Annotated in this window: 52 protein-coding genes and 4 tRNA genes (2 of these 56 cut by a window edge); 14 read left to right on the top strand and 42 right to left on the bottom strand. The window is 69.0% G+C overall.

Annotated features, from left to right (window positions below; translation table 11 throughout):
• The 16 genes from ACFYQA_RS00815 to ACFYQA_RS00740 form a co-directional block, all read right to left on the bottom strand.
• Nucleotides 1-290, bottom strand: the 5' end (the start) of a protein-coding gene (locus ACFYQA_RS00815) for a hypothetical protein (RefSeq protein ID WP_388909643.1). It extends 619 nt beyond the left edge of the window; only the first 290 of its 909 coding nucleotides appear in the window; the start codon lies at nucleotides 288-290; its stop codon lies beyond the left edge, outside the window.
• A gap of 195 nt (nucleotides 291-485) precedes the next feature.
• Nucleotides 486-1,679: an elongation factor Tu gene (tuf, locus tag ACFYQA_RS00810; RefSeq protein WP_388909640.1), complete on the bottom strand. Its 1,194-nt coding sequence runs from the start codon at nucleotides 1,677-1,679 to the stop codon at nucleotides 486-488.
• A 154-nt stretch (nucleotides 1,680-1,833) separates the two neighbouring features.
• A complete protein-coding gene (fusA, locus tag ACFYQA_RS00805; RefSeq protein ID WP_388909637.1) occupies nucleotides 1,834-3,960 on the bottom strand; it encodes an elongation factor G in 2,127 nt (708 codons plus the stop codon).
• 39 nt (nucleotides 3,961-3,999) lie between these two features.
• Entirely contained in the window at nucleotides 4,000-4,470 is a 471-nt protein-coding gene (rpsG, locus tag ACFYQA_RS00800; protein ID WP_055597737.1) for a 30S ribosomal protein S7, read from the bottom strand.
• Nucleotides 4,471-4,472: 2 nt separating this feature from the next.
• Nucleotides 4,473-4,844, bottom strand: coding sequence for a 30S ribosomal protein S12 (gene rpsL, locus ACFYQA_RS00795; RefSeq protein ID WP_003948652.1), 372 nt, complete (start codon nucleotides 4,842-4,844; stop codon nucleotides 4,473-4,475).
• 389 nt (nucleotides 4,845-5,233) lie between these two features.
• Entirely contained in the window at nucleotides 5,234-5,701 is a 468-nt protein-coding gene (locus ACFYQA_RS00790; protein ID WP_388909634.1) for a DUF1707 and DUF4190 domain-containing protein, read from the bottom strand.
• A gap of 291 nt (nucleotides 5,702-5,992) precedes the next feature.
• Nucleotides 5,993-9,892: a DNA-directed RNA polymerase subunit beta' gene (locus tag ACFYQA_RS00785; RefSeq protein WP_388909631.1), complete on the bottom strand. Its 3,900-nt coding sequence runs from the start codon at nucleotides 9,890-9,892 to the stop codon at nucleotides 5,993-5,995.
• Nucleotides 9,893-10,003: 111 nt separating this feature from the next.
• Complete coding sequence (gene rpoB, locus ACFYQA_RS00780; RefSeq protein ID WP_388909628.1) at nucleotides 10,004-13,492, bottom strand: DNA-directed RNA polymerase subunit beta; 3,489 nt, start codon at nucleotides 13,490-13,492, stop codon at nucleotides 10,004-10,006.
• Nucleotides 13,493-14,117: 625 nt separating this feature from the next.
• Nucleotides 14,118-14,501, bottom strand: a complete 384-nt coding sequence (rplL, locus tag ACFYQA_RS00775; RefSeq protein ID WP_055627491.1) for a 50S ribosomal protein L7/L12 — start codon at nucleotides 14,499-14,501, stop codon at nucleotides 14,118-14,120.
• 115 nt (nucleotides 14,502-14,616) lie between these two features.
• On the bottom strand, nucleotides 14,617-15,147 hold the full coding sequence (gene rplJ, locus ACFYQA_RS00770; protein WP_386403422.1) for a 50S ribosomal protein L10: 531 nt from the start codon (nucleotides 15,145-15,147) through the stop codon (nucleotides 14,617-14,619).
• A gap of 400 nt (nucleotides 15,148-15,547) precedes the next feature.
• Nucleotides 15,548-16,534, bottom strand: coding sequence for a hypothetical protein (locus ACFYQA_RS00765; RefSeq protein WP_388909625.1), 987 nt, complete (start codon nucleotides 16,532-16,534; stop codon nucleotides 15,548-15,550).
• A gap of 168 nt (nucleotides 16,535-16,702) precedes the next feature.
• Entirely contained in the window at nucleotides 16,703-17,428 is a 726-nt protein-coding gene (rplA, locus tag ACFYQA_RS00760; protein ID WP_388909622.1) for a 50S ribosomal protein L1, read from the bottom strand.
• Nucleotides 17,429-17,512: 84 nt separating this feature from the next.
• Entirely contained in the window at nucleotides 17,513-17,950 is a 438-nt protein-coding gene (gene rplK / locus ACFYQA_RS00755) for a 50S ribosomal protein L11 (RefSeq protein WP_332430003.1), read from the bottom strand.
• Between the two features lie 198 nt (nucleotides 17,951-18,148).
• On the bottom strand, nucleotides 18,149-19,009 hold the full coding sequence (gene nusG / locus ACFYQA_RS00750; RefSeq protein WP_388909619.1) for a transcription termination/antitermination protein NusG: 861 nt from the start codon (nucleotides 19,007-19,009) through the stop codon (nucleotides 18,149-18,151).
• A gap of 80 nt (nucleotides 19,010-19,089) precedes the next feature.
• Nucleotides 19,090-19,374: a preprotein translocase subunit SecE gene (gene secE, locus ACFYQA_RS00745; RefSeq protein ID WP_386403408.1), complete on the bottom strand. Its 285-nt coding sequence runs from the start codon at nucleotides 19,372-19,374 to the stop codon at nucleotides 19,090-19,092.
• Between the two features lie 109 nt (nucleotides 19,375-19,483).
• Nucleotides 19,484-19,556, bottom strand: a tRNA-Trp gene (locus ACFYQA_RS00740).
• 269 nt (nucleotides 19,557-19,825) lie between these two features.
• Here ACFYQA_RS00740 and ACFYQA_RS00735 point away from each other — a divergent pair.
• Both ACFYQA_RS00735 and ACFYQA_RS00730 read left to right on the top strand, forming a co-directional pair.
• Nucleotides 19,826-21,052: a pyridoxal phosphate-dependent aminotransferase gene (locus ACFYQA_RS00735; protein WP_388909616.1), complete on the top strand. Its 1,227-nt coding sequence runs from the start codon at nucleotides 19,826-19,828 to the stop codon at nucleotides 21,050-21,052.
• Between the two features lie 143 nt (nucleotides 21,053-21,195).
• Nucleotides 21,196-22,236 (top strand): adenosine deaminase, encoded by a 1,041-nt coding sequence (locus ACFYQA_RS00730; protein WP_388909613.1) that lies wholly within the window; start codon nucleotides 21,196-21,198, stop codon nucleotides 22,234-22,236.
• Nucleotides 22,237-22,346: 110 nt separating this feature from the next.
• Here the strand turns inward: ACFYQA_RS00730 and ACFYQA_RS00725 are convergent, their stop codons facing one another.
• The 9 genes from ACFYQA_RS00725 to ACFYQA_RS00685 form a co-directional block, all read right to left on the bottom strand.
• The gene (locus ACFYQA_RS00725; protein WP_388909610.1) at nucleotides 22,347-23,402 is read right to left on the bottom strand and encodes a UDP-N-acetylmuramate dehydrogenase; all 1,056 of its coding nucleotides are present in this window, start codon (nucleotides 23,400-23,402) and stop codon (nucleotides 22,347-22,349) included.
• A 108-nt stretch (nucleotides 23,403-23,510) separates the two neighbouring features.
• Nucleotides 23,511-23,891, bottom strand: coding sequence for a DUF3291 domain-containing protein (locus tag ACFYQA_RS00720; protein WP_388909607.1), 381 nt, complete (start codon nucleotides 23,889-23,891; stop codon nucleotides 23,511-23,513).
• 80 nt (nucleotides 23,892-23,971) lie between these two features.
• Complete coding sequence (locus ACFYQA_RS00715; protein WP_388909604.1) at nucleotides 23,972-25,405, bottom strand: MFS transporter; 1,434 nt, start codon at nucleotides 25,403-25,405, stop codon at nucleotides 23,972-23,974.
• A 133-nt stretch (nucleotides 25,406-25,538) separates the two neighbouring features.
• Nucleotides 25,539-26,108, bottom strand: coding sequence for a TetR/AcrR family transcriptional regulator (locus ACFYQA_RS00710; protein WP_388909601.1), 570 nt, complete (start codon nucleotides 26,106-26,108; stop codon nucleotides 25,539-25,541).
• A gap of 114 nt (nucleotides 26,109-26,222) precedes the next feature.
• On the bottom strand, nucleotides 26,223-26,651 hold the full coding sequence (locus tag ACFYQA_RS00705) for a MaoC family dehydratase (protein ID WP_388910271.1): 429 nt from the start codon (nucleotides 26,649-26,651) through the stop codon (nucleotides 26,223-26,225).
• Between the two features lie 8 nt (nucleotides 26,652-26,659).
• Nucleotides 26,660-27,112 (bottom strand): MaoC family dehydratase N-terminal domain-containing protein, encoded by a 453-nt coding sequence (locus tag ACFYQA_RS00700; RefSeq protein ID WP_388909598.1) that lies wholly within the window; start codon nucleotides 27,110-27,112, stop codon nucleotides 26,660-26,662.
• A 104-nt stretch (nucleotides 27,113-27,216) separates the two neighbouring features.
• Complete coding sequence (gene rpmG / locus ACFYQA_RS00695; protein WP_006347275.1) at nucleotides 27,217-27,381, bottom strand: 50S ribosomal protein L33; 165 nt, start codon at nucleotides 27,379-27,381, stop codon at nucleotides 27,217-27,219.
• A 94-nt stretch (nucleotides 27,382-27,475) separates the two neighbouring features.
• Nucleotides 27,476-27,548, bottom strand: a tRNA-Met gene (locus ACFYQA_RS00690).
• A 46-nt stretch (nucleotides 27,549-27,594) separates the two neighbouring features.
• Nucleotides 27,595-27,667: transfer RNA gene (locus ACFYQA_RS00685), tRNA-Thr, on the bottom strand.
• Nucleotides 27,668-27,962: 295 nt separating this feature from the next.
• Between ACFYQA_RS00685 and ACFYQA_RS00680 the strand changes: the two genes are divergently transcribed.
• Both ACFYQA_RS00680 and ACFYQA_RS00675 read left to right on the top strand, forming a co-directional pair.
• Nucleotides 27,963-29,267: an amidohydrolase family protein gene (locus ACFYQA_RS00680; RefSeq protein ID WP_388909595.1), complete on the top strand. Its 1,305-nt coding sequence runs from the start codon at nucleotides 27,963-27,965 to the stop codon at nucleotides 29,265-29,267.
• 138 nt (nucleotides 29,268-29,405) lie between these two features.
• Complete coding sequence (locus tag ACFYQA_RS00675) at nucleotides 29,406-30,062, top strand: NAD(P)H-binding protein (RefSeq protein WP_388909593.1); 657 nt, start codon at nucleotides 29,406-29,408, stop codon at nucleotides 30,060-30,062.
• 45 nt (nucleotides 30,063-30,107) lie between these two features.
• On the opposite strand, the gene ACFYQA_RS00670 is transcribed toward ACFYQA_RS00675, so the two are convergent.
• Together ACFYQA_RS00670 and ACFYQA_RS00665 are read right to left on the bottom strand one after the other, a co-directional pair.
• Nucleotides 30,108-30,320, bottom strand: coding sequence for a hypothetical protein (locus ACFYQA_RS00670; RefSeq protein WP_388909591.1), 213 nt, complete (start codon nucleotides 30,318-30,320; stop codon nucleotides 30,108-30,110).
• A gap of 101 nt (nucleotides 30,321-30,421) precedes the next feature.
• Nucleotides 30,422-30,503, bottom strand: a tRNA-Tyr gene (locus ACFYQA_RS00665).
• A 241-nt stretch (nucleotides 30,504-30,744) separates the two neighbouring features.
• Between ACFYQA_RS00665 and ACFYQA_RS00660 the strand changes: the two genes are divergently transcribed.
• Nucleotides 30,745-31,233: a YajQ family cyclic di-GMP-binding protein gene (locus ACFYQA_RS00660; RefSeq protein WP_055595887.1), complete on the top strand. Its 489-nt coding sequence runs from the start codon at nucleotides 30,745-30,747 to the stop codon at nucleotides 31,231-31,233.
• Between the two features lie 125 nt (nucleotides 31,234-31,358).
• Here ACFYQA_RS00660 and ACFYQA_RS00655 read toward each other — a convergent pair whose 3' ends face one another.
• Complete coding sequence (locus tag ACFYQA_RS00655) at nucleotides 31,359-31,625, bottom strand: GlsB/YeaQ/YmgE family stress response membrane protein (RefSeq protein ID WP_388909589.1); 267 nt, start codon at nucleotides 31,623-31,625, stop codon at nucleotides 31,359-31,361.
• Nucleotides 31,626-31,767: 142 nt separating this feature from the next.
• Here ACFYQA_RS00655 and ACFYQA_RS00650 point away from each other — a divergent pair, with 142 nt between their 5' ends.
• Nucleotides 31,768-33,018 (top strand): APC family permease, encoded by a 1,251-nt coding sequence (locus ACFYQA_RS00650; RefSeq protein WP_388909586.1) that lies wholly within the window; start codon nucleotides 31,768-31,770, stop codon nucleotides 33,016-33,018.
• A 271-nt stretch (nucleotides 33,019-33,289) separates the two neighbouring features.
• Here the strand turns inward: ACFYQA_RS00650 and ACFYQA_RS00645 are convergent, their stop codons facing one another.
• From ACFYQA_RS00645 to ACFYQA_RS00590, 12 genes are all read right to left on the bottom strand, one after another.
• Complete coding sequence (locus ACFYQA_RS00645) at nucleotides 33,290-33,682, bottom strand: YccF domain-containing protein (protein WP_388909584.1); 393 nt, start codon at nucleotides 33,680-33,682, stop codon at nucleotides 33,290-33,292.
• Nucleotides 33,679-34,542 carry a zinc metalloprotease HtpX gene (gene htpX, locus ACFYQA_RS00640; protein WP_388909581.1) on the bottom strand — a complete coding sequence of 288 codons (864 nt, stop codon included), beginning with the start codon at nucleotides 34,540-34,542 and terminating at the stop codon, nucleotides 33,679-33,681. The genes ACFYQA_RS00645 and htpX overlap by 4 nt, the downstream gene beginning before the upstream one ends.
• A gap of 340 nt (nucleotides 34,543-34,882) precedes the next feature.
• Nucleotides 34,883-36,382, bottom strand: a complete 1,500-nt coding sequence (locus ACFYQA_RS00635; RefSeq protein ID WP_388909578.1) for an NADH-quinone oxidoreductase subunit N — start codon at nucleotides 36,380-36,382, stop codon at nucleotides 34,883-34,885.
• Entirely contained in the window at nucleotides 36,379-38,007 is a 1,629-nt protein-coding gene (locus tag ACFYQA_RS00630; protein WP_388909575.1) for a NuoM family protein, read from the bottom strand. The genes ACFYQA_RS00635 and ACFYQA_RS00630 overlap by 4 nt, the downstream gene beginning before the upstream one ends.
• A gap of 6 nt (nucleotides 38,008-38,013) precedes the next feature.
• Nucleotides 38,014-40,008 carry an NADH-quinone oxidoreductase subunit L gene (locus ACFYQA_RS00625; protein ID WP_388909572.1) on the bottom strand — a complete coding sequence of 665 codons (1,995 nt, stop codon included), beginning with the start codon at nucleotides 40,006-40,008 and terminating at the stop codon, nucleotides 38,014-38,016.
• The gene (nuoK, locus tag ACFYQA_RS00620) at nucleotides 40,005-40,442 is read right to left on the bottom strand and encodes an NADH-quinone oxidoreductase subunit NuoK (RefSeq protein ID WP_388909569.1); all 438 of its coding nucleotides are present in this window, start codon (nucleotides 40,440-40,442) and stop codon (nucleotides 40,005-40,007) included. The genes ACFYQA_RS00625 and nuoK overlap by 4 nt, the downstream gene beginning before the upstream one ends.
• A complete protein-coding gene (locus tag ACFYQA_RS00615) occupies nucleotides 40,442-41,185 on the bottom strand; it encodes an NADH-quinone oxidoreductase subunit J (protein WP_388909567.1) in 744 nt (247 codons plus the stop codon). The genes nuoK and ACFYQA_RS00615 overlap by 1 nt, the downstream gene beginning before the upstream one ends.
• Nucleotides 41,182-41,766: a NuoI/complex I 23 kDa subunit family protein gene (locus ACFYQA_RS00610; protein ID WP_388909564.1), complete on the bottom strand. Its 585-nt coding sequence runs from the start codon at nucleotides 41,764-41,766 to the stop codon at nucleotides 41,182-41,184. The genes ACFYQA_RS00615 and ACFYQA_RS00610 overlap by 4 nt, the downstream gene beginning before the upstream one ends.
• A 2-nt stretch (nucleotides 41,767-41,768) precedes the next feature.
• Nucleotides 41,769-42,737, bottom strand: a complete 969-nt coding sequence (locus tag ACFYQA_RS00605) for an NADH-quinone oxidoreductase subunit H (RefSeq protein WP_388909561.1) — start codon at nucleotides 42,735-42,737, stop codon at nucleotides 41,769-41,771.
• Entirely contained in the window at nucleotides 42,734-44,248 is a 1,515-nt protein-coding gene (locus ACFYQA_RS00600; RefSeq protein ID WP_388909558.1) for an NADH-quinone oxidoreductase subunit C, read from the bottom strand. Before ACFYQA_RS00600 ends, ACFYQA_RS00605 begins: the two co-directional genes overlap by 4 nt.
• Nucleotides 44,245-44,979, bottom strand: coding sequence for an NADH-quinone oxidoreductase subunit B (locus tag ACFYQA_RS00595; RefSeq protein ID WP_388909555.1), 735 nt, complete (start codon nucleotides 44,977-44,979; stop codon nucleotides 44,245-44,247). The genes ACFYQA_RS00600 and ACFYQA_RS00595 overlap by 4 nt, the downstream gene beginning before the upstream one ends.
• Nucleotides 44,970-45,389 (bottom strand): NADH-quinone oxidoreductase subunit A, encoded by a 420-nt coding sequence (locus ACFYQA_RS00590; protein ID WP_332432954.1) that lies wholly within the window; start codon nucleotides 45,387-45,389, stop codon nucleotides 44,970-44,972. Before ACFYQA_RS00590 ends, ACFYQA_RS00595 begins: the two co-directional genes overlap by 10 nt.
• A 250-nt stretch (nucleotides 45,390-45,639) precedes the next feature.
• On the opposite strand from ACFYQA_RS00590, the gene ACFYQA_RS00585 reads away from it, so the two are divergent.
• The 5 genes from ACFYQA_RS00585 (at nucleotide 45,640) to ACFYQA_RS00565 (ending at nucleotide 52,842) form a co-directional block, all read left to right on the top strand.
• On the top strand, nucleotides 45,640-46,866 hold the full coding sequence (locus ACFYQA_RS00585) for a sensor histidine kinase (protein WP_388909552.1): 1,227 nt from the start codon (nucleotides 45,640-45,642) through the stop codon (nucleotides 46,864-46,866).
• A 170-nt stretch (nucleotides 46,867-47,036) separates the two neighbouring features.
• Nucleotides 47,037-48,422, top strand: coding sequence for a sensor histidine kinase (locus ACFYQA_RS00580; protein WP_388909550.1), 1,386 nt, complete (start codon nucleotides 47,037-47,039; stop codon nucleotides 48,420-48,422).
• A 369-nt stretch (nucleotides 48,423-48,791) separates the two neighbouring features.
• Complete coding sequence (locus ACFYQA_RS00575) at nucleotides 48,792-49,463, top strand: LuxR C-terminal-related transcriptional regulator (RefSeq protein ID WP_388909547.1); 672 nt, start codon at nucleotides 48,792-48,794, stop codon at nucleotides 49,461-49,463.
• A gap of 354 nt (nucleotides 49,464-49,817) precedes the next feature.
• A complete protein-coding gene (locus tag ACFYQA_RS00570) occupies nucleotides 49,818-51,749 on the top strand; it encodes a 2-oxoacid:acceptor oxidoreductase subunit alpha (RefSeq protein ID WP_388909544.1) in 1,932 nt (643 codons plus the stop codon).
• Entirely contained in the window at nucleotides 51,742-52,842 is a 1,101-nt protein-coding gene (locus tag ACFYQA_RS00565) for a 2-oxoacid:ferredoxin oxidoreductase subunit beta (protein ID WP_388909541.1), read from the top strand. Before ACFYQA_RS00570 ends, ACFYQA_RS00565 begins: the two co-directional genes overlap by 8 nt.
• Before the next feature lie 121 nt (nucleotides 52,843-52,963).
• On the opposite strand, the gene ACFYQA_RS00560 is transcribed toward ACFYQA_RS00565, so the two are convergent.
• Nucleotides 52,964-53,416 carry a winged helix-turn-helix transcriptional regulator gene (locus ACFYQA_RS00560; protein WP_388909538.1) on the bottom strand — a complete coding sequence of 151 codons (453 nt, stop codon included), beginning with the start codon at nucleotides 53,414-53,416 and terminating at the stop codon, nucleotides 52,964-52,966.
• 90 nt (nucleotides 53,417-53,506) lie between these two features.
• Between ACFYQA_RS00560 and ACFYQA_RS00555 the strand changes: the two genes are divergently transcribed.
• From ACFYQA_RS00555 to ACFYQA_RS00545, 3 genes are all read left to right on the top strand, one after another.
• Complete coding sequence (locus tag ACFYQA_RS00555) at nucleotides 53,507-54,361, top strand: SDR family oxidoreductase (protein WP_388909536.1); 855 nt, start codon at nucleotides 53,507-53,509, stop codon at nucleotides 54,359-54,361.
• A gap of 146 nt (nucleotides 54,362-54,507) precedes the next feature.
• The gene (rarD, locus tag ACFYQA_RS00550) at nucleotides 54,508-55,572 is read left to right on the top strand and encodes an EamA family transporter RarD (RefSeq protein WP_388909533.1); all 1,065 of its coding nucleotides are present in this window, start codon (nucleotides 54,508-54,510) and stop codon (nucleotides 55,570-55,572) included.
• Between the two features lie 26 nt (nucleotides 55,573-55,598).
• Nucleotides 55,599-56,117 carry a VOC family protein gene (locus ACFYQA_RS00545; protein ID WP_388909530.1) on the top strand — a complete coding sequence of 173 codons (519 nt, stop codon included), beginning with the start codon at nucleotides 55,599-55,601 and terminating at the stop codon, nucleotides 56,115-56,117.
• 5 nt (nucleotides 56,118-56,122) lie between these two features.
• Here the strand turns inward: ACFYQA_RS00545 and ACFYQA_RS00540 are convergent, their stop codons facing one another.
• Nucleotides 56,123-56,602, bottom strand: partial view of a tetratricopeptide repeat protein gene (locus ACFYQA_RS00540; RefSeq protein WP_388909527.1) — the final stretch only. Its footprint extends 849 nt past the window's final position; 480 of the gene's 1,329 nt are visible here — the last part of the coding sequence; its start codon lies off the right edge, out of view; the stop codon is at nucleotides 56,123-56,125.

The following is a 56,602-nucleotide window of genomic DNA, read 5'->3' as shown; positions in this document are numbered from 1 at the left end:
CCGTACTTGGCGTACAGGTGGGAGAGGTAGTACGCCCAGTTCGCGGGTTTGTCGGGGGCCCGTTTCCCCTGGGACTCGACCGCCAGGATGAACTCGCCGTCCTCGGTGTCCATCCTCAGCAGCGTGTCCACCCGCCGCTCCATCGGACGGTTCTCCGTGAGGTCGGTGGGAAGCGGGGAGGCGGAAACAGGCGGCGGAAAGAAAACACCGAGCCCTCTGACGGCACGGGCGAAGAGGCCCGGATCCTCTTGGAAGATCCGGTGCAAGGCCTCATGGGATGAGCTGAGCATGATCCGAAACTAGGGCCGTGTCCCGCTCTACAGCGCGCATATGCCAACTCTTCCCGCGGTCGAGTGACAGTCAGGACACGGAGGTTGACACCACCGGCCACCGGCGACACGAAAGGGCCCGCACGACCGAAGTCGTGCGGGCCCTCTCAGGTGCTCGCAGAAGAGCTACCAGGTCGATCGGCAAGCAGCCGGAGCTTACTTGTTGATCTTGGTGACCTGGCCAGCGCCCACGGTCCGGCCACCCTCACGGATGGCGAACTTCAGGCCCTCTTCCATGGCGATCGGCTGGATGAGCTCCACCTTCATCTCGGTGTTGTCACCCGGCATGACCATCTCGGTGCCCTCGGGGAGGGTCACGACGCCGGTCACGTCCGTCGTACGGAAGTAGAACTGCGGGCGGTAGTTGTTGAAGAAGGGGGTGTGACGGCCACCCTCGTCCTTCGACAGGATGTAGGCCTGGGCCTCGAACTCGGTGTGCGGGGTGACCGAACCGGGCTTGATGATGACCTGGCCGCGCTCGACGTCCTCGCGCTTGATGCCGCGGAGCAGCAGACCGACGTTCTCACCGGCCTGGCCCTCGTCGAGCAGCTTGCGGAACATCTCGATACCGGTGACCGTGGTGGTGGTCTTGTCCTGCTTGATACCGATGATGTCGACGGTCTCGTTGACCTTCAGGACACCACGCTCGATACGGCCGGTGACGACCGTACCGCGACCGGTGATCGTGAAGACGTCCTCGATCGGCATGAGGAACGGCTTGTCGACGTCACGCTCGGGCTGCGGGATGGCCTCGTCCACGGCCTTCATCAGGTCGAGGACGGTGTTGCCCCACTCCTTGTCGCCCTCGAGCGCCTTCAGCGCCGAGACCTTGACGACCGGAACGTCGTCGCCCGGGAACTCGTACTCGGAGAGCAGCTCACGGACCTCGAGCTCGACGAGCTCCAGGATCTCCTCGTCGTCCACCATGTCGGCCTTGTTCAGGGCGACGACAATGTACGGAACACCGACCTGGCGGGCCAGGAGCACGTGCTCCTTGGTCTGCGGCATCGGGCCGTCGGTGGCGGCGACCACGAGGATGGCGCCGTCCATCTGCGCCGCACCCGTGATCATGTTCTTGATGTAGTCCGCGTGACCGGGGCAGTCGACGTGGGCGTAGTGACGCGACTCGGTCTGGTACTCGACGTGCGAGATCGAGATCGTGATACCACGCTGACGCTCTTCGGGCGCCTTGTCGATCATGTCGAAGGCCGAGGCCTCGTTCAGGTCAGGGTACGCGTCGTGCAGCACCTTGGTAATGGCGGCCGTGAGGGTCGTCTTACCGTGGTCGATGTGACCGATGGTGCCGATGTTGACGTGCGGCTTAGTCCGCTCGAACTTCGCCTTCGCCACTGGGGTCCTCCTGTGGAGTGGTTCTGTACGCCTTACTCATCGGCGCCAGGTGATCTTTGCTGGAAAGCCCGGGGCCGGGGGCATTCCACCGGTTCGCGGTGAAATGCCCCAAGCAGGCTCCGGGGTCAAGCCTAAAGCGTGTGAACGGAGACCGTTACTCGCCCTTGGCCTTCGCGATGATCTCCTCGGCGACGTTCCGCGGAACCTCGGCGTAGGAGTCGAACTGCATCGAGTAGCTTGCGCGACCCGACGTCTTGCTGCGGAGGTCCCCGACGTAGCCGAACATCTCCGACAGGGGCACGAGCCCCTTCACGACACGAGCACCCGCGCGCTCGTCCATGGCCTGGATCTGGCCACGGCGGGAGTTGATGTCACCGATGACCTCACCCATGTAGTCCTCGGGCGTGGTGACCTCGACGGCCATCATCGGCTCGAGGAGCACGGGCGAAGCCTTGCGCGCGGCCTCCTTGAAGGCCTGCGAACCGGCGATCTTGAAGGCGAGCTCGGAGGAGTCCACCTCGTGGTAGCCACCGTCGATGAGCGTGACGCGAACGCCCGTCATCTCGTAGCCGGCGAGGATACCGAACTGCATGGCCTCCTGCGCGCCGGCGTCCACCGAAGGAATGTACTCCTTCGGGATGCGGCCACCGGTCACCTTGTTCACGAACTCGTACGAGGCGTCGCCGCCCTCGATGGGCTCGATCGCGATCTGCACCTTGGCGAACTGACCGGTACCACCGGTCTGCTTCTTGTGGGTGTAGTCCACGCGCTCGACGGCCTTGCGGATCGTCTCACGGTAGGCGACCTGCGGCTTACCGACGTTGGCCTCGACCTTGAACTCACGGCGCATACGGTCGACCAGCACCTCGAGGTGCAGCTCGCCCATACCACCGATGATGGTCTGGCCGGTCTCCTCGTCCGAGTGGACCTGGAAGGACGGGTCCTCCTCGGCCAGGCGCTGGATCGCGACGCCCAGCTTCTCCTGGTCACCCTTCGACTTGGGCTCGATGGCGACCTGGATGACCGGCGCCGGGAAGTCCATGGACTCCAGGATCACCGGCTGCTTGTCGTCGGACAGCGTCTCACCGGTGGTGGTCTGCTTCAGGCCCATGACGGCGACGATGTCACCGGCGCCCACCGACGCGATCTCCTCACGCTTGTTCGCGTGCATGCGGTAGATCTTGCCGATGCGCTCCTTCTTGCCCTTGACGGAGTTCAGCACGGCGGTGCCGGACTCCAGGCGGCCCGAGTAGACCCGGACGTAGGTGAGCTTGCCGAGGTGCGGGTCGCTCGCGATCTTGAACGCGAGGGCCGACAGCGGCTCGTCCTCGGACGGCTTGCGCTTGATCACTACCTCGGGGTCCTTGACGTCGTGGCCCTCGATGGCCTCGATGTCGAGCGGGGTCGGGAGGTAGCGCACGACCGCGTCGAGCAGGGGCTGGACGCCCTTGTTCTTGAACGCGGTGCCGCAGAACACCGGGGTGACCGTGGTGTCGCTGGACTTGCCGGACGCGATGGTGATGCGACGGATCGCGGCGTGCAGCTGCTCCTCGGTGGGCTCCTGGCCCTCCAGGTACAGCTCCATGATCTCTTCGTCGTTCTCCGCGACGGCCTCGATCAGCTTGCCGTGCCACTCCTCGGCGGCCTCGGCGTGCGTGGCCGGGATGTCGACGACGTCGTACATCTCGCCCTTGGCGGCCTCGGCGGACCACACGAACGCCTTCATGCGGACCAGGTCCACGACGCCGTTGAAGTCGGCCTCGGCACCGATCGGCAGCTGCATGACCAGCGGCTGCGCGCCCAGGCGGTCCTTGATCATGTCGACGCAGCGGTGGAACTCCGCGCCGGTACGGTCAAGCTTGTTGACGAAGCAGATACGCGGCACGCCGTAACGGTCGGCCTGACGCCACACCGTCTCGGACTGCGGCTCGACACCGGCGACACCGTCGAACACGGTCACGGCACCGTCGAGCACGCGCAGGGAGCGCTCCACCTCTACGGTGAAGTCGACGTGCCCCGGGGTGTCGATGATGTTGATCGTGTAGTCGTTGTCCTCGAGCGGCCAGTGACAGGTGGTCGCAGCAGAGGTGATCGTGATGCCACGCTCCTGCTCCTGCTCCATCCAGTCCATCGTGGCGGAACCCTCGTGGGTCTCGCCGATCTTGTACGACACGCCGGTGTAGAACAGGATCCGCTCGGTGGTGGTCGTCTTGCCCGCGTCGATGTGGGCCATGATCCCGATATTGCGGACATGGGCCAGGTCAAGTGAAGTAGTAGCCATAAGGCTTCGGTCTTCTCTCGGTCTCGATGTGGGTAGCGACTACCAGCGGTAGTGCGCGAAGGCCTTGTTGGACTCGGCCATCTTGTGCGTGTCCTCGCGCTTCTTCACCGCGGCACCGAGGCCGTTGCTGGCGTCGAGGAGTTCGTTGAGCAGACGCTCGGTCATGGTCTTCTCGCGACGGGCGCGGGAGTAACCCACCAGCCAGCGCAGCGCCAGGGTGTTGGCACGGCCGGGCTTGACCTCGATCGGCACCTGGTAGGTGGCGCCACCGACACGGCGGGACTTGACCTCGAGGGTCGGCTTGATGTTCTCGAGCGCGCGCTTCAGCGTGATGACCGGGTCGTTGCCGGTCTTCTCGCGAAGGCCCTCCATGGCGCCGTAGACGATGCGCTCGGCGGTGGAGCGCTTACCGTTCATCAGCACCTTGTTGATGAGCGACGTGACAAGAGGAGAACCGTAGACCGGGTCGATGATGACCGGGCGCTTCGGGGCGGGGCCCTTACGAGGCATTCTTACTTCTCCTTCTTGGCGCCGTAGCGGCTGCGGGCCTGCTTGCGGTTCTTGACACCCTGAGTGTCGAGCGAACCGCGGATGATCTTGTAGCGAACACCCGGCAGGTCCTTCACACGGCCGCCGCGCACGAGCACGATGGAGTGCTCCTGCAGGTTGTGTCCCTCACCCGGAATGTAAGCAGTGACCTCGATACCGCTGGTCAGACGCACACGCGCGACCTTGCGCAGGGCCGAGTTCGGCTTCTTCGGGGTGGTCGTGAACACGCGCGTGCAGACGCCACGACGCTGGGGCGAACCCTCGAGCGCGGGCGTCTTGTTCTTCTCGACCTTGTCCTGCCGGCCCTTCCGGACCAGCTGCTGGATCGTAGGCACTACTTCTCCGGTTTCTGTGTGCCGAATGGTGAAGCTAACCTGGAACATTCACCGACCCACGCGGTCGGGTGTGTCGAATCTCGCGGACTCCCGCCGCACGGCAGGAAGAAACGCATGATCGCGATGGCCGTTCACAGCCCCCGATACGGGTGATGGCACGCACGGAGACCAGGGCACACCCCAGGCACAAGGTCTGAGCGTACCTATAGCATTGGCTGCGGTCAAAACAAATGGGCCCTCACCCCATCGCCGCGCGAAGCGAGTGAAGCCCGAACACGGGTAATGATCTTCGAATGGGCGGTCTCCGGCCCTTCGGTCCCCCACCGGACGCCGGCCATACATCGCCCACACGTCGGCCGGATCCCAGCCACACGCCGACCGGGCTTCCCCTACACGCCGGCGGCCAGGATCATCAGCATGATCAGCAGGGCCCAGCCGACCGTGGACAGCCAGCCGAGCACCAGCCCGGTCAGCGCGTACGTGTCGCCGGCGTCGCCCGTCCGCCGGATCTCCGCGCGGGCCGTGTGTCCGAGGATCACAGCCGGAATGCCGGTCAGGCCACCCGTCGCCAGGCACAGCACCCCGCACACCATGGCCCCGACCGCCTTCTCGTTGGTCTTCGGCGGTCGGGGCAGGAACGTCGCCGGCGCCATGGGAGCGACGTACTGCACCGGCGCGGTCTGCGGTACGGGGCCCTGCGGCAGATCGGACACCAGCAGCGCCAGATCCGCCACCGTGCGCGCCTGGTAGGCCCGGGCCACCCGCCGCTCGAGCTCCTGCTGGTCCAGCCGGCCCTCGGCGAACCCGGCGCGGAGCACGTCCACGGTGCGCTCCCGGTCCGCGTGGGAGGCCAGCATCGGAGGCCCGCCCTGCGGCGGTCCGCCCGGCCCTACCGGCCCTACCGGTCCCCCAGGTCCGCCCCACGGCTGCGGAACACCCCGCCCCTGCCAGGGCTGCCACGACGGATACGGCGACTGCGACACCAGGTACCTCCCCCGACTGCACACGTCATCCCATCATGCGCCCCCGCGACGCCTTCCGGCACCGCAGCGCGTCACGAAACCGGTACAGGTCATGAGAACGCCGCAGGGGCGGCCACCCCGTACGAAACGGGAGTGACCGCCCCTGCGGTACGTCGGGCGACTCGCTTACTGGTTGTACGGACCGTAGTCGTAGTCCTCCAGCGGAACGGCCTGGCCGGAGCCCGTGCCGAACGGCGAGTAGTCGATGTCGTCGTAACCGACGGCCGAGTACATCGCGGCCTTGGCCTCCTCGGTCGGCTCGACCCGGATGTTGCGGTAACGGGACAGACCCGTACCGGCCGGGATGAGCTTACCGATGATGACGTTCTCCTTGAGGCCGATCAGGGAGTCGGACTTGGCGTTGATCGCCGCGTCCGTGAGGACCCTGGTCGTCTCCTGGAAGGACGCCGCCGACAGCCACGACTCGGTCGCCAGCGAGGCCTTGGTGATACCCATCAGCTGCGGACGGCCGGAAGCGGGGTGACCGCCCTCCTGCACCACACGACGGTTCTCGGTCTCGAACTTCGACCGCTCGACCAGCTCGCCGGGCAGCAGCTCGGCGTCGCCGGACTCGATGATCGTCACCCGGCGGAGCATCTGCCGGATGATGATCTCGATGTGCTTGTCGTGGATCGACACGCCCTGCGAGTTGTAGACCTTCTGAACCTCGCCGACCAGGTGGACCTGGACGGCCCGCTGACCCAGGATGCGCAGCACGTCGTGCGGGTTGGTGGCACCCACGGTGAGCTTCTGGCCCACCTCGACGTGATCGCCCTCACCGACCAGCAGACGGGCACGCTTCGAGATCGGGAACGCCGTCTCGTCGCTGCCGTCGTCCGGGGTGACGACGAGCTTCTTCGTCTTCTCGGTCTCCTCGATCCGGACGCGGCCGGCCGCCTCGGAGATCGGGGCGACACCCTTCGGGGTACGGGCCTCGAAGAGCTCGACGACACGCGGCAGACCCTGGGTGATGTCGTCACCGGCCACACCACCGGTGTGGAAGGTACGCATCGTCAGCTGGGTACCGGGCTCACCGATGGACTGGGCGGCGATGATGCCGACCGCCTCACCGATGTCGACCAGCTTGCCGGTGGCCAGCGAACGGCCGTAGCACATGGCGCAGGTGCCGACGGCGGACTCGCAGGTCAGGATCGAACGGGTCTTGACCTCCTCGACGCCGTGGTGCACCAGCTGATCGATGAGCACGTCGCCGAGGTCCACGTTGGCCGGCGCGATCACCTTGCCGTCGATGACGACGTCCTCGGCGAGCATGCGGGCGTACACGCTGGTCTCGACGTCGTCCGCCTTGCGCAGCGTCCCGTCGGCGTCGCGCCTGGCGATCCGCAGCTTCAGACCGCGCTCGGTGCCGCAGTCCTCCTCGCGGATGATGACGTCCTGGGAGACGTCGACCAGACGACGGGTGAGGTAACCCGAGTCGGCGGTACGCAGAGCGGTGTCCGCCAGACCCTTACGGGCACCGTGCGTGGAGATGAAGTACTCCAGCACGGACAGACCCTCACGGAACGAGGCCTTGATGGGCCGCGGGATCGTCTCGTTCTTCGCGTTCGACACCAGACCACGCATACCGGCGATCTGACGCATCTGCATCATGTTGCCTCGTGCACCCGAGTTCACCATCATGAAGATCGGGTTGGTCTTCGGGAAGTTTTCGTTCATCGCCTCGGCGACCTCGTTGGTCGCCTTGGTCCAGATCGCGATGAGTTCCTGCGTGCGCTCGTCCTTGGTGATCAGACCGCGCTCGTACTGCTTCTGGACCTTCTCGTCCTGCGCCTCGTAGCCCTTGACGATCTCCTTCTTCGCCTCGGGAACGACGACGTCGGAGATGGCCACGGTGACGCCGGAACGGGTCGCCCAGTGGAAGCCGGACGCCTTCAGGTTGTCGAGCGTCGCCGCCACGATGACCTTCGGGTAGCGCTCGGCGAGGTCGTTGACGATCTCGGAGAGCTGCTTCTTGCTGACCTCGTAGTCGACGAACGGGTAGTCCTCGGGCAGCAGCTCGTTGAAGAGCGCGCGGCCCAGCGTGGTGTTCAGCCGGAAGCTGTCACCCTGCTGCCACTCCGGCTCGCCCTCCTCGCGCGCCGGCGGCATCCAGCCACGCGGCGGGATGGTGCCGACCGGGAAGCGGACGTCGATCCTCGACTGGAGCGACAGCTCGCCCGCGTCGAAGGCCATGATCGCCTCGGCGGCCGAGGAGAAGGAACGCTCCTCGCCCTTGAGCTCGCGCATCTCGCCGTCGGTGGTGAGGAAGAACAGACCGAGGACCATGTCCTGGGTCGGCATCGTCACCGGACGACCGTCGGCGGGCTTGAGGATGTTGTTCGAGGACAGCATCAGGATGCGGGCCTCGGCCTGCGCCTCCGCGGACAGCGGCAGGTGCACGGCCATCTGGTCACCGTCGAAGTCCGCGTTGAACGCGGTGCAGACGAGCGGGTGGATCTGGATGGCCTTGCCCTCGACCAGCTGCGGCTCGAAGGCCTGGATGCCGAGGCGGTGCAGCGTGGGCGCACGGTTCAGCAGAACCGGGTGCTCCGCGATGACCTCTTCGAGCACGTCGTACACGACCGTGCGGCCGCGCTCGACCATGCGCTTGGCGCTCTTGATGTTCTGCGCGTGGTTCAGGTCGACCAGACGCTTCATCACGAACGGCTTGAACAGCTCCAGCGCCATCGCCTTCGGCAGACCGCACTGGTGCAGCTTCAGCTGCGGACCGACGACGATCACGGAACGCGCCGAGTAGTCCACGCGCTTGCCGAGCAGGTTCTGACGGAAGCGGCCCTGCTTGCCCTTGAGCATGTCGGACAGCGACTTCAGCGGACGGTTGCCGGGGCCCGTCACCGGGCGGCCGCGACGGCCGTTGTCGAAGAGCGCGTCGACGGCCTCCTGAAGCATGCGCTTCTCGTTGTTCACGATGATCTCGGGCGCGCCGAGGTCGAGAAGCCGCTTCAGGCGGTTGTTGCGGTTGATCACGCGGCGGTACAGGTCGTTCAGGTCGGAGGTCGCGAAGCGGCCACCGTCCAGCTGCACCATCGGACGCAGGTCCGGCGGGATGACCGGCACGCAGTCCAGCACCATGCCCTTGGGGCTGTTGCTGGTCTGCAGGAACGCGGAGACGACCTTGAGGCGCTTGAGCGCACGGGTCTTCTTCTGGCCCTTGCCGGTACGGATGATCTCGCGGAGACGCTCGGCCTCCTCCTCGAGGTCGAAGGACTCCAGGCGCTTCTGCAGCGCCGCGGCACCCATCGAACCGTCGAAGTACGTGCCGAAGCGGTCACGCAGCTCGCGGTAGAGCAGCTCGTCGCCCTCCAGGTCCTGGACCTTGAGGCTCTTGAACCGGTTCCACACCTCGTCGAGGCGGTCGATCTCGCGCTGCGCACGGTCGCGCAGCTGCTTCATCTCACGCTCGGCACCCTCGCGCACCTTGCGGCGCACATCGGCCTTGGCACCCTCGGCCTCGAGCGCGGCCAGGTCGGTCTCGAGCTTCTTGGCCCGGGCCTCCAGGTCGGCGTCGCGACGGTTCTCCACCTGCTGACGCTCGACGGAGACATGCGCCTCCAGCGAGGGCAGGTCGCGGGTGCGGCGCTCCTCGTCGACGAACGTGATCATGTACGCCGCGAAGTAGATGACCTTCTCCAGGTCCTTCGGGGCGAGGTCGAGCAGGTAGCCGAGGCGCGACGGAACGCCCTTGAAGTACCAGATGTGCGTGACGGGCGCGGCGAGCTCGATGTGGCCCATCCGCTCACGGCGCACCTTGGCGCGCGTGACCTCGACGCCACAGCGCTCACAGATGATGCCCTTGAAGCGGACACGCTTGTACTTGCCGCAGTAGCACTCCCAGTCCCGGGTCGGACCGAAGATCTTCTCGCAGAAGAGTCCGTCCTTCTCGGGCTTGAGGGTGCGGTAGTTGATGGTCTCGGGCTTCTTGACCTCGCCGTGGCTCCACTGACGGATGTCGTCCGCGGTGGCCAGGCCGATCCGGAGCTCATCGAAGAAGTTGACGTCGAGCACTATGCGTCAATCCCTCTCAGGGTTGTAAGTCATGGGGTCTGATACGGGGGTCCTGGGGCCGGCCGGAGGTTCAGGGATCTTCATCGCCGAACCTCCTGGCCGGAACTCCCGTCAGACCTCTTCGACGCTGCTCGGCTCGCGCCGGGACAGGTCGATGCCGAGCTCCTCCGCAGCGCGGAAGACGTCCTCGTCGGTGTCGCGCATCTCGATGGACATGCCGTCCGAGGACAGCACCTCCACATTGAGGCACAGGGACTGCATCTCCTTGATGAGGACCTTGAAGGACTCGGGGATGCCCGGCTCGGGGATGTTCTCGCCCTTGACGATGGCCTCGTAGACCTTCACGCGGCCGGTCACGTCGTCGGACTTGATGGTCAGCAGCTCCTGGAGGGCGTAAGCGGCGCCGTACGCCTCCAGCGCCCACACCTCCATCTCACCGAAGCGCTGGCCACCGAACTGGGCCTTACCACCCAGCGGCTGCTGGGTGATCATCGAGTACGGACCGGTCGAGCGGGCGTGCAGCTTGTCGTCGACCAGGTGGTGCAGCTTGAGGATGTACATGTAGCCGACCGAGATCGGCTCCGGGAACGGCTCGCCGGAGCGGCCGTCGAACAGCCTCGCCTTGCCGGTCGGGAGCACCATGCGCTCGCCGTCCCGGTTCGGGACGGTGTGCTGCAGCAGGCCGGCCAGCTCGTCCTCGCGCGCACCGTCGAAGACGGGGGTGGCGACGTTGGTGCCGGGCTCGACCTTGTCGGCGCCGATGAGCTGCAGGCGCTCGGCCCATTCCTCGGCGAGACCGGAGACGTCCCAGCCGCGGCTGGCGAGCCAGCCGAGGTGGATCTCCAGAACCTGTCCCGGGTTCATTCGGGACGGCACACCGAGGGGGTTGAGGATGATGTCGACCGGGGTGCCGTCCTCCATGAACGGCATGTCCTCGATCGGCAGGATCTTCGAGATGACGCCCTTGTTGCCGTGACGGCCGGCGAGCTTGTCACCGTCGGTGATCTTGCGCTTCTGCGCGACGTAGACGCGCACCAGCTGGTTCACACCGGGGGGAAGCTCGTCGCCCTCCTCGCGGTCGAAGACACGCACGCCGATGATCTTGCCGATCTCGCCGTGCGGCACCTTCAGCGAGGTGTCGCGGACCTCGCGGGCCTTCTCGCCGAAGATCGCGCGCAGCAGGCGCTCCTCCGGGGTCAGCTCGGTCTCACCCTTGGGCGTGACCTTGCCGACGAGGATGTCACCGGCGACGACCTCGGCACCGATGCGGATGATGCCGCGCTCGTCGAGGTCGGCGAGGACCTCCTCGGAGACGTTCGGGATGTCCCGGGTGATCTCCTCGGGGCCGAGCTTGGTGTCACGGGCGTCGACCTCGTGCTCCTCGATGTGGATCGAGGAGAGGACGTCGTCCTGGACGAGGCGCTGCGACAGGATGATCGCGTCCTCGTAGTTGTGACCCTCCCACGGCATGAACGCGACCAGCAGGTTCTTGCCGAGCGCCATCTCGCCGTTCTCGGTGGCCGGACCGTCGGCGAGGACCTGGCCCTCGATGACGCGGTCGCCCTCGTTGACGATGACCTTCTGGTTGACCGAGGTGCCCTGGTTGGAACGGGCGAACTTGGCCAGGCGGTACGTGATGTACGTGCCGTCGTCGTTGGTCGTGGTGATGTAGTCCGCGGAGACCTCCTGGACCACACCCGCCTTCTCGGCCTTGACCACGTCACCGGCGTCGGCGGCGGAGCGGTACTCCATGCCGGTGCCGACGAGCGGGGACTCGGACCTGATCAGCGGCACGGCCTGACGCATCATGTTCGCGCCCATGAGGGCACGGTTGGCGTCGTCGTGCTCGAGGAAGGGGATCATGGCGGTCGCGACCGACACCATCTGGCGCGGCGAGACGTCCATGTAGTCGACCTCGTCGGGGCTGACGTAGTCGACCTCGCCGCCCTTGCGGCGGACCAGCACGCGGGCCTCGGCGAACCGCATGTCGTCACTCAGCGGGGCGTTGGCCTGCGCGATGACGAAGCGGTCCTCCTCGTCGGCGGTCAGGTAGTCGACCTCGTCGGTGACCTGACCGTCGATGACCTTGCGGTACGGGGTCTCGACGAAACCGAACGCGTTGACCCGGCCGTAGGAGGCGAGCGAGCCGATCAGACCGATGTTCGGGCCTTCGGGCGTCTCGATCGGGCACATGCGGCCGTAGTGCGAGGGGTGCACGTCACGGACCTCGAAGCCGGCCCGCTCACGGGAGAGACCACCCGGGCCGAGCGCGGACAGACGACGCTTGTGCGTCAGCCCGGACAGCGGGTTGTTCTGGTCCATGAACTGCGACAGCTGGCTGGTGCCGAAGAACTCCTTGATGGAGGCGACGACCGGCCGGATGTTGATCAGGGTCTGCGGCGTGATCGCCTCGACGTCCTGGGTCGTCATGCGCTCACGCACGACGCGCTCCATCCGGGCCAGACCCGTACGGACCTGGTTCTGGATGAGCTCGCCGACGCTGCGCAGGCGGCGGTTGCCGAAGTGGTCGATGTCGTCCGTCTCGACGACGATCGTCTGGCCGCTGTCACCGACGGCGGTCTCGATCTCGCCGGCGTGCAGCTGCACCAGGTACTTGATCGTCGAGAGGACGTCCTCGACGGTCAGCACGCCCGCGTCGAGCGGCGCGTCGGCACCCAGCTTCTTGTTGACCTTGTAGCGGCCGACCTTGGCCAGGTCGTAGCGCTTGGGGTTGAAGTAGAGGTTCTCGAGCAGCGTCTGCGCGGCCTCCCGGGTGGGGGGCTCGCCCGGACGCAGCTTGCGGTAGATGTCGAGCAGCGCGTCGTCCTGGCCCTGGGTGTGGTCCTTCTCCAGGGTGGCGCGCATGGACTCGTACTCGCCGAACTCCTCGAGGATCTGCTCGGTGGTCCAGCCGAGCGCCTTGAGCAGGACGGTGACGGACTGCTTGCGCTTGCGGTCGACGCGGACGCCGACCATGTCGCGCTTGTCGATCTCCATCTCCAGCCAGGCACCCCGGGACGGGATGATCTTGGCGGAGAAGATGTCCTTGTCGGACGTCTTGTCGATGCTGGAGTCGAAGTAGACACCCGGCGAACGGACCAACTGCGACACCACGACACGCTCGGTGCCGTTGATGACGAAGGTGCCCTTGTTCGTCATGAGCGGGAAGTCGCCCATGAAGACGGTCTGGGACTTGATCTCGCCGGTCTCGTTGTTGGTGAACTCGGCGGTGACGAAGAGCGGCGCCGCATACGTGAAGTCGCGGTCCTTGCACTCGTCGATGGAGTTCTTGGGCGGCTCGAAGCGGTGGTCGCGGAAGGTCAGCGACATCGACCCGGAGAAGTCCTCGATCGGCGAGATCTCCTCGAAGATCTCTTCAAGACCGGACTTGGTGGGGACGTCCTGACCGTTCTCCAGAGCGGCCTCGACGCGAGCCTTCCAGGCATCGTTGCCGAGCAGCCAGTCGAAGCTCTCGGTTTGCAGCGCGAGAAGGTTGGGAACCTCGAGGGGCTCCTTGATCTTTGCAAAAGAGATGCGCAGCGGGGCAGTGCTGGCAACGTTGTTCGTATTCGCGGTCGAGGCATTGCGCGAGGCGGCCAAGAGGGGGTCCTTCCGAGGGCTCGGACTCACTACGCGCGTACCGGCCCCCCACGGGACACCACGGCAGACACTTCGCTTCCCGGCAAGAAAGGCCAGGTCAGAGAGGATCTGATCGTCAGTGCTCAAGTGGGGGCATGCCCCTGGTGACGGGCAGGGGACAGCTAACAGGCAGCGCAAAGGGTCAGTGTAGCCACTTGGCACACTGATGTCCAGTACGGGTTTTCGAGATCCTCGAAGGCCCTCGTTGCTCTCAACTCCTGTGACACGGTCTTGCCATCAACGCACCGTGATACTGCCCTCTTCGACGCCGATCCATGCCTCGGATTCGGATCCTTGTGACGACGCGTCCTGAGAATTGCGCGCCACGTGCGGTTCGTCAAGGCCCCCTTGCGCGATACCGCCCTTCGACAGGCGGCCCGCCGTGGCCCGCACAGGGCCACGACGAAGATCACCCTACCCCCCGCCGTCCCAGGTTCGAGGCAACCGCCACCGGTCCCGGAGACACCGAAGAGCGACCACCCGGATGGATGATCGCTCCTCGGCGCTTGCGCGTTACACGCCCTGGTGGACGCGGTGCGGATCCGGCGCTGCCGGGCCGCGGGGGTCCTGTCGGACCCGAAAGGTCTTACTTGACCTCGACGGAGGCACCGGCGCCCTCGAGGGCCTCCTTGGCCTTCGTGGCGGCTTCCTTGTTGACCTTCTCGACGACGGCCTTCGGCGCACCGTCGACCAGGTCCTTGGCCTCCTTCAGGCCGAGGGAGGTCAGCTCGCGCACGACCTTGATGACCTGGATCTTCTTGTCGCCGGCGCCGGTGAGGACGACGTCGAACTCGTCCTGCTCGGCCTCGGCCTCGACCGGGGCGCCCGGGGCGGCCGGACCGGCCACGGCGACCGCGGCGGCGGCGGTGACGTCGAACTTCTCCTCGAAGGCCTTCACGAACTCGGAGAGCTCGATGAGGGTCATGCCCTCGAACTGGGCCAGCAGCTCGTCCTGGGTGAGCTTCGCCATGATGGCGGTCCTTCCACTAAATCGGCAGGTGCCGGGTGTACTGGGTGAGGCGGGCGTACAACGGGCCCGCTATGACCCTTGCCTCATGTCGGCAAGGGCCGGAAAGCGAGCCGAATTACTCGGCACCGCCCTGCTCGTCCTGCTTGGCGCGAAGCGCGTCCACAGTGCGGACGAGCTTCGACGGAAGCGCCTGGAAGAGCTGAGCAGCCTGGGACTGCTTGCCCTTGAAGGCACCCGCCAGCTTGGAGAGCAGAACCTCGCGGGACTCGAGGTCCGCGAGCTTCTTGATCTCGTCGGCGGACAGCGCCTTGCCGTCAAGGACACCGCCCTTGATGATGAGATTCGGGTTGTCCTTGGCGAAGTCACGAAGACCCTTCGCCGACTCCACCGGGTCACCGGTGACGAAGGCGACTGCCGTCGGACCAGCGAAGAGCTGGTCGTCCAGCGTGATCCCGGCCTCGTTGGCCGCAATCTTGGTCAGCGTGTTCTTCACCACGGCGTACTGGGCGTTCTCACCGAGCGAACGACGCAGCGTCTTGAGCTGCGCCACGGTGAGACCGCGGTACTCGGTCAGCATGGCGGCGTTGGAGCTGCGGAACTTGTCCGTCAGCTCGGCAACCGCGGCAGCCTTGTCGGGCCTCGCCATAGAGTCTCGGCCTCCTTCCGGGTGATTCGGACCGCGCGGACCCGAAGGAGGACTGGGAAAAACGAAACGCCCCGGGCGCAGGCGCACGGGGCGAGGCTCAACCGGTGATTCGCATCCTCGCGGCCGCGAATTTCCGGGAACTCTTCCACAGTCACCTGCGCGGGTCGTCCGCAGTTCAGCGGATCCTTCGGCCACCGCACCCTCTTGCGAGTGCACGGCAACGACCAGCGGTCTTTGGCTTCCTGTGGAGAGTACGGGAACGGATCGCCGCGAGGCAAATCCGTTCCCGTCGGGACGTTCGGGACGGACCGCCGGGAGGGACGCCAAGACGGACGCCGGACCATCAGGACGTTCAGGACGGACCGTCAGGACGGTCGAGCCGTCGGGAGGGACACGCCACTCAGACGTCGGCGTCGGCCCCGGCTTCCGCTCCGATGTCCGAGAACCCTTCCTCAAGGCCCTGCAGCATCTCGAAGAGATCGACCGTGTCCTTGGCCGGCGGCGCCTCGACCTTCGCCCGGGCCCCGTAGTCGGAGTAGTGCGCCGTGATGTCGACCGTGCCCTCGTCCGACTTCATGCCGAGGACCATCTTGACCGGGTAGTCGTCCTCGTTGACCCAGACCTCGGTGTCGTAGCCCTTCACGCCCGACTTCTCGGCGTTGGCGATGAGCTCCTTGCGTTCCTTCTCGGAGAGGAATTCGAGGGACTCGTTGCCCTTGAGTATCTCCTCGAAGGTCAGCGTGCCCTTGTAGTGCTGCGCCTGGACGCCGTCCACCTTCTGGGGGCCGACGTGCTTCAGGTTGGGCGACTCGAGCAGCAGGGCCAGCTGCTGGGCCGGGTCCTGGTTCATGCTCTCCAGGCTGCCGGTGATCTGCTTCTGCAGTTCCTTGCTCCCGGCCTCCTCGGCCATGACCTGGAAGTCCAGCTTCATCCAGCGCTTGCCGTCCATCTCGGCGGCCTGCTCCGCACCCATGTCCGCGTACATGACGTTGTCCAGCATGATCATGCGGATCTCGGAGGGCGCGTCGGGATCGAGCCCCGCGAGGTCGGATCCCTTGATGGTCATATCCATGACCCCGGGGTCCCAGCCCTGGACTCCGGTCATCTCCATGGTGTCGGTGCCCGCCGCACCCACCATGTCCCCCATGCCCTGCATGCTCGCGGGCATCGACATGGTCATCCGGACCTTGGCGGACTTCGCCTCCGTCGTCTTCTTGAAGGCGGTCTGAAGGACCTCGGCCGCCTCGCCCCTGGACAGGACCTTGGGCTCCGCCGTCTTGGCCTTCGCTCCCCCGTCACTGTCACCGGCCTGACAGCCCGCGGCCCCCGCGACGACCGTCACGGCCGCCACGCAGACACCCGCGCGCTTCCATGCGGACATGCCCATACATCCCACCCCTGGTTGTTTCGCCTGCTCGGTGAAGTCCGTCGAACCGTAGCCCGCCTGACTGACACCGCTATATGAAAAAACCCGTTCCCGCGCCTTGGAAGGCGCGGGAACGGGTTCGGGGCGTGCTCGGTGAGCCGCGGGGCCGGACGGGCCGGCCCGACAGGCTCAGACCGCCGCCGGGTCCTCCTCGACGAGGAGGTTGCGGGTGCGGTTCGAGTCGAGCGGAATGCTGGGGCCGATCGTGGTGGTGATCGTGGCCTTCTTGATGTACCGGCCCTTCGCGGCGGACGGCTTCAGACGGAGGATCTCATCCAGCGCGGCGCCGTAGTTCTCCACCAGCTTGGTTTCGTCGAAGGACGTCTTGCCGATGATGAAGTGCAGGTTCGAGTGCTTGTCGACGCGGAACTCGATCTTGCCACCCTTGATGTCGTTGACAGCCTTGGTGACGTCCGGGGTGACGGTGCCGGTCTTGGGGTTCGGCATGAGACCACGGGGACCGAGCACGCGGCCGAGGCGGCCGACCTTGCCCATGAGGTCCGGGGTGGCGACGACGGCGTCGAAGTCCAGACGGCCCTTCGACACCTCGTCGATCAGTTCGTCGGCGCCGACGATGTCGGCGCCCGCGGCACGCGCGGCCTCGGCACGGTCGCCGGTCGCGAAGACCAGGACCCGGGCGGTCTTGCCGGTGCCGTGCGGGAGGTTCACGGTGCCACGGACCATCTGGTCGGCCTTGCGCGGGTCGACGCCCAGGCGGAAGGCGACCTCGACGGTGCCGTCGAACTTCGAGGTGGAGGTCTCCTTGGCGAGACGGACGGCCTCGAGCGGGGCGTACTGCTTCTCCCGGTCGATCTTGGCGTCCGCAGCGCGGAGAGACTTGCTGCGCTTGCTCACGTGTAGCTCCTGTGGGTTCTTAGGAGTTGTGGTCCGGGCCGAGCGGGCCCTTCCACACTTCTGCTTGGCTTACGGGGGTGGAGGTCAGCCCTCGACCGTGACGCCCATGGAACGGGCGGTGCCGGCGATGATCTTCGACGCGGCGTCCAGGTCGTTGGCGTTGAGGTCGGGCATCTTGGTCGTGGCGATCTCACGGACCTGGGCAGCGGTGATCTTCGCGACCTTGGTCTTGTGCGGTTCGCCGGAGCCCTTCTCCACACCCGCGGCCTTGAGGATCATCTTCGCGGCCGGCGGGGTCTTGGTGATGAAGGTGAAAGTACGGTCCTCGTAGACCGTGATCTCCACCGGGATGACCCAGCCACGCTGCGACTCGGTCGCGGCGTTGTAGGCCTTGCAGAACTCCATGATGTTGACGCCGTGCTGACCCAGCGCGGGGCCGACCGGCGGAGCCGGGTTGGCGGCACCGGCCTGGATCTGGAGCTTGATGAGCCCCGTGACCTTCTTCTTCTTCTTGGGAGGCATGACTCTCCGGGTCCTTTCGATTCGGGTCCTGCCCGCGTACCGGGAATCACCCCGGACACAGGCATACCGCACAACGATAGCGGGTATGGATGTGCGGCCAAAAACCGAGCAGGTCAGGCAGACGCCTGAGCGTTCACCTGACCTGCTCGGAAGCTGTGGTCCAGACTGTCCTGGCTGTCCGGTCTGTCCGGAACCGGGTCAGTTCTTCTGGATCTGGTCGAAGGAGAGCTCGACCGGCGTCTCGCGGCCGAAGATCTCCACCAGGCCCTTGACCTTCTTGGAGTCGGGGTTGATCTCGTTGATGGTCGCCTGGAGGGTGGCGAACGGGCCGTCGGTGACAGTGACCGAGTCGCCGACCTCGAAGTCCAGCACCTGGACCTCGACCTTGCGCTGCGGAACCGGCTTGCCCTCGGCCTCGGCGGCCTCGCGGGCGGCCTTCTCCTCGGCCTCCGGGGCGAGCATCTTGACGATCTCGTCCAGGGTCAGCGGGTACGGGTCGTAGGCGTTGCCCACGAAACCGGTGACACCGGGGGTGTTACGGACGACGCCCCAGGACTCGTTCGTCAGGTCCATGCGGACCAGGACGTAACCCGGGAGCTTGTTCTGCTTGATCGTCTTGCGGTCGCCGTTCTTGATCTGGACGACCTCTTCCTGCGGCACCTCGGCCTGGAAGATGAAGTCCTCGACGTTCAGCGAGACGGCACGCTGCTCCAGGTTGGTCTTCACCCGGTTCTCGTAGCCCGCGTACGTGTGGATGACGTACCACTCGCCGGGCAGCGTCCGCAGTTCCTGGCGGAGCTCCTCGACCGGGTCGCGCTCGGCCGCGGCCTCTTCGGGCTCTTCGGCGTCGGTCTCGTCCGCGGCGTCCTCGTCGGAGTCCGCGTCTTCGGCCTCGGGGGTCGGATCGGCCGCCGTCTCGGACTCGTCCGCGGCGGCATCGGCAGCCTCGACCTCGGCGGAGGCCTCGGAGGCCTCACTGTCCGCGCCCCCGACGGTGTCGAGCTCGTCCTCGACGGACTCGACCGGCTCGATGGCGTCGTTCACGTTCGGGTCAGACACGGTGGCTGCTTCTTCCTGGATACATAGGGGTGGAACGCGCGAAAGGAGCGCCGGGTACCTCGGCGCTCTTCGCAGGCGGCTCAGCCGAATACGTACTTGGCGACGTGACTGAGCCCGTAGTCGATCAGAGTGATCATGCCGATCATGACGACCACAAAAATGATCACTGCGGTTGTGTACGACGTCAGCTGGTTCCGGGTCGGCCAGACAACCTTGCGAAGCTCCGCCACGATCTGGCGGTAGAAGAGCGCGAGGCGCTTCAGCGGACCCTTCTTGGCCCGCTTGCCGCCCTTACGGGTCTTCTTGGAGTCCGGCGCCTCGTCCTCGGCATCAGGCATGTCGATGGAGCCCACGGCGTCCGTCACTCGTCCTCACCTGATTCCGGGTCATGGCCGTGCCGCGCCCGGTATGAGCCGCACGGCGGTGCATTGCTGTACATACATGCGTACATATCCTGGCTAAGGCTGTGTGTAGCAGGGCCGGAGGGACTTGAACCCCCAACCGCTGGTTTTGGAGACCAGTGCTCTACCAATTGAGCTACGACCCTTTGTGTGTCCCCCAACGTACCGCATCCAACCGGATGCTCGGTGTGCACCCGGTGAGCGCGGCCGCAGAAGGCCAACGAGGTGTGAGTGTACGTGTTCCGGGGCCGGGCGTCGAACAGAAAGGACCCGTGCCCGGCCTCCCGGCCGAAGATCGTCCTGACGGAGGAGGCCGGCGGGACGGACCCGGACTGGTGTTCAGAAGTTGGCCAGGACCCGTTCAGTCCGTGAAACCCCCGTGCCGGACAGGTCGCCGGTCTGGAACGATGGGGCCATGAGCGCTGCAACCCCTCCCACCGAGCGCCGGGTCTCCGCCCGGGTCGGTGCGATCTCCGAGTCCGCCACCCTCGCCGTGGACGCCAAGGCCAAGGCCCTCAAGGCCGCCGGGCGACCGGTGATCGGCTTCGGCGCCGGTGAACCCGACTTCCCGACTCCGGACTACATCGTCGACGCCGCGATCGAGGCGTGCCGGAACCCGAAGTACCACCGCTACACGCCGGCCGGCGGGCTGCCCGAGCTGAAGGCCGCGATCGCCGCGAAGACGCTGCGCGACTCCGGCTACGAGGTGGACCCCGCCCAGGTCCTCGTCACCAACGGCGGCAAGCAGGCCATCTACGAGGCCTTCGCCGCGATCCTCGACCCGGGCGACGAGGTCATCGTCCCGGCCCCGTACTGGACGACGTACCCGGAGTCGATCCGTCTGGCCGGCGGTGTCCCGGTCGAGGTCGTCGCCGACGAGACGACCGGCTACCGCGTCAGCGTGGAGCAGCTGGAGGCCGCGCGGACGGAGAGGACCAAGGTCGTCCTGTTCGTCTCCCCCTCGAACCCCACCGGCGCGGTCTACAGCGCCGAGGACGCCGAGGCGATCGGCCGCTGGGCGGTCGAGCACGGTCTGTGGGTGCTGACCGACGAGATCTACGAGCACCTGGTCTACGGCGACGCCACCTTCACCTCGCTGCCCGCCGTCCTGCCGGAGCTGCGGGACAAGTGCATCGTGGTCAACGGTGTCGCGAAGACGTACGCGATGACCGGCTGGCGGGTCGGGTGGATCATCGGTCCGAAGGATGTCGTGAAGGCCGCCACCAACCTGCAGTCGCACGCCACGTCCAACGTGTCGAACGTCGCCCAGGTGGCGGCGCTGGCCGCGGTCTCCGGCTCCCTGGACGCGGTCGCCACGATGCGCGAGGCCTTCGACCGCCGGCGCAGGACCATCGTCCGGATGCTCAACGAGATCAACGGCGTGGTCTGCCCGGAGCCCGAGGGCGCGTTCTACGCCTACCCGTCGGTGAAGGCCCTGATCGGCAAGGAGATCCGGGGCAAGCGGCCACGGAACTCCGTGGAACTGGCCGCGCTCATCCTCGAGGAGGTCGAGGTCGCGGTCGTACCCGGCGAGGCCTTCGGTACCCCGGGATACCTGCGGCTGTCCTACGCGCTGGGCGACGAGGACCTGGCGGAGGGCGTGAGCCGGATCCAGAAGCTGCTGGCGGAGGCACAGGACTGAGTTCAACCTGCTCACGAGAGCAGGTCGCGGGCCGTTTCCCTCGGGGGCGGCCCGCTTCCGTTTCCCTCGTACTGACGTGCGAGCAAGACCACGTTCGGGGAAAGCGCTACCGAGGTCCCCGGGATGTGCGGCAGGATTTTGGAATGGAACGTGTACGTGACCTCTCCCTGCTGCCGAAGGCCCATCTGCACCTGCACTTCACCGGGTCGATGCGCCCCACCACTGTGCTGGAACTGGCCGACAAGTACGGCGCGCGCCTCCCCGAGGCACTGACCGACGCGCTGACCAGCGGGGAACCGCCGAGCCTGCGGGCCACGGACGAGCGGGGCTGGTTCCGGTTCCAGCGGCTGTACGACGCGGCGCGCTCGTGTCTGAGGGAGCCGGAGGACATCCAGCGGCTGGTGCGAGAGGCCGCGGAGGAAGACCTGAAGGACGGGTCGGGCTGGCTGGAGATCCAGGTCGACCCGACGTCGTACGCACCGCGGCTGGGCGGGCTGATCCCGGCGCTGGAGGTCATCCTGGACGCGGTGGACTCGGCGCGGCGGGACACCGGGCTCGGGATCCGGGTGCTGGTCGCCGCGAACCGGATGAAGCACCACCTGGACGCGCGCACACTGGCCCGGCTGGCGGTGCGGTACGCGGACCGGGGGGTCATCGGCTTCGGGCTGTCCAACGACGAGCGGCGTGGCATGGCCCGGGACTTCGACCGGGCGTTCGCCATCGCGCGCGAGGGCGGACTGCTGTCCGCGCCGCACGGGGGTGAGCTGTCCGGGCCCGCGTCCGTGCGGGACTGCCTGGACGATCTGGAGGCCGACCGGATCGGGCACGGGGTGCGGGCTGCGGAGGACCCGCGGCTGCTGCGGCGGCTCGCGGACCGGCAGGTGACGTGCGAGGTGTGCCCGGCGTCGAACGTGGCGCTGGGCGTGTACGAGAAGCCGGGGGACGTGCCGCTGCGGAAGCTGTTCGACGCGGGCGTGCCGCTGGCCCTGGGGGCGGACGACCCCCTGCTGTTCGGCTCGCGGCTGGCGGCCCAGTACGAGATCGCGCGTGAGCACCACGGGTTCACGGACGCCGAGCTGGCGGAGCTGGCACGGCAGTCGGTGCGCGGGTCGAGGGCTCCGGAGGCGGTCAGGGCGGAACTCCTGACGGGGATCGACCGGTGGCTGACGACTCCGACGGGGTGAATGCGGGAGCTGACGACTCCGACGGGGTGGGAGCGGGAGCTGACGACTCCGACGGGTGAACACGGGAGCTGACGACTCCGACGGGGTGGGAGCGGGCGGTCCGTGGCCCCTCAGAGGCCGACCCCTACCGTCACCGGCTCGTTGACCAGGGTGATGCCGAAGGTTTCGCGCACGCCGGACACCACCTCGCGGGCGAGTGCCAGCAGGTCCTCGGTGGTCGCCTCGCCACGGTTGGTGAGGGCGAGGGTGTGCTTGGTGGAGATGCGGGCCGGGCCTTCGCCGTAGCCCTTGGTGAAGCCGGCCTTGTCGATCAGCCAGGCGGCGGAGGTCTTGGTGCGGTCCTCGCCGGCGGGGTACGCGGGGGGTTCGGTGTCGGGGCCGAGGTGCTGCTTCGCCCGGGCCCGGAAGGCCGTGAACTCCTCGCCCGTGAGGATCGGGTTGGTGAAGAAGGAGCCGGCCGACCAGGTGTCGTGGTCCTCGGGGTCCAGGACCATGCCCTTTCCGGCGCGGAGCTTCAGGACCGTCTCACGGGCCGTGGGCAGGGAGACGCGGTCGCCCGGTACGACGCCGAGGACACGGGCCGTCTCGGCGTACCGGATGGGGCCGGAGAGGCCGTCGGCGTCCTCCAGGCCGAAGCGGACGCGCAGGACGACGTAGCCCTCGGGGTCGGCCTTGAAGCGGCTGTGACGGTAGGAGAAGGCGCACTCCTCGTTCGTGAGGGTGACCGTCTCGCGGGACCGGCGGTCGTAGGCGACGACCTCGGTGATGGTGGAGGAGACCTCCTGGCCGTACGCGCCGACGTTCTGGATGGGGGTCGCACCCACCGAGCCGGGGATGCCGGCCAGACACTCGATCCCGGCCAGGCCGGCCTCCACGGTGCGGGCGACGGCGTCGCTCCACACCTCTCCGGCCGCCAGTTCCAGGCGCGTGCCGTCCAGGGTGAGGCCCCGGGTGGCGATGACGAGTGCGGTGCCGTCGAAGCCCTTGTCGCCGATGACCAGGTTCGAGCCACCGCCGATGATCAACAGGGGCGTACCGCTGTCGTCGGCCTCACGGACGACGGCGATCACTTCCTCGTCGGTCGTCGCGGTGACCAGCCGGGTCGCGGGGCCGCCCAGGCGGAACGTGGTCAGCGGGGCGAGGGGGGCGTCGTGGAGTTCCTGCACGGGCTCAAGACTAAGGCCCCCGCCGGGCGGGGCGGCGGGGACCGTGTACTGGTGTCCGCGCGGTGCGGACCGTGCGCACGCGCGGACGTGCGTTCAGCGGACGTGCGTTCAGGTGAGGCGGCGCCGTACTTCGGTCCAGTCGACGGGAAGGTCCTCGCTCTTCGCGGTCCAGCCGGCGAACTTGGCGTCACGCATCCGCGGGACGAGCCCGCGGGCGGTCGGCGCGTGCGGGCCGGTACGGGCGAAGGCGCCGAGGGCCTTCGGGGACTCCCAGGCGGACACGGTCCAGAACGTCCGCCGCAGCGGCTGTGCCTTCAGGGAGGCTCCGTACGCGCCGGGAGCCCTGCTCACCTGTCGCCGGACACCGGGTGTCCTGAGGAAGAACCGCAGGGCTCCCCAGAGGGTGCGGGTCTCGAAGCGGGAGGCGAAGACGTGCACTTCGGTGTGGGGCGGCGGGGTGTTCGGGACGGTCCAGGGAAGCGTGGGCATGCCCGGGTCCTTCCGTGGTGGGTGGGAGCCCCTGGGGGCCATGGCATTCCGAGAGGCTCAGGAGGCCGTTTCCAGCGAGCTCAGGAGGCCGTTTCCAGTACCGGTTCCGGCGCCGGACCGGCCGGGGGCGTGGTGGGCCGCCTGCGGGCCGGTATGAACAGGGTCGCGACGCCTGCGAGGGCGACCGCCGAGGCGCCGACCACCAGCGCCGGACGCATACCGTCGACAAAGGCCTGGCCGGATTCGTAGCCGCCCCGGGACGCGAAGACCGACGCCATGATCGCGATGCCGAGGGCACCGCCCACCTCACGCAGGGCGTTGTTGGCTCCGGAGGCGATGCCCTGCTCCTTCGGGCGGACGCTGGACATCACCAGGTGGGAGGCCGGGGCGAAGTACAGCGCCATACCGATGCCGCTGATGATCAGGGCGGGCAGCTGGGCTGCGTAGGAGGCGTCGGCGGTCGCCACCACGGCCAGGTGACCGAGGCCGAGGGCTTGCAGGAAGAGGCCGGTGGCGACGACCGGACGGCCCCCGACGCGGTCGGAGAGGATGCCTGCGATCGGGGCGACGAGCATCGGCATGCCGGTCCAGGGCAGCATCCGCAGGCCCGCCTCGGTGGGCGAGTAGCCGAGCACGCCCTGCATGTACTGGGTGAGCAGGAAGATCGAGCCGAACATGCCGAGGAACATCAGCAGGCTCGCCGCGTTGATGCCGGAGAAGGCGCGGGAGCGGAACAGCCGCATCGGCAGCATGGGGTTCTTGGCGCGGATGCTGTAGAGCACGAAGCCCACGAGCAGCGCCGTCCCGGCGAACAGACCGGTCAGGACGACGGTGCCGTTCCAGCCGTCGACGGGTCCACGGATCAGTCCGTAGACGATGCCGAAGAGTCCGCCGCTGGCGAGCAGGGTGCCGGGCAGATCGAGCGGGGCTCCGGTGCCGTGGGACTCGCTGAGGCGCAGGCGGGCGAGCGGGATGAGGATCAGGCCGAGCGGGACGTTCAGCCAGAAGATCCACTGCCAGGAGACGTGTTCGGTGAGGCTGCCGCCGACCAGCGGTCCGGAGGCCACCGCGAGGCCGTTCACGGCGCCCCAGATGCCGTATGCCATGCCGCGCCGCGCCTCGGGTACGGCTGCGGTGAGCAGGGTCAGGGTGAGGGGCATCATGACCGCGGCGCCGGCGCCCTGCACCGCGCGGGCGGCGATCAGAGAGTCGATGCCGGGGGCCATGGCCGCGGCGGCGGAGGACGCGGTGAAGACGGTGATGCCGGCGATGAAGAGCCGGCGGCGGCCGAAGCGGTCGCCGAGTGCCGCGCCGAACATCAACAGGACGGCGAAGGTGAGCGTGTAGGCGCTCACGGTCCATTCCAGGTCGTGCAGGGCGCCGCCCAGATCCTTGCGGATGGAGGGCAGTGCGGTGGTGACGACGAGGTTGTCGAGGGCCGCCATGAAGCCGGCGACGCTGGTGATGACGAGTGCCCAGGCGGCCGAACCGCCGCGTGCGTTCTGTTGTGACATCGCTCCCCCAGGAGATGATTTTGTTAGTTATTGATGACTAACTTTCACGCGCAGAAAAAGGCGGCACCATAACGCCTTCCTTCACTTCGGCCGCTTCCACCGGAGCCACCGGAGCCACCGATGGCGCTGCTTCTCATTCCTTCCGCGGGCCCTCGACCCGCGTCGACAGGTCCAGCCCTTCCCAGATCCGGTGTTCGGCCGGGAACCCCATGGCGGACAGGCAGTTGATGAGCATGCCGTACGCCATGAAGTTCGTCGTCTCATGGACGTCGGCCCCCAGGGCGAGGTGGACGGTGTCCCACAGCCTCAGCCAGCCGGCACGCACGCTCGCGCCGAACTCCTCGTCGCCCTCCTGCTCGGCGGCCGCGACGGCGAGGTACATCTGCATCTGCATCATGAGCAGTTCGGGCCGCTCCGCGATGGTCCGGGTATAGGCCATCGCCATGGCCTGCAGGGCGCCCTCACCCCTCAGCCCTTCGGACGCCTCCGTGAACATGCGGATGGTGTCCTCCACGCAGTGTTCCGCCGCCGCCAGGAAGATGGCCTTCTTGCCCGGGAAGAGCCGGAAGAGATACGGCTGCGAGACGCCGACCCGCTTGGCGATCACCTCGGTCGATGTGCCGTGATAGCCACCGCGGGCGAACTCGGCACTCGCCGCGCGGACGATACTCTCGCGCCGCTCCGCCGCACTCATCCTGGCCATGCCAGTAAGTTAGTACTCAATCACTAACTACGTCAAGGGGCGGGCCGGCATGCCGTAAGGGGCGCCTTCCCTAGAGAGCGCCCCTTACGGCATGTCACGCGATGCGGTGTTCGGTCAGGCGAGTCGTACGACCGCCCGAGACATCCCCAGCACCTTCTGCCCGGCGCTGGTCGCCGTGAGGTCGACGCGGACGGTGTGGTCGTCGAGCTTGGCCGCGACCTTGCCGGCGACCTCGATGGTGGCGCCCTGATCATCGTTGGGGACGACGACCGGCCTGGTGAAGCGGACGCCGTACTCGACGATCGCGCCCGGGTCGCCCACCCAGTCGGTGACCACGCGGATCGCCTCGGCCATGGTGAACATGCCGTGCGCGATGACGTCGGGCAGGCCGACGTCCTTGGCGAACTTCTCGTTCCAGTGAATGGGGTTGAAGTCGCCGGAGGCGCCCGCGTACTGAACGAGGGTGGCCCGGGTCACGGAAAACGTCTGCGCGGGCAGCTCGGTGCCGACCTCGACGTCGGCATAGGAGATCTTCGCCGTCATGATGCTGCTCACGCCCCCTCGGCGGCACGGGCCACCAGCTTGGTCCAGGCGGTCACGACGTGCTCGCCGGCCTCGTCGTGCACCTCGCCGCGGACGTCCAGGATGTCGTTGCCCGCCATCGACTTGATCGCCTCGATGGTCGAGGTGACGGTGAGCCGGTCACCGGCGCGCACCGGGCGGCGATAGGTGAACTTCTGGTCGCCGTGCACCACCCTGCTGTAGTCCAGGCCGAGCTGGGGGTCGGTGAAGACCTGCCCGGCGGCCTTGAAGGTGATCGCGAACACAAAGGTCGGCGGGGCGATCACATCGGGATGGCCGAGCTTCTTGGCGGCCTCCGCGTCCGTGTACGCCGGGTTGGTGTCCCCCACCGCCTCGGCGAACTCGCGGATCTTCTCCCGGCCCACTTCATAGGGAACGGTGGGCGGGTAGCTCCGCCCCACGAAGGACTGGTCGAGCGCCATGCGCGCGGCACCTCCTGTGTCTCGTGCGGCCCTCGTCGGCCGGCGGGAAGAACAACGCGAGGCCGCCCCCCGACAAGGGGGACGGCCTCGCGTACGAGCCTGATTTATCGCGTTTCGCGGTGCGCGGTGTGCGCCTTGCAACGCGGGCAGTGCTTCTTCATCTCCAGACGGTCCGGGTTGTTACGCCGGTTCTTCTTGGTGATGTAGTTCCGCTCCTTGCACTCCACGCAGGCCAGCGTGATCTTCGGGCGGACGTCGGTGGCAGCCACGTGAGTGCTCCTTGGACGAACGGGATAATGAAACTGAATGAACGCAGAAAGAGTAGCCGATCGAAGGACCGACCCCGCAATCGGCTACTGTATGTAGCGGTGACCGGACTTGAACCGGTGACACAGCGATTATGAGCCGCTTGCTCTACCGACTGAGCTACACCGCTGTGATGCGATCGGTTCCCGCCTCGCGACGGGAACCTCACACACCAGAGCCCCAAAACGGAATCGAACCGTTGACCTTCTCCTTACCATGGAGACGCTCTACCGACTGAGCTATTGGGGCGAGCGAGGAAGACATTACACGCTCCGCCGCCGTTCACCCAAATCCGTTTCGCGGCCCCTGTCCCACCCTGTCGGTCACTCCCTCCCGATGGTCCCGGACGTCCCCCTCCGGCCCTCCGCGACACCCCCACCGGACCACGGTGACCCCTGCCCGGCCACGCCAGTACGACTATTGCTGACTCTTACGCTCCTCCCGGCGAGGAACGGGCCTCCGCCCTAGGCTCGACTCACTCTGCGTGATCTTCCCTCTGTGTGATCCTGCGACGACCGTGCGCAGTCCGAGCCTCAGGAGCGCGATGCCCGACAACCGGCCGCAGCCGCCACCCCCCTCGTCACCCGTACCGTCCCCGGACCCGTCCGACCCGGCGCCGCTCCTGCTGTGCGGCGCGCGGCTCACCGACGGCCGGACCGTGGACGTACGGCTGGGCGGCGGGCGCATCGAGGCTGTCGGCACGGCCGGCAGCCTGACCGTGGACGGCACCCGTACGGGCGGCACCCGGGTCGACCTGGCCGGCCATCTGCTCCTCCCGGCCCCCGTCGAGCCGCACGCCCACTCCGACACCGCCCTGTCCGCGGCGTCCGACGGCCCCGTCTCGTACGACACCCACGACGTCCGGAGCCGGGCAACGGAGGCCGCACTGCTCCAGCTCGGGCACGGGACGACGGCACTCCGGGCGCACGTGCGCGTGGACGACATGACCGGACTCGGCGCGCTCACCGCCGTACTGCAGGCGGGGCGTTCGCTGCGCGGGCTGACCGAGCTGACGACGGTGGCGATGCCGCGCGTACTGACCGGGGTGGCCGGGGCCGACGGGATCGCGATGCTGCGGGACGCGATGAAGATGGGCGCGTCGGTGGTGGGCGGCTGTCCGGACGTCGACCCCGACCCCACGGGGTACGTGGAAGCGGTCCTGGAGGTCGCCGCCGAGCACGGCTGCCCCGTCGACCTGCACACGGACACCGCCGACCCCGCCCGCGTGGCCCGGCTCGCCGCGATGGCGGGCGGGCTGCGGCCGGGTGTGACGCTCAGCCCGTGCGGCGGCCTCGGCCGGCTGCCCACCGAGACGGCCGCGCGTACCGCGGACCAACTGGCGGCGGCCGGGGTGACCGTGGTGTGCCTGCCCCAGGGCGGCTGCGGAGGCCTCGACCGCCGGGGCACGGGCACGGCTCCGGTACGGCTGCTGCGCGCGGCGGGCGTACGGGTGGCGGCCGGGAGCGGCTCCCTGCGGGACGTGTCGAACCCGGTCGGCCGTGGCGACCCGTTGGAGGCGGCGTACCTGCTGGCCTCCCGCCACGGGCTGTCCCCCGAGGACGCCTACGAGGCGGTGAGCACGTCGGCTCGCGCTGCCCTCGGACTGCCCGAGGTGCGGGTGGAGGCGGGTTTCCCCGCCGAACTGCTCGCGGTCCGCGGCGACCGGCTGCCGGCTGCACTGTCCCTGGCGTACAGCCGGATCGTGGTGCACCGGGGACGCGTGGTCGCACGGACGAGCGCGGTACGGGAGTACTGCGGTTCGTCGACGACGCCCACGGACCCGGCAGCAGACCCGGCAATAGACCCGGCAACGGACCTGCCCCGGCAGGGCCGGGCAGGAATCACATAGCCCTTCCGCCGGCCCCTTCCTCGCTTCCTGTTGTTCCCCCCTGTTCCTGCTGCTGCTCCTGCTCCTGCTCCTTTCGTTCCTCTCCTTCCGGGCCGTGCCGTGCGGCGGATGCGATCGTCGCGGCGTACGGTCGAAGGCATGCGCATTGTCATCGCTGGTGGTCATGGTCAGATCGCGCTGCGGCTGGAGCAGTTGCTCGCCGCGCGCGGGGACGAAGTGGCGGGCATCATCCGCAAGCCCGAACAGGCCGACGCCCTGCAGCAATTGGGTGCCGAGCCGGTCGTACTCGACCTGGAGTCGGCGTCGGTGGCGGACGTCGCGGAGCAACTCCGGGGCGCGGACGCCGCGGTGTTCGCCGCAGGCGCCGGCCCGGGGAGCGGCGCGGCACGCAAGGAGACGGTGGACAAGGCCGCGGCGGTCCTCTTCGCCGACGCCGCGGTCCGCGCGGGCGTACGGCGGTTCGTGGTCGTTTCGTCGATGGGCGCGGACCCGACCCATCAGGGGGACGAGATCTTCGACGTGTACCAGCGCGCCAAGGGCGAGGCCGACGCGTACGTCCGCGGCCTGGGCAGCCTCGAATGGACGATCCTGCGACCCGGCATGCTCACCGACGACGCCGGCACCGGCCTGGTCCGCCTGGAAGCCCACACCGGCCGCGGCCCGATCCCCCGCGACGATGTGGCCGCCGTCCTGGCCGAGCTGGTGGAGGGCTCCTCGACGGCCGGCCTGACCCTGGAACTGATCAGCGGCCCCGTGCCGATCCCGGTGGCGGTGAAGGCGGTGGCGGGCGAGTGAGCCGCGAGAGGGACTCGGGAGGATACGGAAGCTTCCCGAGAACAGCTAGAACAGCGGCATCTGCCCCGGGAAATCCGGTACGACGTACCCATCCAGCGACGGCTGTTCGGCGCCGGCCCGGGCATACCGGCGGGACCCCGGGCACGAGGTGAGCTCCCCGCTCCCCCTGACACCGGGCGGATCGTGACGCGCGTACCGCCCGGCCACGACGGCGATCTCACGACGACACTCGGGACAACTCCTACGACGCGACGACATCCCGCCAGTCTCCCCGAGCGACCCGCCCCGCACATACCCCACAACAAACGCGAAGACCCCCTCCGGACTGCGTCTCGCAGTCCGGAGGGGGTCTTCCCCTGTGGCGGCGCCAGGATTCGAACCTGGGAAGGCTGAGCCGGCAGATTTACAGTCTGCTCCCTTTGGCCGCTCGGGCACACCGCCAAGGTCGCTGCCCTCGAACCACCTTGCGGTGGCGCTCCGTGGCAACGACGTAAACGATACCTGATGGGGAGGGGTGGTTCGCCACCCGATTGATCGCCACCCGGGGACTCCGGGGTGGCTAGGCTTGTGCGGATGCGGCCCGGGACCGATGCCGGGCTCGACGGCCGCCCACATACACCGGTAGCCGGTGCGCATCCGGCTCTCAGCCCTATACGCAACCCGATACAAGGAGCCACAGGACATGGCCGACTCCAGTTTCGACATCGTCTCGAAGGTCGAGCGGCAGGAGGTCGACAACGCCCTCAACCAGACCGCCAAGGAGATTTCACAGCGCTACGACTTCAAGGGCGTGGGTGCCTCGATCTCGTGGTCCGGGGAAAAGATTCTTCTGGAGGCGAACTCCGAGGACCGGGTGAAGGCTGTCCTCGACGTCTTCCAGTCCAAGCTGATCAAGCGGGGTATCTCGCTGAAGTCCCTGGACGCCGGTGAGCCGCAGCTCTCCGGCAAGGAGTACAAGATCTTCGCGTCGATCCAGGAGGGCATCTCCCAGGAGAACGCGAAGAAGGTGGCGAAGCTCATCCGGGACGAGGGCCCCAAGGGTGTGAAGGCTCAGGTGCAGGGCGAGGAACTCCGGGTCTCCTCCAAGAGCCGTGACGACCTTCAGGCCGTCATCTCCCTGCTCAAGGGCCAGGACTTCGACTTCGACCTGCAGTTCGTGAACTACCGCTAGGTCCGGGCGGAGAACGAAGCCGCGTGCGCCCTGGGCGTCGCGTGCATGCGTGTACGCGGGAGGGTGGGTGTCTCCGGACACCCTCCCTGCTCGGCCGGCGGCTGTTTCCCGGGATGCCGGTGGCGTCAGTTGCGTGAGTTTCCGAAGAGAAGTCGGTAAGCGATCAGGAGGACCAGGGAGCCCCCTATTGCGGCGGCCCAGGTGGCACCGTCGTAGAAGTCCTTGGTGATCGGGTGGTCCAGCCAACGGGCCGAGACCCAGCCGCCGATGAACGCTCCGGCGACGCCGATGAGGGTCGTCCCGATGAAGCCGCCCGGGTCGCGGCCCGGCAGCAGGAACTTCGCGATCGCTCCGGCCAGTAGCCCCAGAATGATCCAGCTGATGATCGTCATGCCCTGCCCCTGCCCTCTCGTGCCGTGCTCTCACCCGGCACGGCCTGTGAAACCCGCGCCCGGTGTTCCGTTCATGTCGTGTTGGGACGGAGGACGGCGTGGGCATGTGTGACGGTTCCCGCGATCAGTAGGGTGCGGCCTCATGACAGCCCGTTCCGGTCCCGGACTGCGTCGCACGCTCGGCGTGGGGGACGCAGTCGTCATCGGTCTCGGCTCCATGGTGGGAGCCGGGGTCTTCGCCGCTCTGGCACCCGCGGCGCAGGCGGCCGGCTCCGGGCTGCTCCTCGGGCTCGCGGCTGCCGCCGTGGTCGCCTACTGCAACGCCACATCGTCGGCACGCCTGGCCGCGCTGTACCCCGAATCGGGCGGCACCTATGTCTACGGGCGGGAGCGGCTCGGGGAGTTCTGGGGGTACCTCGCGGGCTGGGCGTTCGTGGTCGGGAAGACTGCCTCCTGCGCGGCGATGGCACTCACCGTCGGCGCGTACCTCTGGCCGGGGCAGGCCCACGCCGTGGCGGTCGCCGCTGTCGTGGCGCTGACCGCGGTGAACTACGGCGGTGTGCGGAAGTCCACGTGGCTGACGCGGGTGATCGTGGCCGTTGTCCTTGCTGTCCTCGCTTCCGTGGTGGTCGTGTGCCTGGCCTCGGGGCAAGCCGATGCCGGGCGACTCTCCTTCGCGGCGCCGAGCGGCGCGGGCGGTGTGCTCCAGGCCGCCGGTCTGCTGTTCTTCGCCTTCGCCGGGTACGCGCGGATCGCGACCCTCGGCGAGGAGGTGCGGGATCCGGCGCGCACCGTCCGGCGCGCGATCCCGCTGGCTCTGGGCATCGCACTGGTCGTGTACGTGGCTGTCGCGGTCGCCGTCCTTTCGGTTCTGGGGGCCCAGGAGCTGGGTGACTCGGGCGCGCCGCTGGCCGACGCGGTGCGGTCGGCCGGGGTTCCGGAACTGACGCCGGCGGTACGGATGGGTGCGGCCGCGGCCGCGCTGGGGTCGTTGCTCGCCCTGATCCTGGGTGTCTCGCGGACGGTGCTGGCCATGGCCCGGGACCGGCATCTGCCGGGTTCCCTGTCCGCCGTCCACCCCCGCTTCCAGGTGCCGCACCGGGCGGAGGCGGCCGTGGGAGTGGTGGTCGCCGTCCTGGCCGCCACGGTGGACGTAAGGGGCGCGATCGGGTTCTCCTCCTTCGGGGTGCTGGTGTACTACGCGGTGGCCAACGCGTCGGCCTGGACGCTTCGGCCGGGGCCGGCGGCGCGGGTACTGCCGGCGGCCGGGCTTGCCGGGTGTCTGGTCCTGGCGTTCTCGCTGCCGGGGATGTCCGTGGCCCTCGGCGCGGGAGTGCTGGCGGTGGGTACGGCCGCCTACGCGGTGCGGCGGTGGAGGGCCGCCGGGCGGTAGACCGCCCGGGTCCGGACGGGCGGGGGCACGACGGGGCGGCCCTGCCGTGGGGCAACCCCCTGGCGGGGCAGGAACAGGTGGCGTTCCGGATGGGGCGCGGCCTTCCGGCCCACCTGGAATCCGGGCACCACCAAGTGTCAGCGGCTGCTCACAATCGGTCATGGATTCATGATGCACGCCGCCACTGACAGTCGCGGAACCCTGTGGAAAACCCTCGTCGGCACGCTCGCGGGCTGTGGAAGACCCTGTCGATCCAGCGGGACCAGCGGGACTAGCGGGACGCGAACGGCTGGTCGGTGCGTACGATCTCGCGGCCCATCGGGAGCAACGAAACAGGAATCAACTTGAAGTTGGCGATGCCGAGCGGGATGCCGATGATCGTCACGCACAGGGCGAGACCGGTGACGATGTGGCCGATGGCCAGCCACCAGCCCGCGAGGACCAGCCACAGCACGTTGCCGACGCAGGAGGCGGCGCCCGCGTCCCTGCGCTCGACCGCCGTGTACCCGAACGGCCACAGGGCATAGACACCGATCCGGAAGGCGGCAATGCCAAAAGGAATACCGATGATCGTGATGCACAACAGGACGCCGGCGAGCAGGTAGGCGAGGAACAGCCAGAAGCCGCTCAGCACGAGCCATATGACATTCAGGATGGTCTTCACTGCGTGCGACCTGCCATCTTCTCGAGTCGGGCGATGCGTTCCGCCATCGGCGGGTGGGTCGAGAACATTCTCGTGAATCCCTGCCCCTGACGAAACGGGTTCGCGATCATCATGTGGCTCGCGGTCTCGATGCGGGGCTCGGAGGGCAGGGGAAGCTGCTTGGTGCCTGTTTCCAGCTTACGCAGGGCGCTTGCCAGGGCGAGCGGATCGCCGGTCAGCTGGGCGCCGGAGGCATCGGCCTCGTACTCGCGGGAGCGGCTGACGGCCAGCTTGATGAGGGAAGCGGCGAGCGGCCCCAGGATCATGATCAGCAACATGCCGAGGATGCCGGGACCGTCGTCGTCGTTGGAACGGCCGACCGGGATCAGCCAGGCGAAGTTGACCAGGAACATGATCACGGAGGCGAGGGCGCCGGCGACCGAGGAGATCAGGATGTCCCGGTTGTAGACATGGCTGAGCTCATGGCCGATGACGCCGCGCAGTTCGCGCTCGTCGAGCAGGCGCAGGATGCCTTCGGTGCAGCACACGGCGGCGTTGCGCGGGTTGCGGCCGGTGGCGAAGGCGTTGGGCGCCTCGGTCGGGGAGATGTACAGGCGGGGCATGGGCTGGCGGGCCTGGGTGGAGAGCTCGCGGACCATGCGGTACAGGCCGGGGGCCTCGAACTCGCTCACGGGGCGGGCCCGCATCGCGCGCAGGGCGAGCTTGTCGCTGTTCCAGTACGCGTACGCGTTGGTGCCCAGCGCGATCACGACAGCGACAACGAGGCCCGTACGGCCGAAGAAGCTGCCGATGACGATGATGAGTGCGGACAGTCCCCCGAGGAGGACCGCGGTCCTGAGCCCGTTGTGCCGGCGGTGCACGGTACGCCCTCCAAATCGTGCGGCAGGGGACCCTCGTCTGCCGATCTTCCTTCTGACCTGCGATGGCCCCGGGTGCTTCGGCCTCACGTCCAGTGGACCCTCCCGTATTCGTCAACGCCAGACGAGCGGCACAGGTTCCCCGAAGCACGTGGTGGCGCGTGTAAACCGTCCGGGTGACGGCCTTCCTCGGCCACCGCGCGGGCCGCGCCCGTCCGGTGGCCGAAAAGCGCCGGGCCGGTGGATGCGGGCAGGGCGCCGGAGGAGACCTGGAAGGCCTCGGGACCTCGGGGCGCCGAGGGTCGGCGTGACCCAGGAGGTGATCGTGGCCCCGGAGGTCGGGTCAGAAGAGCCCGGTGCCGGTGAAGCGCAGGATCAGTTGGGGTGCGCCGGACAGGGCGATGCCGAGGACTCCGGTGAGGACGATCGCGGCGGTGAGCGGGACCGGGACGCGGTGCACGGCCGGTTCGCCGTCGGGGGCACGGAACAGCAGGGCCGTCCAGCGGAGGTAGTAGACCAGCGCGATGACGACGTTGACGGCCATGACGACGGCGAGCCAGCCGAGTCCGGCGTCGACGGCCGCGGAGAAGACGGTGACCTTGGCGAAGAGGCCGATGATGCCGGGCGGGAGTCCGGCGAGGCACAGCAGGAAGAAGGCCAGGAGCAGGGCGGTGAGCGGGCTGGAGGCGTACAGGCCACGGTAGTCGGAGACCCGGTTGAGGACCTTCGTACGGCCTACCAGGGCGGCGACGGCGAAGGCACCGAGGTTCACCGCGCCGTACATGAGGGCGTAGGCGAGGGTGGAGCCGATCGACTTCTCGGCGTCGCCGGAGTACGCGGCGGCGGCGATCGGCACCAGGAGGTAGCCGGCCTGGCCGACGGATGACCAGGCCAGGAGGCGTACCGCGCTGTACGCGCGCGTGGCCTGCTGCCCGAGGGCGCCGACGTTGCCGACGGTCATGGTGAGGGCGGCGAGCGCGGCGAGGGCCGGGCCCCAGACCTCGGCGTACGACGGGAGGGCGACGACGGTGACGAGGATCAGGCCGGTGAAGCCGACCGCCTTGCCGATGACCGACAGGTAGGCGGCGATCGGCAGGGGAGCGCCCACGTAGGTGTCGGGCACCCAGAAGTGGAAGGGGACGGCGGCCGTCTTGAAGGCGAAGCCGACGAGGGTGAGGACGACTCCGGTCTGGGCGAGGGTGTGGAGCTGTCCGTCGACGGTCTGGACGCGTTCGGCCACCAGGGTGAGGTGGAGGGTCCCGGTGGCGGCGTAGACGAAACTGATGCCGAGGAGGCTGACCGCGGTGGCGGTGACCGAGGACAGGAAGAACTTCAGTGCCGCTTCGGACGACTTCCGGTCGCCGTGTCTGAGGCCGACCAGGGCGAAGGCAGGCAGGGAGGCGACCTCCAGGGCGACGACGAGGGTCGCGAGGTCGCGGGAGGCGGGCAGGAGGGCGGCGCCCGCGACGGAGGACAGGAACAGGAACCAGTACTCGCCCTCGGGAAGCCGTTTGTCGGCGTCCTTGAGGGCGGTGACCGACAGGAGGGCGGTCAGGAGCGCGCCGCCGAGCACCAGGAACTGGATGACGAGGGTGAACCGGTCGGCGGTGTAGCTGCACACTCCGAGGTCGTCGACCAGGCAGAACGTGCTGCGGTCGGCGCCGAGGAGAGGCAGCAGCATGAGCGTGGCGGCGGCGAGTCCGGTCACCGCGAACCACCCGAGGAGCGGTTTCCTGGCCTCGCCGACGAACAGGTCGGCGACGAGGACGGCGAGTCCGACGACGGCCGCGATGACGGGCGGCGCGATGGCAAGCCAGTCGACGGACTGGACGAGGGAGCTCATCGGGTGCCTCCTGTGAGGAGCTGCTGCACGGCCGGATCGGTCAGTCCGATCAGGGCCCCGGGCCACAGTCCGGCGACGACGGTGAGGACGACGAGCGGGGTCCAGGCCGCGAACTCGTAGCCGCGGACGTCGGGGAGCGCGGGGGCCTGTTCCGGCAGCGCGCCCATGCAGACCCTACGGACCACGACGAGCAGGTACGCCGCGGTCAGCAGGGTGCCGAAGGCGCCGATCGACATGAAGACGAGGAAGGCGGGACGGCTGAGTCCGGCGGCGGGGTCGAACGCGCCGAAGAGGGCGAGCATCTCTCCCCAGAACCCGGCGAGGCCGGGCAGGCCGAGGGAGGCGACGGCGGCGAAGGCGAGCAGTCCGCCGAGGCGCGGCGCCCTGCCGTAGAGGGCGGCGCCGGCCGGAAGCCGACCCGGTGCGGCGGAGCCGCTCGTCGAGGAGCGGAGGTCGGATGACAGGCGGGAGAGGGTGTCGAGGTCGACGGTGCCGGTGCGGTCCTTGAGGGCGCCGACGAGGAAGAAGAGCAGGCCGGTGATGAGGCCGTGGGCGATGTTGGCGAAGAGGGCGCCGTTGACGCCGGTCGGGGTCATGGTGGCGATGCCGAGGAGGACGAAGCCCATGTGGCCGACGGAGGAGTAGGCGATGAGGCGTTTGAGGTCGCCCTTGGCGCCCTCCTTCGCGAGGGCGAGGCAGGCGAGGGATCCGTAGATGATGCCGACGACGGCGAAGGCGGCGAGGTAGGGCGCGAACGTGCGGAAGCCGTCCGGTGCGGCGGGGAGCAGGATCCGCACGAACCCGTACGTGCCCATCTTCAGCAGGACGCCGGCCAGCAGGACGGAGCCGACGGTCGGGGCGGCGGTGTGGGCGTCGGGCAGCCAACTGTGCAGCGGCCACATCGGGGTCTTGACCGCGAGCCCGATCCCGATCGCCAGTACGGCGATGATCTGCACGGATACGGTCAGTGACCGGCCGTTGTCAGTGGCGAGTGCCACCATGTCGAATGTGCCCGCCTCGATTCCGATCAGGAGCAGGCCGAGCAGCATGACCACGGAGCCGAGCAACGTGTAGAGGACGAACTTCCAGGCGGCCTCGGCCCGGCCCTCGCCGCCCCAGCCGGCGATGAGGAAGTACATCGGGATCAGGACCATCTCGAAGGCGAGGAAGAACAGGATCAGGTCGAGGACGGCGAAGGCCGCGAGGGTGCCGGACTCGAGGACGAGCAGCAGGGCGACGAAGGCCTTCGGGGACGGGCCCGCGGGCGGTTTGAAGTATGTGTGGAGCGCGCTGAGGAAGGTCAGCAGTGCGGTCAGGACCAGAAGGGGGAGGGAGATGCCGTCGGTGCCGAGGTGGATCCGCACGTCGAGTGCGGGGATCCAACTGATGTCGGTCGTGGCCTGCATCGTCGACGGTTGGTCGTGGTCGAAGCCGAGCGCGAGGACGATCGCCGCGATGAGGACGGCGCCGGTGACGGTCACGCCGTGCCGGAGCACGGCCTGGTCGGGTGACTTTCCCTTGAGTCCCGGCGGGGCCGGGAGGAGAGCGGCGACGGCACCCAGGAGCGGGCCGACGACGAGGAACGCCAGAAGGAACTGCATCACGGACTCGCTGATATCGATCACGTCTGGTCACGCTCCCGTGGCGGCGAGGACGACGGCGACCGCGAGGACGACGGTGCCGGCGAGCAGCGCGCTCACATAGGTCTGCAGATTGCCGGTCTGGGCACGTCGTACGGCGGTGCCCAGCCACCGGGGCAGCGTTCCCGCGCCGCGCACGTATGTGTCGACGACCTCGCGGTCGAGGAACCGGACGAGTCCGGCCGCGGCCTGGACGGGCCGGACGAAGAGGGCTGTGTACACGGCGTCGAGGTGGAAGCCGACGGCCGCGTGGCGGTGCAGGGGGCCGAGCAGCAGCCGCCCGGGATCCGACGGGTCGGGTGCGGAGGCGATGTCTCCGTAGACGGGCTCGTGACTGGCGATCGCCTCCGCCTCGACCTGTCCGGCGCCACGTTCCGGGTGGGCGGCGACGGCACCGAGGGCGAGGCGGGCGGCGTGGGCGGTGGTGTGCCGCCAGGTGGAGTAGGTGACGATGCCGCCGACCAGGGCCACGCCGGTGCCGAGCACCGAGGTGGTGAGGGTCGGTGTGAGGTCGTGGCCGTCGAACCAGCCGGGGAGCACGCGGAAGGCGAGGCCGCCCAGTGCGAGGGAGGGGATCGCGAGCACCCACAGCACGACGGTCATGGTGAGGGGCTGTCTGGCGTGGTCGGGGGCCTCGGTGCCGTGTCCGCGGAAGGTCAGCAGCCACAGCCGTGTCGCGTATGCGGCGGTGAGCAGGGCGGTGACCAGGCCGGCGAGGAGGACGATCCAGCCCGCCGCGGCGGGGGCCTGCTCCGTGTGGCCGGTGACGACGTGTTCGGCGGCTCCGAGGACGGCCTCCTTGGAGAAGAAGCCGCTGAACGGCGGGATCGCGGCCAGCGCGAGGAGCGCCACGGTCATCGTCCAGTAGGCGTCGGGGACGCGGTCGCGCAGGTGGCTCATACGGGACATGGCGGCCAGCGAGTTGGTGCCGGCGGCGTGGATGATCACGCCGGCGGCGAGGAACAGCAGCGCTTTGAAGGCGCCGTGGGACAGGAGGTGGAAGACGGCGGCTCCGCGTTCGCCGACGGCGAGGGCGCCGGTCATGTAGCCGAGCTGGCCGATCGTCGAGTAGGCGAGGACGCGTTTGATGTCGTCCTGTGCGAGCGCCGCGAGCGCCGAGCCGGCCATGGTGACGGCGGCCATGACGGCGAGGACGGTCATCGCGGCCCGGGAGGCCGCGAAGAGCGGGAGGAGACGGGCGACGAAGTAGACACCGGCGGCGACCATCGTCGCGGCGTGGATCAGCGCGGAGACGGGGGTCGGGCCCGCCATCGCGTCGGGAAGCCAGGTGTGCAGCGGGAACTGCGCCGACTTGCCCGCCACGCCCGCCAGGAGGAGCAGGGCGATCAGGGTGGGGTGCTCGATGCCGCCGTGCGCGACGGCGTCGAGGATGTGTGTGATCCGGAAGGAACCTGTCTCGCCGGCGAGGGCGAACAGGCCGATGAGGAAGGGGACGTCGCCGAGCTTGGTGACCAGGAAGGCCTTGAGGGAGGCGGCGCGGGCCTCGGGGGTCTCCCAGTAGTGGCCGACGAGGAAGTAGGAGCAGATGCCCATGACTTCCCAGCCGACCAGCAGCACCATCAGGTCGCCGGAGTAGACGACGAGGAACATCGCGGAGGTGAACAGGGACACGAGGGCCGCGTAGGAGGGGTAGCGCGGGTCGTCGCGGAGGTAGCCCGTCGAATAGATCTGCACGCAGGTGGCGACGACGCCTACGACCACGGCGGTGAGGGCGGCGAAGCCGTCGATGTGCAGGGCGAGTTCGACGGGGACGGAACCGGTGGGGGTGAGCTCGGTGGCGGCGTCGACGGCCCGGCCGCCGCCTTGGCGCACGGCGACCACGACGGCCAGTGCGAGAGCGGTGAGCGTGGGCAGGACGGCGAGCGGGCGGACGAACCCCGGGGCCGTTCGGCCCAGGAGCAGTCCGGCGACCGCGCCGAGGAACGGAAGGAGGGGGACGAGGACGGCGAGGGTGGTCGTGGTCACGCGGTGGCCTCGGCCTTCGTGACGGCCGCCCGGGTGGTGAGGACGTCGTCGCTGTCGGATACGGGGCCGCCCGGCCCGCCGGGGTTGCCCGTGCCGTCGGGGTCTTCGGGGTCGTGGCCCTCGGCTGTGTCGCGGAGCTTGTCGATGTCCGCGGTGCCGCGGTTGCGGTGGACGGCGAGGACGATCGCCAGACCGATGCCGATCTCGGCGGCGGCGATGGCGATGGTGAACAGGGCGAGGGCCTGACCGGAGTGCAGGGTCTCCTCGGCGGTCCTGCTGAGCCAGACGTCGAAGGCGACCAGGTTCAGGTTGACGGCGTTGAGCATCAGCTCGACCGACATCAGGACCAGGATCGCGTTGCGGCGGGCGAGGACTCCGTACAGGCCGGTGCAGAAGAGGAGGGCGGACAGCACGACGGGATAGGCGAGGTGCATCAGCGGTTCCCTTCCGCGTCGCGGCGGCGGGCGGTCGACGCGCGGGCCGGGCCAGGGGGTGGTTCCGGGGCTGGTTCCGGAGCCGGCCCCGGGGGCGATCCGTCGGTGGCTCCGGCGGCCGTCTCCCGGGCCCCGGCTTCCCGGGCCGCGGCGGCCGTGTTCGCCCTGCGGGAGAGGACGATCGCGCCGACGAGGGCGGCCAGGAGAAGGACCGAGAGGGCCTCGAAGGGGAGAACCCAGTGCTGGAAGAGGCTGGCACCGGTCACGTCGGTGGAGCCGGCGGGCGGGCCGTCCAGGTCGATCCAGGTCGTGCGGAAGGCGTCGACGACGACCCAGATCAGGGCCACGGCCGCGGCGACGGCCACGGCGAGGGCGATCCAGCGGTTGCCGGAGTCGGCATCCGGGGAACGGCCGACGGGCGCTCTGGTGAGCATCAGGCCGAACAGGAGCAGGACTACGACCGAACCCACGTAGATCAGGACCTGCACCCAGGCGATGAACTCGGCGGTGAGCAGGAGGTATTCAACGGCGATTCCACCGAGGGCCACCACCAGCCACAGGGCGGCGTGCACCAACTGTCTGGTGGTGACGGTGACGACGGCGGCACCGAAGGTGACCAGGCCGACGAGGAGGAAGGCGACCTCCACACCGGTCGGGGAGAGGAAGCCCTGCGCCTCGGCGGTGGTGGTGACGGTGGTGGTCGTGGCGTGCGCGACCGTGCCGGCGACTGCGGCGAGGGTCACGAATCCTCCCCCTTCGGGTCTGCCTTCGGGTCGGGCTGGGCAGCGGCCTGGGTGGCGGCCAGCTTGTCGGCTGTCTTGCGGGCGGCGGCGAGTTCCTTCGGTTCCTCGGCGGCGGGGTCGAGGGCCGGCGGTGCCGGAACCGTCCACATCCACTCGCGGAGTTTGTCGCGTTCGTGGGTGAGTTCGCGGATGTCGGTCTCGGCGTACTCGAACTCGGGTGACCAGAACAGGGCGTCGAAAGGACAGACCTCGATGCAGATACCGCAGTACATGCACAGGGAGAAGTCGATGGCGAACCGGTCGAGGACGTTGCGGCTGCGGTCACGGCCGCCTGGCGCCGTCGCCGGGACGGTCTCCTTGTGGGAGTCGATGTAGATGCACCAGTCCGGGCACTCGCGGGCGCACAGCATGCAGACCGTGCAGTTCTCCTCGAACAGACCGATCACCCCTCGGGTGCGGGGCGCGAGGTCGGGCTGGGTGTCCGGGTACTGGGCGGTGACGGACTTCTTCGTCATCGTCCGCAGGGTGACGGCCAGACCCTTGGCCAGGCCGGAGCCGGGGAAGCCAGGAAGAGGGGACATGGCTAGGAGATCACCACCTTGACGACGCCGGTGAGGGCGATCTGGGCGAGGGCGAGGGGAACGAGGAAGGTCCAGGACAGTTTCTGCAGCTGGTCCTCGCGCAGGCGGGGGTAGCTGACGCGGAGCCAGATGATGACGAAGGCGAGGACCGCGGTCTTCAGCAGGGTCCAGACCCAGCCGAGGCCGTCGGCGCCCCATGGGCCGTGCCAGCCGCCCAGGAAGAGGACGGTGGTCAGGCCGCACAGGACGACGATCCCGGCGTACTCGGCGAGGAGGAAGAACGCGAACCTCAGGCCGGTGTACTCGGTGTACGCACCGAAGATGATCTCCGAGTCGGCGACGGGCATGTCGAAGGGCGGCCGCTGGAGTTCGGCGAGGCCGGCGACGAAGAAGACGATCGCGCCGACGATCTGCCAGGGCAGCCACCACCACTCGAACGCGTCGAGGATGCCGACGAGCGAGACGGTGCCGGCCGCCATCGCCACCGAGGCGGCAGTGAGCAGCATCGGCAGTTCGTAGGCGAGGAGCTGGGCGGCGGTGCGCAGGCCGCCGAGGAGGGAGTACTTGTTGGCGGAGGCCCACCCGGCCATGAGCGAGCCGAGGACGCCGACGCCCATCACCGCGAGCACGAAGAACACGCCCGCGTCCAGCGCCTGCCCGACGGCGCCCTCGCCCGGTCCGACCGGGATGGCGAGCAGGACGAGGAGATACGGCAGGAGGGCCACGACGGGGGCGAGTTGGAAGATACGGCGGTCGGCACCGGCCGGGACCACGTCCTCCTTCTGCGCGAACTTCACGCCGTCGGCGACGAGCTGGGCCCAGCCGTGGAAGCCGCCCGCGTACATCGGGCCCAGGCGGCCCTGCATGTGCGCCATCACCTTGTGCTCGGTCTGGCCGACGATCAGAGGGAAGGTGAGGAAGACGACGAAGACGATCAGGAGTCGCAGGGCGACGTCGAGTACGTCGTTCACCGCGGGCCTCCTGAGGGGGTGCCTGGGTCCGCGGGGCCCGAGGAACCCGGCTCCGGGTCGGGGCCCGGGTCAGGGGCCGGGGTGGACTCGGGTTCGGTCTGCGCTTCGGCCTCGGGTTCGAGTTCACCTGCCGCGTCGGACTCGGGCTCGGCATGGGCCGGGCGGGCGTTGTGCCAGGGGGCGTCCGGGCTGCGCGGTGCGGTGGAGGGCTTGGTGCTCGATGCTCCGGTCCGGTCCGGCTTCTCCGTCTCTTTTGACGTCCCGGTCGTGTCCGGCGGCGTGGCCGTACCCGGCGTCCCGGTCGTGTCCGGCGGCGTGGCCGGACGACTTGCGGAGCCTTCCGACGCGCTGCGTGCCCGGCGGGGACTCCGTTCATCAGTGGGCTTCGACGGTGACGCCTGGGGTCGTTGGCTCGCGGAGCCTTCGGATTCGCTTCGGGTGCGGCGTCCGACGGCCGGCGCTTCGGGTGCGTCGGTGCCGGGACCGGGGCCGGGACCGGGGCCGGGACCGGCAGCAGAGCCGACAGTGTCTTCCGCGGCCTTCTCCGCCTCCTCGGACGTCCCGGACGCGGCTGCCGTCGACTGCTCGCGCTGGGATGCCGAGCCCTCGCTCGCGCTCCGGGCACGGCGCGTCCGGGGCGCGGCCGACGGGGGCGTCCCGGGCTGTGCCGCGGCGTCGGCGGCCGGGGGCTCGAGGGCGGGCGCGGCCTGCCGGCTCGCGGAGCCCTCGGCCGCCGTACGGTTCCGGCGCGGCGGCGGTGCGGGACGGCCCTCGTCGTCGGTCCCCGCGGGGACCGACTGACTCGCGGAGCCCTCCGCCGCCGTACGGGTCCGGCGCGGTGGACGGTCGCCGGGTGCTCGTCCTGCGGCGGGCCCGGGGCCGGTGCCCGTGCCGGTGGCCGTCCTGCCCGCGCCCCGGGCCGGACGGGACGGGGCCGGGGGAAGCCGTCCCTTCAGGGGGCCCCACTCATTGGGGTCGGGAACCCCCGGGGGAAGCATCTGGCGGCGCTTGGGGCCGCCGTGTTCGGACTCGCCGGGTTCCTTGGCGCCGGGCCAGGCCTTGGCGACGCGGGCGGCGAGGACGAAGTCCTTGCGCAGGGGGTGGCCCTCGAAGGTGTCCGGCAGGAGCAGGTGGTCGAGTGCGGGGTGGCCGGTGAAGTCGACGCCGAACATTTCGTACGTCTCGCGCTCGTGCCAGGCGGCCCCCGCGTAGACGCCCACCGCGGAGGGCAGCGCCGGGGCCTCGTGCGGGACGGTCGTACGCAGGAGCAGGCGCCGTACCGGGGCGAGGGCCACGACGTGGGCGGTGACATGGAAGCCCGTGCCGGGCTCGTCGACCGCGCTCAACCAGTCGAAGTACGTGCAGCCGAGCCGGTCTCGCGCGGTCTCCAGGGCCAGGAGCCAGGAGGCGGGCGGGACGTCGACGGTGAGGACGTCGTACGACTCCTCCGCCGTGGCCTCCGTACCGAACAGTTCCTCGGCGTCGGCGGGGAGCCAGCCGGCCGCGGTCATCGGTCCTCCCCCCGGCCGGGCTTCACCGCACCGGACTGCACCGCACCGGACTCCCCTGGCGCCGGCGGCTTCACCAGCCCACTCTGCAGTGCCGTCGCCGAAGCACCTCGCCCACCGGACCCGTACCGCTCCCCCAGCGACTCCCGTGCGATCTTCTCCTGAAGTTTCAGAATCCCCTGGAGCAGTGCCTCGGGCCGCGGCGGGCAGCCGGGAACGTAAACGTCGACCGGGATGATCTGGTCGACGCCCTTGGTGACGGAGTAGGAGTCCCAGTACGGTCCGCCGCAGTTGCTGCACGCGCCGAAGGAGATGACGTACTTCGGCTCGGGCATCTGCTCGTACAGACGCTTCACCGCGGGTGCCATCTTGTCCGTGACCGTTCCGGAGACGATCATCAGGTCGGCCTGGCGCGGTCCCGGTGCGAAGGGGATGACACCGAGACGGATGAAGTCGTGGCGGGCCATCGACGCGGCGATGAACTCGATCGCGCAGCAGGCGAGGCCGAAGTTGAAGACCCAGAGGGAGTAGCGGCGGCCCCAGTTGAGGATCACCTTCATCGGCTCGGGGGCGAGCCGGGCGAGCGCGCCGAGCTTTCCGCTGCCTTCGGCGGGGAGCACGACGGGTTCGGGCAGCAGCACCGGTCCGGAATCCGGGCCCGGGGCCGAACCCGTGCCTACGCCCGCGCCCGACGGGGTGGCGGCGCTTGGTGAGTCGGTGGGGGTCACGTCCATGTCAGGACGCCCTTCTTATATGCGTACAGCAGGCCGACGGCGAGGAAGCCGAGGAAGATGAACATCTCCACGAGCGTGGTCGCGCCGTAGCCGTCGGCGGCGAAGACAGTCGCCCAGGGGAAGAGGAAGATCGAGTCGACAGCGAAGATCACGTAGAGGAAGGCGTAGACGTAGTAGCGGACCTGGGTGTGGGCCCAGCCCTCGCCGACGGGGTCGACTCCGCACTCGTACGTCATGAGCTTCTCGGGCGTGGGCACCACCGGCCGCAACAGGCGTCCCGCGCCGAAGGCGAACGCGACGAACAGCACGCCGACGACGGCGAGCAGTCCGACGACCGAGTACGCCTGGAAGTAGTCTGCCGCCGCGACCTGGTGCGAAGCAATCGCGGCAGCCGGATCTCCGCCGGTCATGCCGAAGCCGGCCGCGCCGAAGCCTGTCGGATCGACGCCGGTCGGGTCGAAGTCGGTCGGATCGACGCCGGTCGGTTGCCGCACGTCCGCCCCTCGCTGTTCGACGATCTGCACGCACGGGAGTCTAGGCCCTGATAAGTGCCCCGTAAGCAGCCTGTCATCCCCTGGCACGGGGGGTGGGGATTTCCCCAGTGGATATCAGGGGTCCACCTCATGGCGTGGGCATCCGCGGCCGTGCACGCTATGACACATGACCGAACCCTTCCCTTCTCCCACCGATCGCCCACCACCTGCGCGTTTCGCCTACGACCGGCACACCTGGAAGGAGATCGCCCACCTGCTGGCGAACCTTCCGGTGTCGCTGGTGGGCTTCACCTATGTCGTGACCGTGCTGCTCCTGGGTCTCGGGCTGACCGTCACGGTGGTCGGGTTCCCGCTCCTCGCGGCCGGTCTGATGGGGACGCGGCTGCTGGGCAGGGGGGAGCGGGCGCGGGCCAGGGCGCTGCTCGGGGTGCGGGTGGAGGAGCCGAGCCGGCTGCCGCTGCACGGTGCCGGAGGGCTCCTGCCGCGGCTGTGGATGGCGCTGAAGGACCCGGTGGGCTGGCGCACCGCACTGTACGAGGTGATACGCCTGCCGTGGGGCATCGTCACCTTCACCATCACGCTGACCTCGCTGTTCGTGCTGTGGCCGGTGCTGCCGTTCATCGCGCGAGGTCTGGCCAACGCGGACCGGGCGATGGTGCGCGGCCTGCTGTCGCCGTCCGACGAACTGGAGCGACGCATAGCCGAGCTGGAGTCCGACCGGGGTGTCGTGGTCGACACGGCCGCGGCGGACCTGCGGCGGATCGAGCGCGATCTGCACGACGGCGCGCAGGCCCGGCTGGTCAACCTGGCCATGGGGCTGGGCCTGGCCAAGGAGAAGCTGCTGGAGGACCCCGACGCGGCGGCGTCGATGGTCGAGGAGGCGCACGGCGAGGTGAAACTGGCGCTGCAGGAGCTGCGGGACCTGGCCCGCGGCATCCACCCGGCCGTACTGACCGACCGGGGTCTCGACGCGGCACTGTCCTCGGTCGCCTCGCGCTGCACGGTGCCGGTGAGGGTGACGGTCGATCTCACCGAGCGGCCGGCTGCGGCCATCGAGGGCATCGCCTACTTCACCGTCTCCGAGCTGCTGCAGAACGTCAGCAAGCACAGTGCGGCGCGTACGGCCTCGGTCGAGGTGTGGCGTTCGGACGGCCGCCTGCTCATCCAGGTGGAGGACGACGGCCACGGCGGCGCGAGTCTGGACGGGGGCACGGGGATGCGGGGTCTCGCGGACCGGCTGGGCGCGGTCGACGGTCTGTTCGTCCTGGAGTCGCCGGAGGGCGGTCCGACGACGGTGACGGCCGAGCTGCCGTGGCGCGACCGTTCCGGCGCCCTCGCCGAGGACACGCGTACGCCCGCGCCCACGCGGAACTCCGTACGGCCGGCCACGTAGCCGCGCCCGGCACGACCCCCGCACGACCCCCGCACGGCCGTCCACCCCGGTCGGAGGTAGGGAAAACCCCCCGTCCAAGACTGCGACGTACTCCATGGTCCACCGGCCTGCTGCGGAGGAGTCTGTAGGCACGACAGCACAGCCGCCGGACGAGGAGAAGGACGACGTCGATGGCCACCGAGTACGGACAGGGCTACGGGCTCTACAGCACGCCCACCGGACACCCCGGGAGTACCGGCGGCGCCGGGAGGACCGGTGAGCGACGGCACCGGGTGCCGGCCGTGCTGCGGGCGCCGGTCGAGGGACGGACCTGGCGCGAACTGGTGTACGTCCTGCTGAGTCTGCCGATCAGCATTCTGCTCTTCACCTACGCGGTCACGATGGTGTCGCTGGGAGCCGGTCTGCTGGTGACGTTCCTCGGCGTACCGGTGCTGGCCGCCGGGCTCTCCGGATGCCGCGGGTTCGGGGCGTTGGAGCGGATGCGGGCGCGAGGGCTGCTGGACCTGGACGTGGCCGAGCCGGAGCCGCTGCGGATGAAGCGTCAGGGGTTCGTGGCCTGGATGGGGGCGGTGCTGAAGAGCGGCACCTCGTGGCGGTCGCTGCTGTACGCGGTACTGCATCTGCCGTGGGCGGTGTTCGCCTTCAGCGTCGCGGTGACCGTCTGGTCGATCGGCTGGTCGCTGCTGACGTACCCCCTGTGGTTCTGGGTGTTCCCGATGTACGCCGGCCAGGACGGGATACAGCTGTACGGCGACGGGCAGCACCAGATCTATCTGGACAACCCGTTCGAGATCACGGTGACCGCGCTGATCGGACTGCTGTTCACCATCGCCACGCCGTGGATCGTGCGGGCGCTGACCATGGTGGACCGGCTGCTGGTACACGGGCTGCTCGGGCCGTCGCGGCTGGCGACGCGAGTGGTCGAGCTGGAGTCCGACCGGGGCGCCGTGGTGGACACGGCGGCGGCGGACCTGCGGCGCATCGAGCGCGATCTGCACGACGGGGCGCAGGCCCGGCTGGTGGCGCTGGCCATGGACCTGGGGCTGGCGAAGGAGAAGCTGAGGGAGGACCCGCAGACCGCGGCGCACATGGTCGAAGAGGCGCACGGCGAGGTGAAGACGGCACTGCAGGAGCTGCGGGACCTGGCGCGCGGCATCCACCCGGCCGTGCTGACCGACCGGGGTCTTGACGCGGCACTGTCGTCGGTGGCCTCCCGGTGCACGGTCCCGGTACAGGTGGAGGTGGATCTGACGGAGCGCCCGGCGCCGGCGATCGAGGGCATCGCGTACTTCACGGTCTCGGAGCTGCTGCAGAACATCAGCAAGCACGCGCGGGCGACCCGGGCGACCGTGGAGGTGTGGCGGACGGAGAACCGGCTGATGGTGCAGGTAGAGGACAACGGCGTGGGCGGCGCCGACGTGTCCGAGGGTTCCGGACTCGCCGGTCTCGCGGAGCGGCTGGACGCGGTGGACGGAATCCTGGTGGTCGACTCACCGGCCGGCGGCCCGACCCGGGTGACGGCGGAACTGCCCTGGCGGGCGGAGCGAATGCGGTGACCTGGTGAGCGCGCCGGTGGGTGAGCAAGTTCGCGGTCAACACATCAGCACATCAGCAGGCCAACAGGCCAACAGGCCAACAGGCCAACAGGACGAAGGATGAGCGAGTGAGCGGCGGCTGACGACACGGAAGCGACCGACAGGTGTGCGGGTACGGGCGGTGGGCCCGTACCCGCACACTCCTGTGCCAGGAAGTGCCTCTGCCCCATGCCGGGAGATGGGTCCTGCGACCGGTGTGTGCCCCTGCCCGCGAAGACTTCTCTCCTACGCCTCTCCGCATCGCCCACCGGATGCTGGGATGCTGGTCCCCGTCAGCCGGGCCCGCCGCACGGGCGGGCGCGGAGGAGGGGCGTGGGGGGCCGAGGAATTATGGAGAACAAGGTGCGCGTGGTCATCGCCGAGGATTCAGTGCTGCTGCGGGAGGGCCTGACCCGGCTGCTGACCGACCGGGGCCTCGATGTCGTGGCCGGGGTCGGCGACGGCGACGCGCTGATCAAGACGGTCACTGAGCTGAACGATCAGGGGGAGTTGCCGGACGTCGTGGTGGCCGACGTCCGGATGCCGCCGACGCACACCGACGAGGGGGTGCGGGCCGCCGTCCAACTGCGCAAGACACATCCGGGTGTCGGAGTGCTGGTGCTGTCGCAGTACGTGGAGGAGCGCTACGCCACGGAGCTGCTCGCCAGTTCCAGCCGAGGCATCGGCTACCTGCTCAAGGACCGGGTGGCCGAGGTGCGGGAGTTCGTGGACGCGGTGGTGCGAGTGGCCGAGGGCGGTACGGCACTGGACCCCGAGGTGGTGGCGCAGCTACTCGGCCGCAGCCGCAAGCAGGACGTTCTCGCGGGACTCACCCCGCGTGAGCGGGAGGTCCTGGGACTGATGGCCGAGGGGCGGACGAACTCGGCGATCGCCCGGCAGCTGGTGGTGAGCGACGGAGCCGTGGAGAAGCACGTCAGCAACATCTTCCTGAAGCTGGGGCTCTCCCCGAGCGACGGCGATCACCGCCGGGTGCTCGCGGTCCTCACCTACCTCAACTCCTGAGCACCTGTCCCCCTGCCCCGCGCCCCCGCACCCCTGCACCGGAACCCCCTGACCCACCTTCGGGTGACGGTGGCAGGGCCCGGCCGACGTCGGCGGGTGCCGGTTGAACCGTCGGCGGGCGGGGGGCGTCCTGGAAGGCAGGAGCCGGTGGGTCGGCGACCAGGGGGAATCCGGGCAGGAGGCGGGACACGTCGGTGCTCCGAATGTCGTGCCGACGTCGCGCGGGACGTCGCGAAGTCGTGTCCAAGATGCGAATGACCCGAGGAAGGCGACCCTTACGGACGTAGGGTTGATCCAGGGACGGCCCGCGGGAGGGCCGGTCCCGGACAGCCGCCCTCGAGGAGGTCCAGTTCAGTGACCAGCCAGGTCAGCAGCCCAGCGGAGCAGACCGACGGAACAGTCCTAGGAGAGCAGCGCAAAGCGGCGGGCGGGAAGGACGTCCGCCGCCTGGACCGGGTGATCATCAGGTTCGCGGGGGACTCGGGTGACGGTATGCAGCTCACCGGTGACCGCTTCACCTCGGAGACGGCCTCCTTCGGCAACGACCTGTCGACCCTGCCGAACTTCCCCGCCGAGATCCGCGCCCCGGCCGGCACCCTGCCGGGTGTCTCGTCCTTCCAGCTCCACTTCGCCGACCACGACATCCTCACCCCCGGTGACGCGCCGAACGTGCTGGTGGCGATGAACCCGGCCGCTCTGAAGGCGAACATCGGGGATCTGCCGCGCGGCGCGGAGATCATCGTCAACACGGACGAGTTCACCAAGCGGGCGCTGCAGAAGGTCGGCTACGCGAGCAACCCGTTGGAGGACGGCTCGCTCGGTGGCTACAGCCTCCATCCGGTGCCGCTGACGACGCTGACGGTCGAGGCCCTGAAAGAGTTCGACCTCACCCGCAAGGAGGCCGAGCGCAGCAAGAACATGTTCGCGCTCGGTCTGCTGAGCTGGATGTACCACCGGCCGACCGAGGGCACGGAGAGGTTCCTGACCTCGAAGTTCGCCAAGAGGCCGGACATCGCGGCGGCCAACATCGCCGCGTACCGCGCGGGCTGGAACTTCGGGGAGACGACGGAGGACTTCGCCGTCTCCTACGAGGTGGCTCCGGCCGCCGCGACGTTCCCGCCGGGCGTGTACCGCAACATCTCCGGCAACCTGGCCCTGGCGTACGGGCTGATCGCGGCGTCCCGGCAGGCGGACCTGCCGCTGTTCCTGGGGTCGTACCCGATCACACCGGCGTCGGACATCCTGCACGAGCTGAGCCGGCACAAGAACTTCGGTGTGCGGACCTTCCAGGCCGAGGACGAGATCGCCGGCATCGGCGCCGCGCTGGGGGCGGCCTTCGGCGGTTCGCTGGCCGTGACGACGACGTCGGGACCGGGGGTGGCGCTGAAGTCCGAGACGATCGGGCTCGCGGTGTCGCTGGAGCTGCCGCTGCTGATCGTGGACATCCAGCGCGGCGGCCCGTCCACGGGCCTGCCCACCAAGACCGAGCAGGCGGACCTGCTCCAGGCGATGTACGGGCGCAACGGCGAGGCCCCGGTCCCGGTGGTCGCGCCGCGCACACCGGCCGACTGCTTCGACGCGGCGATCGAGGCGGCCCGGATCGCGTTGACGTACCGGACGCCGGTCTTCCTGCTCTCCGACGGCTATCTGGCCAACGGCAGCGAGCCGTGGCGCGTCCCGGACACGGAGGAGTTGCCGGATCTGAGAGTGCGGTTCGCTCAGGGCCCCAACCACACGATGGACGACGGCACCGAGGTGTTCTGGCCGTACCAGCGGGACCCGCGGACGCTGGCCCGGCCGTGGGCGATCCCGGGCACACCGGGTCTGGAGCACCGGATCGGCGGCATCGAGAAGCAGGACGGCACGGGCAACATCTCGTACGACCCGGCCAACCACGACTTCATGGTGCGCACCCGGCAGGCGAAGATCGACGGCGTCGACGTCCCCGATCTGGAGGTCGACGACGCGGACGGCGACGCCAGGGTGCTCGTGCTCGGCTGGGGATCCACCTACGGGCCCATCACCGCAGCTGTACGGCGCATCAGGGGCGCAGGGGGCGCGATCGCGCAGGCCCATCTGCACCACATCAACCCCTTCCCGCGGAATCTGGGGGAGGTTCTGAAGCGTTACGAGAAAGTGGTCGTACCAGAGATGAACCTCGGCCAGCTCGCCACTCTGATCCGGGCGAAGTACCTGGTCGACGCCCACTCCTACAACCAGGTCAACGGCATGCCGTTCAAGGCGGAGCAGCTCGCCGAGGTACTGAAGGAGGCCATCGATGACTGAGACACCGGCAGGCGGTCCGTCCTCCCTCGGCGACTCCCCCTTCGGCGACGCGCTCGCCCTGGTGCCCAAGGCCGAGGCCAAGCAGTCGATGAAGGACTTCAAGTCCGATCAGGAGGTGCGCTGGTGCCCCGGCTGCGGCGACTACGCCGTCCTGGCCGCCGTGCAGGGCTTCATGCCCCAGCTCGGGCTGGCGAAGGAGAACATCGTCTTCGTCTCCGGCATCGGCTGTTCGTCCCGCTTCCCCTACTACATGAACACCTACGGGATGCATTCCATCCACGGCCGCGCCCCCGCGATCGCGACGGGCCTGGCAGCGTCCCGGCGCGACCTGAGCGTGTGGGTCGTCACCGGTGACGGGGACGCGTTGTCCATCGGCGGCAACCATCTGATCCACGCACTGCGCCGTAACGTCAATCTGAAGATCCTGCTGTTCAACAACCGGATCTACGGTCTGACCAAGGGCCAGTACTCGCCGACCTCCGAGATCGGCAAGATCACCAAGTCGACGCCGGTGGGGTCACTGGACGCGCCCTTCAACCCGGTGTCGCTGGCGATCGGCGCGGAAGCGTCCTTCGTTGCCCGTACGGTCGACTCGGACCGCAAGCATCTGACCGAGGTGCTGCGGCAGGCCGCCGCCCACCCGGGCACCGCCCTGGTCGAGATCTACCAGAACTGCAACATCTTCAACGACGGCGCCTTCGAGGTCCTCAAGGACCGGCAGCAGGCCGAGGAGGCGGTGATCCGGCTGGAGCACGGCCGGCCCATCCGCTTCGGGGGTGGGGGAGGTGCGAAGGGCGTCGTCCGGAACCGGACCACCGGGGACCTGGAGGTGGTCGCGGTGACGCCTGAGAACGAGGCGGAGATCCTGGTCCACGACGCGCACTCGGCGTCCCCGACCACCGCGTTCGCGCTGTCCCGGCTCGCCGATCCGGACACCCTGCACCACACCCCGATCGGTGTCTTCCGTTCCGTGGACCGTCCGGTCTACGACACACTGATGGCGGAGCAGCTGGACGTTGCCGTCGAGCAGCACGGCAAGGGCGAACTCGGCGCGCTGCTGGCGGGCAACGACACGTGGACGGTCGTCGGCTGAGCAGTCGCTCGAGGCGGTACGGCCTCCTGAGGTGAAGCCTCCCGCTGTACCACCGCTCAAGGGGCGGTCGCACGCAGAACGCCCCGCACGCCCCGAACGCCCCGAACGAGGCCCGGCCGCTTCAAAGCGACCGGGCTTCATCGTGCGCACGCCGGGCTTCGCCGTCCGCCCGCCGGGCTTCGTCGTACGCCTGGCGGGCGGCCAGTACACCGTCCATGCGCCGCTCGGTCCAGGAGGCCAGCGCGCGCACCTGTTCGGCGGCCTCGCGTCCCAGGCCGGTGAGGGAGTAGTCGACGCGCGGCGGGATCACCGGTTTGGCGTCGCGGTGGACGAGGCCGTCGCGCTCCAGCGTCTGGAGGGTCTGGGTGAGCATTTTCTCGCTGACCCTGCCGATCGCCCGGCGCAGCTCGCTGAAGCGGTAGGGCCGCTCCTGGAGCCGGATCAGTACGAGTACGCCCCAGCGACTCGTCACATGCTCCAGGACCAGACGGTGCGGGCACATCGCCTCCCGCTCGCTCAGCAGGGGCCCGGACGCCGGTGCGGGAGGCTCGAACACACTCTTACTTACCGCCATGGCAGTACCTTACTTCAAAGTGGGTACTTACAAAAAGTTAGTGTGGGTCCTAGCGTTGACGCCAACGCACCCCCACAAGGAGTTCTGATCATGAGCATCGTCGTCACCGGAGCCACCGGAAACCTCGGCCGCCACGTCGTGGAGCAGTTGCTGGAGAAGGTCCCGGCCGAGCAGGTCACCGCCGTCGTCCGCAGCCCGGAGAAGGCCGCCGACCTGGCGGAGCGCGGCGTCCGGCTCACGGTCGCCGACTACAACGCCCCCGAGACCTTCGACGGCGTGTTCGCGGCGGGCGACAAGGTGCTGCTGATCTCGGGCAACGAGTTCGACAAGGGCCGGGTGCAGCAGCACCGGGTGGTCATCGAGGCCGCCAAGGCCGCCGGTGTCGCCCTCCTCGCCTACACCAGCGCCCCCAAGACACTGACCGCCGCGCTCGCCGACGACCACCGCGGCACCGAGAAGGCCCTGCTGGACTCCGGCGTGCCGTACGTCCTGCTGCGCAACGGCTGGTACCACGAGGTCTACACCGAGAACCTCGCCCCGGTGCTGGAGCACGACACGGTCGTCGCCGCCGCCGGTGAGGGCCGCATCTCCTCCGCCGCGCGCGCCGACTACGCCGCGGCCGCCGTCGCCGTACTCACCGGCGAGGGCCACGAGAACAAGACGTACGAGCTGGGCGGCGACGAGGCGTGGAGCCTCGCCGAGTACGCGGCCGAGCTGAGCCGGCAGACCGGCAGGGAGATCGCCTACAAGCCGGTCACGGTCGAGGAGCTCACCGGCATCCTGGCCGGTGCCGGACTTCCGGAGCCCGTGGCCGCCATCTTCGCCGGTGTGGACGCCTCCATCAAGAAGGGCGAGCTGGTGGTCACCAGTGGCGACCTGTCCCGGCTGGCCGGCCGTCCGACCACCCCGCTCGCGGACGCCGTCGCCGCCGCGCTGAAGGCCTGACGTCCACACAGGTCCGCGGCCCGGACGCCCCCGTATGTCATGACCGTATTCCGATACGGGCATGACGTGCGGGGGCGTCCGGCGTTACCGTCGTCCGGGCGAGCGTCGCTCGCCCCAGGACATACGTCAGGCAAGAAGGAGGGCCCGTGACCGAGAAGTCGGCCGGCGAGCGGCGCAAGGGACTGCTGAACGGCTTCGCGGCATACGGAATGTGGGGACTCGTCCCCCTCTTCTGGCCCCTGCTCAAGCCCGCGGGGGCCGTGGAGATCCTGGCCCACCGAATGGTCTGGTCGCTGCTCTTCGTGGGCGCCGCCCTGCTCTTCATACGCCGCTGGGCCTGGCTCGGGGAACTGCTGCGGCAGCCTCGCCGACTGGCCCTGATCACGGTCGCCGCGGTGGTCATCACCGTCAACTGGGGCGTCTACATCTGGTCGGTGAACTCCGGGCACGTCGTCGAGGCCTCCCTCGGCTACTTCATCAACCCGCTGGTCACCATCGCCATCGGCGTGCTGCTGCTGAAGGAACGGCTGCGGCCCGTGCAGTGGACGGCGGTCGGGGTCGGCTTCGCCGCGGTGCTCGTCCTCACCATCGGCTACGGCCGCCCGCCGTGGATCTCGCTCTGCCTCGCCTTCTCCTTCGCCGTCTACGGACTGGTGAAGAAGAAGGTCGACCTCGGCGGTGTCGAGTCGCTGGCCGCCGAGACGGCCGTCCAGTTCCTGCCCGCACTCGGCTATCTGCTGTGGCTGAGCAGCCAGGGCGACTCCACGTTCGGCGCCGAGGGCGCGGGACACGCGGTGCTGCTCGTCGCCACCGGGATCGTCACCGCGCTCCCCATGGTCTGCTTCGGCGCCGCCGCGATCCGTGTGCCGCTGTCCACGATGGGGCTGCTCCAGTATCTGGCCCCGGTGTTCCAGTTCCTGCTCGGCATCCTCTACTTCAAGGAGGCCATGCCGCCCGAGCGCTGGGCCGGCTTCGCACTGGTGTGGCTGGCGCTCATGCTGCTGACCTGGGACGCACTGCGCACCGCCCGTCGCACCGCCCGCACGCTCGCCAGGAAGCGGGCGAAGGTGGCAACAGCGGCAGCGGCAGCGACCGGCGCGGCGGCGAACCCGGTGGACCCCTCGATCGTGGCGAACCCGGCGGTCGTGGCGAACCCGGTGGATGCGGTGAACGCGGTGAATGCGGTGGATGCGCCGAAGGTCGGGCCGTAACGCTTCCCAGCGCGTTGAATGACTCCATGACGCAGCCACCGACATCACCCGCTCCCGGCCCGCCCGGCACCGCCGACACCCCTGTCGCCGCCGTCGCTCCCCTCCACTGGAAGCTCGTCATCGACGCGGCCGATCCCCACGCACAGGCCGACTTCTGGGCCGCTGCCCTCGGGTACACGGTCGAGGACAACAGCCCGCTCATCGAGAAACTGCTCGGTCTGGGCGCCGTGACGGCCGACCTCACCGTCGAGCACCACGGTCGTCACGCCTTCCGGGACCTGATCGCGGTGCGGCACCCCGACGACCCGTACGAGGAGCAGAGCGGCACGGGTCTGGGGCGGCGGCTGCTCTTCCAGCGGGTGCCGGAGGCGAAGACGGTCAAGAACCGGCTCCACCTCGACCTGCACCCCGGCGAAGGGCGCCGCGAGGAGGAGACGCAGCGGCTGGAGCGGCTCGGCGCGAGGGTGCTCCGGCAGGTGCGGGAACCGTCCGGTTCATGGAGCGTGATGACGGACCCGGAAGGCAACGAGTACTGCGTACACTGACGCCCTCACCCGTGCTGGGCGCGGGCGCGGTCGGTCAGTCGGGCCATGCGGGCGCGGGCGGACTCCAGCTCCTCGATCTCGTCGGCGGCCGGGCCGTCCTCGGCGGCGAGTGCGGTCCACAACCCGATCAGGTCGCGCCCCAGCTCCAGCCCGCGCAACGGGTCGCGCACCGCGCGCCAGGCGGTGGCCGCGCTGCGGACGTTGCCGTAGGCGGCCTCCGCGTCGCCCGCCCGGCGGTGGATTCCGGCGAGCTCGACGGAGAGCCGGAAGGCATGCAGCGGCTCGTCGCCGAGGTAGGCGATGTACGCGGTCAGCTCGCGCAGCCGGAGTACCTCGGAGTGCTCGGGCCCCAGGGTCCGCGAGGCCTCGGTCACCGTCTCCCCGGCCAGTCGCGCCGCCGTGTCGATCCGGCCCGCCCGGACGGCATCGTTGATCCGGCCCATGGGCTCGGCCAGAGGGGCCCCACCCTGCACCGCCGGCGGCTC

Origin of the sequence: Streptomyces sp. NPDC005774, from assembly GCF_042871645.1 — a bacterium.
GTDB classification, from domain to species: Bacteria; Actinomycetota; Actinomycetes; order Streptomycetales; family Streptomycetaceae; genus Streptomyces; species Streptomyces pratens.
Note: the sequence above shows the minus strand (reverse complement) of the source record. Positions and strands in the feature narration are given on the sequence as shown.

Bases quoted from the DNA above. Each gene is read 5' to 3' on its own strand.
- fusA (WP_388909637.1), bottom strand. From the start codon at position 3,960: ATGGCTACTACTTCACTTGACCTGGCCCATGTCCGCAATATCGGGATC.
- rpsG (WP_055597737.1), bottom strand. From the start codon at position 4,470: ATGCCTCGTAAGGGCCCCGCCCCGAAGCGCCCGGTCATCATCGACCCG.
- ACFYQA_RS00790 (WP_388909634.1), bottom strand. From the start codon at position 5,701: ATGCTGGCCTCCCACGCGGACCGGGAGCGCACCGTGGACGTGCTCCGC.
- rplL (WP_055627491.1), bottom strand. From the start codon at position 14,501: ATGGCGAAGCTCACCCAGGACGAGCTGCTGGCCCAGTTCGAGGGCATG.
- rplJ (WP_386403422.1), bottom strand. From the start codon at position 15,147: ATGGCGAGGCCCGACAAGGCTGCCGCGGTTGCCGAGCTGACGGACAAG.
- ACFYQA_RS00765 (WP_388909625.1), bottom strand. From the start codon at position 16,534: ATGGGCATGTCCGCATGGAAGCGCGCGGGTGTCTGCGTGGCGGCCGTG.
- rplK (WP_332430003.1), bottom strand. From the start codon at position 17,950: ATGCCTCCCAAGAAGAAGAAGAAGGTCACGGGGCTCATCAAGCTCCAG.
- ACFYQA_RS00735 (WP_388909616.1), top strand. From the start codon at position 19,826: ATGAGCGCTGCAACCCCTCCCACCGAGCGCCGGGTCTCCGCCCGGGTC.
- ACFYQA_RS00730 (WP_388909613.1), top strand. From the start codon at position 21,196: ATGGAACGTGTACGTGACCTCTCCCTGCTGCCGAAGGCCCATCTGCAC.
- ACFYQA_RS00720 (WP_388909607.1), bottom strand. From the start codon at position 23,891: ATGCCCACGCTTCCCTGGACCGTCCCGAACACCCCGCCGCCCCACACC.
- ACFYQA_RS00715 (WP_388909604.1), bottom strand. From the start codon at position 25,405: ATGTCACAACAGAACGCACGCGGCGGTTCGGCCGCCTGGGCACTCGTC.
- ACFYQA_RS00710 (WP_388909601.1), bottom strand. From the start codon at position 26,108: ATGGCCAGGATGAGTGCGGCGGAGCGGCGCGAGAGTATCGTCCGCGCG.
- ACFYQA_RS00705 (WP_388910271.1), bottom strand. From the start codon at position 26,651: ATGACGGCGAAGATCTCCTATGCCGACGTCGAGGTCGGCACCGAGCTG.
- ACFYQA_RS00700 (WP_388909598.1), bottom strand. From the start codon at position 27,112: ATGGCGCTCGACCAGTCCTTCGTGGGGCGGAGCTACCCGCCCACCGTT.
- ACFYQA_RS00680 (WP_388909595.1), top strand. From the start codon at position 27,963: ATGCCCGACAACCGGCCGCAGCCGCCACCCCCCTCGTCACCCGTACCG.
- ACFYQA_RS00675 (WP_388909593.1), top strand. From the start codon at position 29,406: ATGCGCATTGTCATCGCTGGTGGTCATGGTCAGATCGCGCTGCGGCTG.
- ACFYQA_RS00670 (WP_388909591.1), bottom strand. From the start codon at position 30,320: ATGTCGTCGCGTCGTAGGAGTTGTCCCGAGTGTCGTCGTGAGATCGCC.
- ACFYQA_RS00660 (WP_055595887.1), top strand. From the start codon at position 30,745: ATGGCCGACTCCAGTTTCGACATCGTCTCGAAGGTCGAGCGGCAGGAG.
- ACFYQA_RS00655 (WP_388909589.1), bottom strand. From the start codon at position 31,625: ATGACGATCATCAGCTGGATCATTCTGGGGCTACTGGCCGGAGCGATC.
- ACFYQA_RS00650 (WP_388909586.1), top strand. From the start codon at position 31,768: ATGACAGCCCGTTCCGGTCCCGGACTGCGTCGCACGCTCGGCGTGGGG.
- ACFYQA_RS00635 (WP_388909578.1), bottom strand. From the start codon at position 36,382: ATGAGCTCCCTCGTCCAGTCCGTCGACTGGCTTGCCATCGCGCCGCCC.
- nuoK (WP_388909569.1), bottom strand. From the start codon at position 40,442: ATGCACCTCGCCTATCCCGTCGTGCTGTCCGCCCTCCTCTTCTGCACC.
- ACFYQA_RS00610 (WP_388909564.1), bottom strand. From the start codon at position 41,766: ATGTCCCCTCTTCCTGGCTTCCCCGGCTCCGGCCTGGCCAAGGGTCTG.
- ACFYQA_RS00600 (WP_388909558.1), bottom strand. From the start codon at position 44,248: ATGACCGCGGCCGGCTGGCTCCCCGCCGACGCCGAGGAACTGTTCGGT.
- ACFYQA_RS00595 (WP_388909555.1), bottom strand. From the start codon at position 44,979: ATGGACGTGACCCCCACCGACTCACCAAGCGCCGCCACCCCGTCGGGC.
- ACFYQA_RS00590 (WP_332432954.1), bottom strand. From the start codon at position 45,389: ATGACCGGCGGAGATCCGGCTGCCGCGATTGCTTCGCACCAGGTCGCG.
- ACFYQA_RS00585 (WP_388909552.1), top strand. From the start codon at position 45,640: ATGACCGAACCCTTCCCTTCTCCCACCGATCGCCCACCACCTGCGCGT.
- ACFYQA_RS00580 (WP_388909550.1), top strand. From the start codon at position 47,037: ATGGCCACCGAGTACGGACAGGGCTACGGGCTCTACAGCACGCCCACC.
- ACFYQA_RS00575 (WP_388909547.1), top strand. From the start codon at position 48,792: ATGGAGAACAAGGTGCGCGTGGTCATCGCCGAGGATTCAGTGCTGCTG.
- ACFYQA_RS00565 (WP_388909541.1), top strand. From the start codon at position 51,742: ATGACTGAGACACCGGCAGGCGGTCCGTCCTCCCTCGGCGACTCCCCC.
- ACFYQA_RS00560 (WP_388909538.1), bottom strand. From the start codon at position 53,416: ATGGCGGTAAGTAAGAGTGTGTTCGAGCCTCCCGCACCGGCGTCCGGG.
- ACFYQA_RS00555 (WP_388909536.1), top strand. From the start codon at position 53,507: ATGAGCATCGTCGTCACCGGAGCCACCGGAAACCTCGGCCGCCACGTC.
- ACFYQA_RS00545 (WP_388909530.1), top strand. From the start codon at position 55,599: ATGACGCAGCCACCGACATCACCCGCTCCCGGCCCGCCCGGCACCGCC.